This window comes from Aquitalea sp. ASV11, assembly GCF_016429185.1.
In the GTDB taxonomy this organism is placed as follows: domain Bacteria; phylum Pseudomonadota; class Gammaproteobacteria; order Burkholderiales; family Chromobacteriaceae; genus Aquitalea; species Aquitalea pelogenes.
The window spans coordinates 172,247-226,541 of record NZ_JAELUD010000001.1; the positions used below are offsets into that span (position 1 = coordinate 172,247).

Sequence of the window (54,295 nt, forward strand, 5' to 3'; positions counted from 1 at the left end):
GGTTGCCGCCGTGCGCGAAGCGCGGCATTGAGTTGAGCACAGACCGACTACACTTGCCTGTACGCGTGAAAGCCGCCATATTTGGCGGCTTTTTGCATTCTGCATGGCATTTTCCACAAGCAGCGGATGAAGGCTGTTTAAGGAAATGGTAGATTTGATCACAAATGTACTGATATGCTAAACAGGCATGATGCAACAAACCTGTACCGAAGGAGTTGGGAAACAATGAAAAAAATGATTATCGGTGGCCTGCTGGCCGCCACTGCACTGGCAGCTCAGGCCGGCGCACCGGTCGTAAACATCTATAACTGGTCTGACTACATTGCACCGACCACCGTACCGGATTTCAGCAAGAAAACCGGCATCAAGGTGCGTTACGACGTTTACGACAGCATGGAAACGCTGAATGCCAAGCTGGTGACCGGTCACTCCGGCTACGACATCACCGTGCCGTCCAACAATGTGCTGGAAGTAGGCATCAAGGGTGGTCTGTTCCAGCCGCTGGACAAGAGCAAGATCCCCAATTACAAGAACCTGGACCCGGCCCTGCTCAAGCTGATGGAAGCATCCGACCCGGGCAACAAGTTTGCCGTGCCTTACTTCTGGGGTGTGATTACCCTGGGTATCAACGAAGACAAGGTGAAGAAGGCCCTGGGCGGCAAGCTGCCGGCCAATGAATGGGACCTGCTGTTCAAGCCGGAATATGTTTCCAAGCTGAAGTCTTGTGGTGTCAGCGTGCTGGACTCGGCATCGGATGTGTTGCCCAAGGTGCTGCACTACTACGGCAAGCAGCCGGGTAGCAACAACGAGGCTGACTACAAGGCGGTATCACCGCAGCTGGCTGCCATTCGTGCCAGCATCACCCAGTTCTCCTCCTCCGGTTACATCAACGACGTTGCCAATGGTGACGTATGTCTGGCCATGGGTTACGGTGGCGACCTGAATATCGCCAAGCGTCGTGCCGAAGAAGCCAAGCGTGGCGTCAACATCAAGGTACTGATGCCGTCGACCGGTGTTGCCTTCTGGGTGGACAGCATGACCATTCCGAAGGATGCCGCCAATGTGGCCAACGCACTGGCCTTCATCAACTACACGCTGGACCCGCATGTTGCTGCCGCCAATGCCAACAAGGTGACCTATGCACCGGGCAGCCTGGCTGCACGTCCTTTCATCGACAAGAAGTATCTGGCTGACCGCAGCATCTTCCCGACGGCTGACGATGTGAAGAAGGGCTTCATCATGAAGTCGGTAGACCCGAAAACCCTGCGCATCTATTCCCGCCTGTGGCAGAACTTCAAGCTGGGCCGTGCCGGCTGAGCCTGATTGCCTGACAGCAAACCAAAGCCCCCGTTCGGGGGCTTTTTGTTTGGTCATCCAGCCGCAATCACTAGAGCGCTTCCACCACATCCAGCGGGCAGCCGCGCGCCAGCCATTCCAGCCAGGCGTCCCCCAGGCGCTGGCTTTCGCTGCAGGCGGTGCGCCACTGCTGCTGCCGCAGCTTGTCCTGGCCGCGAAAGCGCTTGAAGTCACTGCGGTCCGGCAGCTTGCCGCCTGGCAGTCGCGCCAGATAGTCGGCGGAAGGGCAAAGCAGCAGGGTATTGCTGTGGTTGGACGGCTGGTGTTGACGCCAGGGCAGGAATTTGTCGAACCAGCCCGGCACGATGCGCGGGCCGAAATGCGGATACAGCGTGATGTCATCCTGACTGGTAAAGGGCAGGTCCAGGTGGTAATCCAGCAAGCCGCCATCCCGGTATACGCCTGCTGGCGCACCCGGCAGGCTTACCCCGTGCAATACCCCCGGTATGGCCACGCTGCCCATCAGCGCGGCAGTCAGATTATGTTCACCCAGCGCAAGCAAACGGGTAGGCAGGCCATCATGCGGAACAAAATGCAGGCTGCTGCGGGCATCGTGGCAAATCACCCGGCTGAAACAGTGGCGCAACAAGTTGCGACCAAGGCTATTGAGCGTGGCGCAAAGGGCCAGACCGGGCAGTAGCAAGGCCGGTGCCTCGTGCCTTAACAAACCGTGCGATGCCACCAGCAGCAACGACAAACGGTAATGCGGGTGGTGCAGGATGGCTTGCAGGCCGTCCGGGCCGAGGATGTCCTGCAGCATCTGCCGGGTTTGTGCGGTAATGCCGGCGATGTCGACATTGTCGGCATAGCATTCCGCGGTATAGCGTTCGGCCAGCCGTGCCAGGGCTTGTTGTGGTTTTGCCTGCATGGCACAGGCAAAGCGCCAGCTGCCGATGGATGCACCCACCAGCTCGCGCGGGCGCGGGCTGTCGGCCAGCCAGCCGAATACTGCCTGATCCAGCCCGCACAAGCCAATCGCCTTGGGGCCTCCGGCAGCACCGGGCAGGCTGCCAACCCGGTCGGCTGGCAGGCCGTGTTGTCGTAGCAGGGAGATGGCGCGGTGACCCGCGCGGATGCGCAGCGGAGAAAACGGAATATGGATGGCAGTCATGGGTGAACGATGCAGGCAGAGGGAAGGGCGACTTTTGTTGGCAGTATTGGTATGCTAACGCGTTTTATCAGGCAGTCTGGCCGTGTTTGGCTGTCTGTGTTCCAAGCAATGCCAGGAGTATTGATGATACCGACCCGCCAGCTGACCGACTACCTGCGTGAACAGGGCCTGAAGCTAGATCGAACCGAATTGCAAATTGCCGTCATGACCTTGCAGGCCGTGCTGGATGTGGAAAAACCCCCGGTGCAGCGCGATCTGTTCCGCTACCAGGTGCCGGAGCTGAGCGAAGACGGTGCCTGCTCGCTGGTGGAGGAGCTGGCTGATGAGCCCTACGACCTTTCGGTATGGTTCGGCGGCGAAACCGAAGCTGCGCGCAGCTTGCTGACCAATTTCAATGCACTGGTCGATTCGGTCAACCAGAAGATCGGTGCAGACTGGCTGGGCATTTATCGCCGAGCCGGTGAGGGCAAGGATGCCCGTCTGGTAAAGCTGGCCTATCAGGGCCTGCCCAGCCGGGCTGAATTCCCGCTGACCGAAGAATTTGCTGCAGGCAGCAATAACAGCCGCGTTGGCCTGACCGGCTGGGGCGTGCTGATTGACGATGTCGCCGCCTGGCGCGCCGAAGGTGGTGGCTACTACGAATGCGACCCCAAGGTGAAGAGTGAAGTATGCCTGCCCATCGTGGATGAGCATGACCGGGTATTGGGTATTCTGGATGCCGAATCCAGTCAGCTGGGCTACTTTGATGCCAACCGTCAGGTGTGGCTGGCGGCATTGGCCATTGTGCTGTCCGCACCGTTTGCTGCCATGCCGCCGCTTGAAAAGGCGTAAATTGCCCTCAGTTACGGAATATTCCCCACCACATGGCTTCGCGTAGCGAGCGCGAAGTTTCCTGAACAGATTCCGGAGCAAGCATGGCCGCGCAATACCCCAACCCGCAGATTGAACCCGTTGTTGATTACGTGGCCAGTTGCAAGCTGCCTACGCCGTTCGGGGTGTTCACCATGCACGGCTTTGAGGAGCAGGACAGCCGGCGCGAACATGTAGTGTTGACCATGGGCGATGTGGCCGATGGTGAGCCGGTGCTGGCACGCCTGCATTCGGAATGCCTGACCGGCGACGCATTGTTCTCCTTGCGTTGCGATTGCGGTTTCCAGCTGGAAGCCGCACTGGAAGCCATTGCCAAGGAAGGCCGTGGTGCCTTGCTGTATTTGCGGCAAGAAGGTCGTGGTATCGGCCTGATCAACAAGATCCGCGCCTACAAATTGCAGGACGGCGGGGCGGACACGGTGGAAGCCAACGAGCAACTGGGCTTCCCGGCGGACATGCGTGACTTCCGCGTGGCGCGCCACATGCTGGATGCGCTGAATATCAAGAGCGTGCGGGTGATGACCAACAACCCGCGCAAGCTGGAAACCCTCAAGACCGCCGGTATCGACGTGGTGGAGCGGGTGCCGCTGATGGTGGGGCGCAACCCGCATAACGATCGTTACCTGGATACCAAGGCCGCCAAGCTGGGCCACATGCTGTTTTCCTGATCATTCCGTTTTTGCCGCACTTCCCGATGCCAGCGCCATGCGCTGGCATTTTTCATGCTGCCTACGCTGTTTGCTGCTCAACGATTCAAGTATTCTCGATACTGGTCGATAGATTTAAAATAAAACAAATAATTATTGAAAATGTGGTGGGCAGTCCGCTGAGTGAGGCATCGCGATGAAAATCACCGCCAAGCAGAATGTCTGGTTCAACACCATGGCAGATCCACAGGCCCGGCGTGGCAAACTGCCACGCCGCATGCCAGACCGGGATGGCGTAGAGGAAAGCGTGGCCCTGGCAGAGTTTCTGGACTGGGTGGCCATGCTGGATGATCTGGCACGACGTGCCACTGGCGGACAGGATGAAGACGCCCGCCAACTGGCCCTGGCCAAGCTGCGTTTTCTGTTGCGGCGCGTGCAGCATTTGCGCGAGCAGATGATGCAAGGTGGCCGAGGGCAGGCAAAAAGCGGGCTGGAACGCCTGGTTCGTCTGGTCGAGGAGTGGGGGCAGGTGCTGCAGGAATTGACCGGAAGGCAACCCGTAGTGGTCGATGACTGGCCCTTGCCTTATCGCTTGTACAGCAGGCAGGCCGGAGAACTGCCATCACCAGCATTTGCGCCGCGGGTGGCGGAGCGGCGGCGACGGCAACGGCCTGGTGATAATATCTTGCTGCCACAAGAGCAAGAAGCCGCCGTGCTGGTATTGCACGGCATCCGCTTTGTGCTGGCGATGGTGGGCGAGGGCTTTGGCATGGCGCAGCACCCGCTGCTGTTGCAGGTACAGGCAAGGCTGGCGCAACTGGTGCCATTGCTGGGGCCGCCGGGGACGGCAGCCATTTGACACAGGCAAAGAAAAAGCCGGAATCGTGTGATTCCGGCTTTTGTTTTGGTGGAGATAAGCGGGATCGAACCGCTGACCTCTTGCATGCCATGCAAGCGCTCTCCCAGCTGAGCTATACCCCCGTATTGCTTTGTCTGTCTGATGGTCTGGAGCCATCGGGCAGCTGACTGTGTAGTGGTGGAGATAAGCGGGATCGAACCGCTGACCTCTTGCATGCCATGCAAGCGCTCTCCCAGCTGAGCTATACCCCCGTAATGCTGGACTGATGAAACCCGTCAGGCGATGTCATCAGTATCTGAATTGTGGTGGAGATAAGCGGGATCGAACCGCTGACCTCTTGCATGCCATGCAAGCGCTCTCCCAGCTGAGCTATACCCCCACGGGTACTACATCGAATTCTTGGCGTCCCCACGGGGATTCGAACCCCGGTTACCGCCGTGAAAGGGCGATGTCCTAGGCCTCTAGACGATGGGGACCCTAGGCAAAACCTGTGAAGACCTTTGGTGGAGCTAAGCGGGATCGAACCGCTGACCTCTTGCATGCCATGCAAGCGCTCTCCCAGCTGAGCTATAGCCCCGTGTCTGTCGTTCACAGTGGGGCGCAGTATAGACAGGCTGTCCGCAGCTGTAAAGGGATCTGCGAAAAAAAATTTAGCGCTGCCCCTGCGCTATAATCACCGGTTCTGCAATGACAGGGTTGGATTGCCGATGTCGGTTGGTCACTACGAAAACTTCCCGGTCGGGTCGATCTTGCTGCCACGGCGCATGCGCCGCGCCGTACATGTCATCTATCATTTTGCCCGCTATGCCGATGATGTGGCGGACGAGGGTGACAAGCTGCCTGACGAACGCCTGCGCGAACTGGCGCATTTGCGTGACGAGCTGGATGTCATCCGCGATGGTGGTATTCCGGCCATGCCGCTGATGCGTAACCTGGCTACCGTCATCAGTCAGCACCAGCTGCCGCTGCAGCCCTTTTATGACTTGCTGTCGGCCTTCAGCCAGGACGTGGTGAAAACCCGTTACCAGAACTTTGCCGAAGTAGTGGACTACTGTCGCCGCTCGGCCAATCCGGTGGGGCGGCTGATGCTGGCACTGTATGGTGAAAACGACCCGCGCAGCCTGGCCATGTCCGATGGCATCTGCACGGCATTGCAACTGATCAACTTCCTGCAGGATGTGGGCGTGGACTGGAACAAGGGCCGCATCTACATTCCGCTGGATGATCTGGAAAAATTCCGCATCCGCGAAGCGCAGATTGCCGGGCGCGATGCCACCGGCCTGTGGCGGCCGATGATGCTGGCGCAGATCGAACGCACCCGCAAGATGCTGCAAGCCGGTGCGCCGCTGGGCAAGGTGCTCAAGGGCCGTCTGGGACTGGAACTTCGTCTTGTCATCATGGGCGGCGAGCGCATCCTGAAAAAACTGCACGACAGCGGCGGCGACGTGTTTCGCCAGCGCCCGGTGCTGACCTGGCGCGACTGGATTTACATGCTGTGGCGTGCGCTGCGCGCCAAATAATAGATAACCATACTCACTCAGGCGGGAAGCAGCAGGCTGACCCGTCGGCAACAAAGGAGAGGCGTGTGACGCCGCAGCAGTATTGTCAGGACAAGGCCGCCAGCAGCGGCTCCAGCTTTTACTACAGCTTCCGCTTCTTGCCGGAAGACCGTCGCGATGCCATCACCGCACTGTATGCCTTCTGCCGTGAAGTGGATGACGTGGTTGACGAATGTCATGACGAAAACGTTGCCCGCGCCAAGCTGGCCTGGTGGCGAGGTGAAGTGGAAAAGCTGTACCACGGCCAGCCGGAACACCCTGTGATGCTGGCGCTCAAGCCGCATGCCGCCGCGCTGGACCTGCCGCAGAATCTGCTGGAAGAAATCATCGACGGCATGCAGATGGACCTGGACTTTGCCCGATACGACCGCTTCCAGGACCTGCTGTTGTACTGCCATCGCGTGGCGGGGGTGGTTGGCCAGCTGGCAGCGCAGATTTTCGGCTACCAGGACCGGCAAACACTCAAATACGCGCATGAACTGGGCATTGCCTTCCAGCTGACCAATATCATCCGCGACGTTGGTGAAGACGCGCGCCGTGGCCGCATCTACCTGCCGGTAGAAGAGCTGCAGCGTTTCAATGTGCCGGCCAGCGACCTGATGAGCTACAAGGAAAGTCCGGAATTTGCCGCGCTGATGTCCTTCCAGATCGAACGCGCACGTGAATATTACCGCCGCGCCTGGGAGCTGCTGCCGGTGGTGGACCGCAAGAGCCAGCGTCCCGGCCTGCTGATGGCCGCCATCTACCGCGCCACGCTGGAAGAAATCCAGCTGGATGGCCCGGCCAAGGTGCTGAACCAGCGCCTGTCGCTGACGCCAGTACGCAAGCTGTGGCTGGCATGGCGCACCTGGACGCTGGGCTACAAGGCCTGATGCTGTGATGAAGGCCAGACCGAGGATTGCCATTATCGGTGCCGGCTGGGCCGGGCTTGCCGCCGCAGTGGAGCTGGCAGGTAAGGCTGAGCTGACCTTGTTCGAAGCCGGGCGCGAACCTGGCGGACGGGCCCGCCGGCTGAATAGTGGCGACAGTCTGCTGGATAATGGGCAGCACATCCTGATTGGTGCCTACCGTGATTGCCTGCAATTGATGCGCAGGGTGGGCGTTGACGATGCCAAGGCCATGTTGCGGCTGCCGCTGGTCTGGCAGCGCCAGGGCGGCATGCGCATGCAATGCCCGCGCTGGCCTGCCCCCTTGCATGTGCTGGCCGGCCTGCTGACGGCAAGCGGTATTGGCTGGCGGGACAAATGGCAATTGGCTCGTGCCTTGCAGGGCTTGCGCTGGCAAGGCTGGCGCCTGGCGCAAGACATCACGGTTGCCGAGTGGCTGGCCGCACAAAGGCAGTCGGCCCATCTGGTGGAACAGTTCTGGCGGCCCATGGTGTTGTCGGCGCTCAATACCCCGCTGGAGCTGGCTTCCATGCAGATTCTTGCCACTACCTTGCGCGACAGCCTGGGCGGTAGCCGTGCCGATAGCGACCTGCTGTTGCCGCGCAGTGATCTGACTGCCTTGTTTCCAGGCCCGGCCTTGGACTGGCTGCGCCAACAAGGCCTGCAATGGCGTGCCGGCGTACGGGTCGCACAGATTCATCCGGCAGAGCAGGGTGTGGTGGTGGATGGTGAGCCGTTTGATGCCGCCATCGTCGCGGTGGCACCTTATCATGCGGCCGTACTGCTGCAGGAGCCGCAACTGCAAAGTCAGATCAAGGCATTTCATTATTGGCCGATATATACCGCATACCTGCGCTACGATGCCGACATCAACATGCCGGTTCCCATGACGGGTTTGCAGGGCGGCACGCTGGACTGGCTGTTCGACCGCCAGGCGCTGTCGGGTGAGCGAGGCTTGCTGGCCGCTGTCATCAGCGCACCACCGCCCGCGGTGCGCAACCTGGATCGTGCCAGCTTGCTGGACCGGGTGCAGGCGGATGTCGAGGTGCTGTTACCGGCGCTCAACGGGCAGGTGCCGCTGGAGCGGCAGCTGATCGTGGAGAAGCGCGCCACCTTTGCGTCAAGCGTGGGTCTGACAAGACCACACTGCCGTAGCAGGGTACAATCGGTTTATCTGGCGGGGGACTGGCTGTGCCCGGACTATCCCGCCACGCTGGAAGGTGCGGTGCGCAGCGGTCTGACCGCGGCCCGCCAGTTAATGCAGGATTTGCCATCATCAAGAGTTACCGGCAGGTGACTCGCAGCTGAAAAAACAAAATGAACCAAACATTTGCCAAGAATTGTCTGGAAGGCCGCGTCATTCTGGTGACAGGCGCAACGCAAGGGGTAGGCCGGGAAGCCGCGCTGACGTTTGCTGCACATGGTGCGGATGTCGTATTGCTGGCGCGCAGCGTAAAAGGGCTGGAGAAGGTCTACGATGAAATCGTGGCCGCAGGCGGCAAGGAGCCGGCAGCCATTCCGCTGGATTTGCTGACGGCAACGGACGAACAACTGGGCAATGCCGCCTTCCAGATCAAGCAGACGCTGGGCCGACTGGACGGCATCGTGCATTGCGCTTCGCATTTTTATGCCTTGTCGCCCTTGTCCAACCAGGGCATTGACGAGTGGATGAATCAGTACCGCATCAACACCGTGGCTCCGTTTGCCCTGAGCCGTGCCTGCCTGCCCTTGCTGAAGGAATCTCCGGATGCGTCGGTGCTGTTCATGGGCGAAAGCCATTCCCTGCACCCGGCGGCATACTGGGGTGGTTTTGGCGCGTCCAAGGCCGGGCTGAACTATCTGACCAAGGTGGCCGCCGATGAATGGGACGTATACCCGAACCTGCGCGTCAACCAGCTGATTCCGGGCCCGGTGAATTCGCCGCAGCGCAATCGCACCCACCCGGGTGAAGCCAAGAGCGAACGGGCGGACCTGGCCACGCTGATGCCCTATCTGCTCTACTGGCTGTCGGCGGAAAGCAAGGGTCGCAGCGGCGAGATCATCGAGCTGGACCTGCGCAGCAAAAAAGGCGAATAAGCTGCATCTGCGCCGTGGCCCGGGTGGCCGCGGCGGATGGCAAATGGGGGTAATGCATGAAGAGTCTGTGGATTCTGCCCTTGCTGGCGGTGCTGGCCGGCTGCAACTGGGTCAATAATGTATCCGGCCTGTCCAAAGAGGCACACAAGGCACTCGGTGCCGCCTGTCGTCAGACCGGCCGCTCGCTGGAAGAGTGTTTCCGGCGTAATCCGGATGCCGATACTGCGGCCATTTACGCTGGCTGGCGTGAAATGAACGAGTACATGGCCAAGAACAAGCTGGACACCATGGAGCCACCGGCAGACAGTGCCGCCGGTCATGCTGAAGCTTCTGCCGCGAAAGCTGCTGCCAGTTCACCGGCGGAAGGCAAGTCATCCAGTGCGGCCACGGCGCCCAAGGGCGCGGTGGCCAATGCGCCCCCGCCGCTGACCAGCGAACAGGCGGACAAAGAAGCCAAGACCGATCCGCAAGTGGCCGCCGTTCTGGCGGCCATTCGCAAGAATGGCGGTGGTGAAAAGTCCAAATCCAAGGCCAGCAGCAGCGGCGAACCAGACCAGAAACGCCTGCTCAACATCATCCAGCAACTCAATGGCAACAAACCGGCAGCCGGTGGCGAGGCTCCGGCAGAGAACGCCAACAACGCCAATCCCGGTTGAACCCCTTCCTGCGCTTTTCCTGATGGCAAAACCCAAAACTGTTTTCAGCTGCACCGAGTGCGGCGGCCAAGTGCCGAAATGGCAGGGCCAGTGTCCGCATTGTTCCGCCTGGAACACCCTGGTAGAGGCCGTCTCCACGCCCGCCAGCAGCAACCCGCGTTTCCAGTCCTGGTCCACCACCAATGCCCGTGTGCAAGTGCTGTCCGAGGTCAAGACCGAAGAAGTGCCGCGTGACCCGTCCGGCATCGACGAACTGGACCGCGTGCTGGGCGGCGGCATCGTGCGTGGTGCCGTCATCCTGATCGGCGGCGACCCCGGCATTGGCAAATCAACCCTGCTGTTGCAGGCGCTGGCGGTCATCGGCAAGCGGCGCAAGGTGCTGTATGTGTCGGGTGAGGAATCGCCGCAACAGATTGCCCTGCGGGCCTCACGGCTGGCGGTTGACCCCAGCCAGGTGAACCTGCTGGCGGAAATCCGCCTGGAAGCCATTCTGGAAACGCTCAAGCAAGAGCAGCCGGAAGTCGCAGTCATCGACTCCATCCAGACGCTATACACCGAGCAGGTGACCTCGGCCCCTGGTTCTGTGTCGCAAGTGCGCGAATGCGCGGCCCAGCTTACCCGCATGGCCAAGCAGACCGGCACCACCATCCTGCTGGTAGGCCATGTCACCAAGGAAGGCTCGCTGGCTGGCCCGCGCGTGCTGGAACACATGGTGGACACCGTGCTGTATTTCGAGGGCGATGCCCACTCCAGCCACCGCATGATTCGCGCCATCAAGAACCGCTTTGGCGCAGTCAACGAGCTGGGTGTGTTCGTGATGACCGAAACCGGTCTCAAAGGTGTGTCCAACCCATCTGCCATCTTTTTGTCGTCTTACCGGGACGATGTGGCCGGCTCCTGCGTACTGGTGACACAGGAGGGCAGCCGTCCCTTGCTGGTGGAAGTGCAGGCGCTGGTGGATGACTGTCACGGCATGCAGCCCAAGCGGCTTGCGGTGGGGCTGGAACAAAACCGGCTGGCCATGTTGCTGGCGGTGCTGCACCGCCATGGCGGCGTGGCCTGTTTCGATCAGGACGTATTCCTGAATGCCGTGGGCGGGGTCAAGATTAGCGAGCCGGCAGCCGACCTAGCGGTGATTCTGGCCATGGTGTCGTCGCTGCGAAACAAGCCCCTGCCAGAAAAATTGGTGGTATTCGGTGAAGTGGGCCTGGCCGGTGAAGTGCGTCCGGTGTCGCGCGGGCAGGAGCGCCTGAAAGAGGCGGCCAAGCTGGGCTTTACCCGCGCACTGGTGCCCACGGCCAACAAGCCGCGCCAGCCGATTGAAGGTTTGCAAGTCATCACTGTCGACCGGCTGGAACATGCGGTTGATTACTGCCGTGGAGACTGAGCATGATTTCCCATGCTGATCTGGAAGCAGAACTGGGCTATTTGCAGCGCTATGCCTTGGCGCAGCTGCGCGATCGGGATGCCGCCAATGAGGTGGTGCAGGAAACCGTGCTGGCGGCGCTGGAATCCGGCGATAGTTTCAACGGCAAATCCAGCTTGCGTACCTGGCTGACGTCCATCCTGCGCTTCAAGCTGGTGGACCGCTTGCGCCGCAAGGGCAAGGAGGTGCTGTTCGAATCGCTGGAGGATGAAACCGACGATAGCGATTTTGACGGCCTGTTCAGCAAGGACGGCCACTGGCAGGACAGGATCAAGGCCTGGAGCGGGCCGGAAGAATCCCTGATGTCCCGTCAGTTCTGGGAAGTGTTCGAGCGCTGCTCCGAGGTGATGCCGCGCCGCACCGCCATGGCTTTTGTCATGCGCGAGGTGATGGGACTGGAAATTGCCGAAATCTGTAACAATCTGGACATTACTGCGACTAACTGTTCAGTTCTGCTCTATCGCGCACGGATGAGCTTGCGCGAATGTTTCGAAATTCGCTGGACCGGGGAGGCCAGGGCATGAAGATCAATTGCCGACAGGCCAGCCGTTTGATATCGCAAGGGCTGGATCAACCATTGAGCCAGTGGGATCACGTGCGGTTGCGTGTGCATTTGTGGATGTGCGGCAATTGCCGCCAGTTCTCGCATCAGCTGCAAGTATTGCGCCAGTCGGCCCGCCAGGCCGGACGCGGCGAATAGCTTGTTTCGCACCCAGTCCTGGGTTGTCACAGGCCAAAGCAAAGCCGACCTGCGGGTCGGCTTTTTCATTGCTCATGCGGCCTGGCTCATGAGGCCTGGTGTGCCTGCCTGCGCTGTGCCTGATGCTGCGGACAGCTGGCACAAGCCTGTTCGCACAGCCCGGCACCGGTCAGCGATTGCTTGAGCGCACACACCGAGCGGCGGCAGGCAATGAAGCGGATATCCTGTTCTGCGGCCAGCGAGCGGAAGTGACGCATCACGTTGTGGCCGAGGAAATCGGTAAACAGGATCAGCAAGTCGGTTCCTGCCGGCAGACGGTCCAGCTTGCGCTGGTGCGAGCTGTTGCGTCCGCTCAGGTGGCGGTTAATCTGGATGCCATGTTCCTGCAGCACGGAAGGGATGTTGCCCAGGGTATCTGCACCTACCAGCATTGCGTTCATGAGTGGCTCCTGTCCGGATAAGTTTTGCAAATGATAATCATTACTATTTACAAATGCAAGCTCCGTGACAGTCCATTGTCATTGTTGTGTGGCTTATTGTGCCTGCCGGCAAGCGAAGCTGCCGCTCAGGGCAGGGCCTGTATGCGAATCCGCACGCTGTGGCTTTGCTGTCCCTGCTGCTGACTGCCGCCGATCAGCAGGCTTTCCCGCCCCTGGCTGTCCTGTGTAGTGCGGGCAACTTCCAGCCATTCACCCAGCCTGCCTTCCACCGTGGTGGACAGTTGGCTGCCCGTGCGTTGCACACCGTTGAAGGCCTGCTGGCTGACGGCCAGTTCGATACTCACGCGCTGTCCGTTCAGCCGCGGACGGGCATAAAACCCGGTAATGGCATCCTGCATGCTGCTGCCACGCAACAGCCCACCCTGCGCTGTGAGCATCACCCAGGGCAGGGGACGGCTTTGCACCAGCTGGATAAAGCCGCTGCGCCCGTCCAGCAGGGTAAGGCTTTGCAGACTTTGGCCGGACTGGCTGCGGCTGTCTTGCTGGGCGGACAGGGCCAGATTGCTACCCGGCTGACCGGGCATGATGCGGCCAATGCTGATATTGCCTTGCACTTGCACCCCGGATTGGGTCTGCGCATTGCTGCCGGACTGGCTGACTTCCAGTCGCAGGCTGGCCGGGCGCACGTCCAGTTGTCTTGCCAGCGCAGCAAGCTGCTGCTCACGTGCTGGGCTGGCATCGATGATCAGCTTGTTGTCCATCGCACTCAGCCGTTCATCCGGCCGCAGTTGCGGCTGCAAGGCCGCTTGCAGTTCGCTGGGGGTGCGCCAGTTCAGTTCTACCAGTTGCAGGGCCTGGGCGGCGCTGTTGGCCAGCAATAGCGCAACAAGTAACAGAAGACGCATTTACAGCTCCTTGCCGGAACGCCAGATCGACCAGATCAGCCACACGCTGTTGAACAGCGCAATCATGAAACCGATGAAGCCGAAGAAGGGCAGGCCGAACAGCTTGGGCCCGGCGTTCACCGTCATCACGATGGAGGAACCGATGATCAGGCAGCCGGTGACAATGGCCATGGTCAGGCGGTTGGTGCTGCGGTCCAGCTGTTTGCCAAAGCTGTCCAGCCGCTGCAAGTCCAGATTGATGCGGAATTTGCCCTGGCGGATGTCCTTGGACAGGCGCAGGATGTCGCGTGGCAGCCCGGTGAGCATGCCCAGCGTTTCCTGCAGGGTGAGCTTGCCGCGCTTGAGCAGGGTTTTGGGGTGATAGCGTGCCACGATCAGTTCGCGCACGAAGGGCGTGATGTGCTCCACCAGCTGGAAGTCCGGGTCCAGCTGGCGGCCCAGCCCTTCCAGCGTGATCAGCGCCTTGAACAGCATGGCCATGTCCGGCGGCAGCAGGATGCCGTGGTCGCGGATCAGGGCCATGATGTCGTTGATCAGCTGGCTGATATTGAGGTTCTTCAGCGGGACGTGTTCGTACTGGAACATGAATTCGCTGATATCGTAGGCAAACTTCTGCTCGTCCACCGGTGTGCTGCCGGTCCACTCGATCAGCACGTCCATCATGGCGTGTTCGTTACGCTCACCCAGTGCCGCCAGCAGGTCGACGATTTCATCGCGTCGGCCATGGCTGATGCGTCCCACCATGCCAAAGTCGATGAAGGCAATGCGGTGTTCCGCCAGGAAGAACACATTGCCCGGGTGCGGGTCGGCGTGGAAAAAGCCGTTGAGCAGAATCATCTTCAGCACCGCGTCGGCACCACGGCTGGCCAGTAGCACCGGGTCCAGCCCGCTGTCGGCCAGTTGTTCCAGCCGGCTGGCGGACAGTCCGTTGATATGCTCCTGCACATTGACTGCCGGGTTGGTGTAATCCCAGTACACCTTGGGCACCACCACCTGCGGATCGTCGGCAAAGTCACGGGCGAAGCGTTCCATATTGCGCGCTTCCACCGCCAGGTCCATCTCGCGCTTGAGCGAGCGGGAAAACTGGCTGACGATTTCCACCGGCTGAAAACGGCGCGAGTCGGGAAATTCCAGTTCGATCAACGTAGCCAGATGCGCCAGGATGCGCAGGTCGGCATCCACCTTGTCGACAATGCCGGGGCGGCGCAGCTTGACCGCCACATGGCTGCCATCGTGCAGGGTGGCAAAATGCACCTGCGCGATGGAGGCAGAGCCGATGGGCTTCTCGTCAAAGCTGGCAAACAGCTCTTCCGGTGGCTTGCCCAGCGCTTTTTGCACCAGCAGCCTTACCGAGGCGGGGTCCACCGGCGGCACGGTGGATTGCAGTTTCTCGAATTCGGCAATCCACTCGGCCGGGAATACATCCACCCGCGTGGAGAGAATCTGCCCCAGCTTGATGAAAGTGGGGCCCAGTTCCTCGAAGGCCAGCCGCACCCGCACCGGGGTGGGCAGGCCGGCATCGGCATCCGGCAGGTGCAGGTTCAGCCATTCGCCGGCCTTTTCCATGGCGCGCGGCAGGCGCAGGCGCTGGGCAAACTCACCCAGACCGTGACGAATGAGAATGCCGCTGATTTCCTTCAAGCGTGGAAGGTCACGCATTGCAACAAGAGTTTCTCTGAGCATGGGCTATCTGGTGTCCAAGTTGGCTTTACACTCCCGTCCCTGTCCGATAGAGTGCGGCCTATGAAATTGCAACTCCGATTACTCGCCGTGATGCTTGCTGGCGTCATGGTTTTTGCCCAGGCCGCACCTGAAAAAACTGCGCAGGACGCACGGCCCAAGGTCGAGGCCTCGGAAGACCCCATTGCCAAGTATGCCTCGCCTGGCGAGGATGCTGTAGGAGATTTGCTGCTGCAGGCCATGAGCCTGTTGGGTGTTGCCTACCGTTTTGGTGGCAATTCGCCGGTCAGTGGCCTGGATTGCAGCGGCTTTGTCCGTTATGTATTCCAGAAATCCCTCAAGGTCAATTTGCCGCGTACTTCCGCCGAAATGGCCCGCATTGGCAAGCCTGTCGATAAAAGTGAACTGGTGGCGGGAGACCTGGTCTTCTTCAATACCCGTGGTTTTGCCTATTCCCATGTCGGCATGTATATGGGTAATGGCAAGTTCATCCATGCGCCGCGCACCGGTCGCAACATCGAAGTGGTCAGCCTCAGTCAAAGCTACTGGCAAAGTCGCTGGAACGGTGCCCGCCGCATCAATCGCAGCAATGCCAATACCGTGGCTGCGGCAGACGAGGCGGATAGCGCGAACGACAGCGTGGCCGCCAGAAGCGGTGGCGCTGCTGCCGCGCCCAGGATGAAATGCCGCAAGGGCAAGAAGTGCAAGCCGGTGGCAGAAGCGGCCAGCAGCAAGAAAAAGGGCGGCAAGGCGGAGAAGTCCTCCCGTGCAGCCAAGTCCGACAAGGCCGGCAAGCCGGCCAAGGCTGCCAAAACCGGCCACGGCAAAAAGAAGAAACCCGCCAACTGACAAGCTGGCGGTTTGTCATCACCTCCATGCCCGCCTGTGCGGGCATTGCGTTTTCAGGAATAGCCAGCCATGGCAATGAATATCGACATACCGGTATGGAAGGACCCGCAGGGTGGCATTGTGGCCTGCGTGGAAAAGATCAAGGTCATGAACGAGAACCTGGAAGAATTGCAGCAGATGGCGCAGGACGCGCTGGAAGATGCCATTCTGATGGGCTGTGACGAGGCGCAGGTGAAAGACTTCCTGGTCCGTCTGATGCAGAGCCTGCACAACCCCTACCAGCCCTGAAAGGCATTCTGGCATGCATTGGCCATTCGAAGTCCTGATCGGGCTGCGTTATTTGCGCGCCAAACGGCGCAACGGTTTCATTTCTTTCATCTCCCTGATTTCCATTGTCGGCATCGCGCTGGGTGTGGCAGCGCTGATCATCGTGTTGTCGGTGATGAACGGTTTCCAGAAGGAAATCCGTGGCCGCATCCTCAGTGTGGCTTCCCATGTGGAAATCTCCGCCTATGACGGCCATTTGCCGCAGTGGCAGAGCGTGGCCAAGGTGGCCGAGCGTGACGCACATGTGCTGGCGGCAGCGCCCTTTGTGAATGGCCAGGGGCTGTTTTCCGCCTACGGCAATGTACGCGGCGGCCTGGTGCGCGGCATCGAACCGGTGCTTGAGGACAAGGTGGTGGATGTCGGCCGCCACATGGTGCGCGGCAAGCTGGAGGCGCTGCAGCCGGGCAGCTTTGGCATCGTGCTGGGGGTGGAACTGGCACGGCAGCTGAATGTGGGTATGGGCGACAAGGTGACGCTGTTTACCCCGGAAGGCACGGTTACGCCGGCGGGGATGATTCCGCGCTACAAGCAGTTCACCGTGATCGGCATTTTCAAGGTAGACATGTTCGAGTACGACGCCTCGCTGGCCATGATCCATCTGCAGGACGCGCAGGTGTTGTCGCGGCTGGGCAATACCGTCAGCGGCGTACGCCTGAAGCTGGATGACCCGATGCTGGCTCCGCTGGTGAAGGCCAATCTGCAACAGGCGCTGGGCCAGCAGGACCAGGTGACCGACTGGACCGATACCAATGCCAATTACTTCCGTGCTGTGCAAATCGAAAAACGCATGATGACCATCATCCTCACCCTGATCGTGGCGGTGGCGGCTTTCAATCTGGTGTCCACGCTGGTGATGGTGGTGACCGACAAGCAGGCGGATATCGCCATTCTGCGCACGCTGGGGGCTGCACCGTCCAGCATCATGAAGATTTTCATGATCCAGGGTTCGGTGGCCGGTGTCAGCGGTACGCTGGCCGGGGTGGCCGGTGGCGTGCTGGTGGCGCTGAATCTGGATGTGATCGTGCCGCTGATCGAACGCGTGCTGGGCACCAAGCTGCTGTCCAGCGAGGTGTACATGATCGACTACCTGCCTTCTGACGTGCAGCTGGGCGATGTCAGCACCATTACCGTGATTGCCCTGTTGCTGGCCTTGCTGGCCACCATTTACCCGAGCTGGCGCGCAGCGCGCACCCAGCCGGCGGAGGCGCTGCGCTATGAGTAATGTGCTGAACTGCCGCAATCTGGGCAAAACCTATAGCGAAGGGCGGCTCAACCTGACCGTGCTGTCCGATGTATCGCTGAGCGTGGACAAGGGCGAACGGCTGGCCATTGTCGGCGCCTCCGGCTCCGGCAAGAGCACGTTGCTGCACTTGCTGGGCGGGCTGGATACCCCCAGCCAGGGCGTGGTGGAAGTGCTGGGGCGCGATCTGGCCGGGCTGTCCGAGGCCGAGCGTGGCGTTTTGCGTAACCAGTCGCTGGGCTTTGTTTACCAGTTCCATCATCTGCTGCCGGAATTCTCGGCACTGGAAAACGTGATGATGCCCTTGCTGATTCGCCGCCTGCCGCGCAAGGAAGCGGAAGAGCGTGCCGCCAGCATGCTGACACGGGTCGGCCTGGCCCAACGTTTGCAACACAAGCCGGGCGAGTTGTCCGGTGGCGAGCGCCAGCGGGCGGCCATTGCCCGTGCGCTGGTGACCGAACCTGCCTGCCTGCTGGCTGATGAACCTACCGGTAATCTGGATTACCAGACCGCGCGCCAGGTGTTCGACCTGATGCTGGAACTGAATGCCGGGCTGGGCACCAGTCTGGTGATTGTCACGCACGACCTGGAGCTGGCTGGCCGGGCGCAGCGTACATTGCGGCTGGTGGAAGGCCGTTTGCAGGACGCAGTGCTGAGCGCCTGAACCCTCGGGGCGCGATACGGAGAAAACAATGCTGTTTGTGCGTGAAGAAATGGATTTTGACGTGGTATTGCAGGCGCTGCAGACCGGCCCCGGGCTGACCCAGCTGTTGCTGGGCATTCTATGCCTGCTGCTGGGAGTGTTTGCCGCACGCAATACCTTCCGCCGCTGGTTCATGCATCACCCGGAGCGTTACGAGCGGTTCCTGCCCTATACCGCCTTCCGGCTGGTCCTGCCGCTGGTCGCCCTGCTATCCATGCTGTTGTGCATCATGGGCTGGATGGTGGTGATGCACACCCGTCCGCACCTGCTGCCCTTGTTTACCGCCATGCTGTTCTGGCTGGGGGTGATCCGGCTGTTTACCGCGGTGATGCGTCAGGCTTTGCCGCAAGGCAAGTTCGAGCGTAATTCCGAACACTTTATCGCCACCGTCTTGTGGCTGGGTTTTGTCAGCTGGGCCATCGGTTTTGACGACGTGATGCTGGACTGGCTGCAGTCGGTTTCCTTCTCCGTCGGCAAGTCGCGGCTGGACCTGCTCACCATCCTCAATGCCATGCTGTGGGTGTCGGTCATCGTGGTGGTGGCCTTGTGGGTCAGCCGGGTGATAGAGGCGCGGGTGATGGCGCTCAAGCACATGGACCTGTCCTTGCGCATCGTGTTTGCCAAGATGGCCCGCACTTTGCTGATTGTGGTGGCGGTGCTGATTGCCCTGCCGGTAGTGGGGATAGACCTCACCGTACTGTCGGTATTCGGCGGTGCAGTGGGTGTGGGGCTGGGTTTTGGCTTGCAGAAGATTGCCAGCAATTATGTATCCGGCTTCATCATTCTGCTGGACCGCTCCATCCGTATTGGTGACCGTCTGATGGTGGATAACCGGGTAGGCTATGTCACCCGCATCACCTCGCGCTATGTGGTACTGAAAAGCGCCGATGGCTCCGAAGCGCTGGTGCCGAATGACGCGCTGATTTCCAATACCGTGATCAACCAGTCCTACTCGGACAAGGCCATGTGGATCAGCCTGCCCATCCAGGTGGATTACGGTACCGATCTGGACCAGGCGCTGGCCGTGTTGCGTGAGTCGGCAGTGCACCCGCGGGTAAAGACCGACCCGGCGCCGGCTGCCTTTGTCACGGCTTTTGCAGACAGTGGTATCAATCTGGAGCTGGGCATCTGGGTGAAAGACCCGGAAAACGGCTTCATGGGCTTGCGTTCGGAAATCTATCTGGCCATCTGGCGGCGTTTCAAGGAACTGGGCATCGAAATTCCCTATCCGCAGCGGGATGTGCGTATTGTCAGTGATGTGGCCGTGGCCTTGCCCGGCCGGGGAGAGCAGGGATGACAGGCAAACGACTGGCTATTGTGGATGACGATGCCGCGGTACGGCAGGCGCTGATCTGGTTGCTGGACGGTCAGGGCTACCAGGTCAGCGGTTTTGACAGTGCCGAAGAGTTCCTGGCCACCGGCCCGGATACCGGCTTTAACGGCCTGATTGTCGACCTGCGCATGTCCGGCATGTCCGGCATCATGCTGCTGGAGCGTCTGGCCGGCCTGGACTACTGCCCGCCGGCCATCATGCTGACCGCCCATGGTGATGTGCCGCATGCGGTGGCCGCCATCAAGCTGGGAGCGCTGGATTTCATGGAAAAGCCATTCGACGACGAGGTATTGTTGTCTCGGGTGGAAAAGATGCTGCTGCAGGATGAAAGCAACCGTGCCAGCCATGGCCGTCGCCAGCGGGTTGGCAGCATGCTGGCGCAATTGACCGAGCGCGAGAAAGAAGTGATGCAGCTTATCTTGCTGGGCAAGCTGAACAAGCAGATTGCCGAGGAACTCTCCATCAGCATGAAAACGGTGGAAGTACACCGTGCCCGTGTGTTCGAGAAAATGGGCGTCAAGTCGGCGGTGGAACTGGCCGGCTTGCTGGCCGCCAGCAAGGCCGATACAACTGGAGGGCGTGGCGATGGGCACTAAGCAGCCGGTTTCCGTGCTGGTGGTGATTCACACCAAAGACGGTGAAGTCTTGCTGATTGAACGCGCCGACCGGGCGGGCTACTGGCAGTCGGTTACCGGCAGTCGTGAAGGCAGCGAGACCCTGCTGGAGACAGCACGGCGCGAAGTGCTGGAAGAAACCGGGCTGGATGCCGACCAGCATGTGCTGAGCGACTGGCAGCTGCACAACCGCTACGAAATCTACCCGCACTGGCGGCACCGCTACCCGGAAGGCGTGACGCACAACGACGAGTACGTGTTTGGCTTGCAGCTGGACGCACCACAAGCGGTGCGGCTGGCGGAAGGCGAGCATGTGTCCCAGCAATGGCTGCCCTGGCAACAGGCCGCCGAGCTGGTTTTTTCCCCTTCCAATGCCGCTGCCATTCGGCAGTTGCCCGCCCGCTTGGGCTTGCTTGCCAACTAGCCGTGCAGCAGGCAGCCGGCCACGGCTGCTGCGGCAATCACCTTGATCACTCCCACCTTGTAGCGCTGCAGTGCCAGTGCCGCAGCTACGGCCAGCAGGATGGCCTGCCAGTCCGGCCCGGCTTGCCAGCCCTGCGGCCAGAGCGCATGCCAGCCAAAGAACAGCGCCAGATTGGCAATCACCCCCACCACCGCCGCCGTGATGGCAGTCAGTGGCGCAGTGAGTGACAGCTTGCCATGGCTGCTTTCAATCAGCGGCCCACCAGCCAGAATGAACAGGAAAGATGGCAAGAAGGTAAACCAGGTCACCAGGCAGGCGGCCAGTGTGCCAGCCAGCCCCGGAGCCATGCCTCCTGCATGCTGGAAGCCACCGACAAAGCCGACAAAGGCCACCACCATGATGAGCGGTCCGGGTGTGCTTTCTCCCAGTGCCAGTCCGTCCATCATCTGTCCGGCATTCAGCCAGCCATGCTGCACCACTGCACCCTGATATACATAGGGCAGCACCGCATAGGCCCCGCCAAAAGTCAGCAAGGCAGCCTTGGTAAAAAACCAGCCCATCTGGCTGAAGGGGTGGTCCCAGCCAAACAGGCTCAGCAGAACCAGCATCGGGCCGCACCACAACAGGCTGCCGGCCAGCGCTACGCGCAGCAGCCCGCCACGGCTGAAACGGGCATGCGGAGGCGGCGGAGTGTCATCGTCTATCAGTGCCGGTCCGGCTGACTGATGCGCTGCGCCATGTCCGCTGCCAGCGGCGGCAAACAGCGCCGGGTAGCGCTTGCCCGCCAGCGCACCTATCGAGGCCGCAGTCAGGATGATCAGCGGAAAGGGCAGTCCGAAACCGGCCAGTGCGATAAAGGAAGCCAGCGCCAGTCCCCACAGCAGGCGGTTCTTCAAGGCACGCTGGCCAATGCGCAGTGCCGCATGCAGCACGATGGCGACAATGGCCGGCTTGATGCCGTAAAACATGCCTGCGACCACACCCAGCTGACCAAAAGCCAGATAGGCCCACGACAGTACAATCAGGATCAGCAGCGAAGGCAGCACAAACAGCCCACCCGCCACGATGCCGCCAGGGGTCCGGTGCAGCAGCCAGCCGATATACGTCGCCAGTTGCTGTGCTTCCGGGCCGGGCAGCAGCATGCAGTAATTGAGCGCGTGCAAAAAGCGGCGCTCGGAAATCCAGCGGCGGCGTTCCACCAGTTCCTGATGCAGGATGGCAATCTGCCCGGCCGGGCCGCCAAAACTGACAAAGCCCAGCTTCAGCCAGAATGCACTTGCCTGACGTAGCGAGACGGGCCGGGGCTGTGGCGGTGTGTTGTGCAAGGACATGGACTTTCCGTAATCGGTATTTGTGTAAGCAAAGTGTTCCCATTTTGCACAGGCAAGACAAACTTAGTCACAAAACAGGCAAGGACAGTATGGGACAGGCCCGTTACAATCCGTTTTTCATTTTTTTGTCATCTTACTGTCATGTCTGCACTGGAAAGCTTCAATCAGGCTTGTTTCCTGCTCATCAATGCCACGCCAGCCTCGTCCGTGCTGATGATCAAGCTGGCCATCTTCTTTGCCAAATACCTGATTTTGCTGATTCCGGTATTGCTGCTGCTGATGTGGCTGTGGGGTGAGCGTGCCCAGCGCGAGCGTGCGGTGAAGGTGTTGTTCAGCGTCGGGCTGGCCTTGCTGTGCAATCAGTTGATCGGCATGTTGTGGGATCACCCACGCCCCTTTGCCATTGGCCTGGGGTATCGCTTTATCGACCATGCAGCCGACCCGTCCTTCCCCAGTGATCACACCACCATCTTTGCCACCACCGCCTTTGCCTTCTGGCTGGCTGGCAAGGCGCGGCTGGGACAGCTGCTGTTGCTGCTGACCGTGCTGGTGGGGCTGTCGCGTGTGTATCTGGGTGTGCACTGGCCACTGGATATCATGGGCGGCCTGCTGCTGTCGCTGCCCTATGCGCTGGCCATGCATGCCGCCTGGCCGCGCTTTGGCCACCGCGTGCTCGATGGCCTCAATCGTAGCTATCGTTGCCTGCTGGCCAAGCCGATTGCCCTGGGTTGGGTCAAGGCCTGATTCAGCCGGCCAGCTGCAGGCCCCCTTGCAGCATCATCACTATTGCAATCACCACCATCATCAGGCTGGACAGATAAGACAGACGTCGTATGGTGCCATCCAGCTGATGAAACTTCTCACCCAGCCGCCGTGCTCCCCAGGCGGCCACCACGCCAACGCTCACCAGTGAAATGGCCAGGCCGATGCTGAAAGACGCCACCATGGTCAGCCCCAGCGCCACCCGCTTGAGTTGCAGGCAAATCAGCAGGATGGTGACTGAGGCCGGGCAGGGCATCAGGCCGCCAGTCAGCCCGAACAGGGCAATCTGGCCATTGCTTACCGTTTTGCCGGCAAAGCGCCGGGCAATTTCCTCGGCATGGGCTTTTTCATGTGCATCCTGATATGGCTCGGCGGTTTCGGCCTGGGCGGTAGCGCGTTGCGGCCGTGCCAGCATGCTGCCCTTGCCGACAGCCGCCGCGCTATGACTGCGCTGCTGGTAGTGTCGCGCTGCCGGTGGGCCAAAGCGCAGGGCAAACTGGTGGCCATGGTTGCCATGCAGCATGTGCAGCGTCACGGAAAACTGGTGTGGCAAGGCAATGGGGTGCTCCGCTTGCAAGTAGGCCCCTTGTGATATCAGCAGGTAGTCCTCTTGCTGGCCGTCATCGCGCCGTACCTGTAGCCGGTACTGCACGTCGCTTGCCGGTTTTTGCGGGCGTAGCTGTGCGCTATAGCAGTACAGGCGGAAGCGGGCCGCGCTGTCCTTGCCATCCAGCAGCAGTTCCACCAGGCCATGGCCGGTATTGATCATCTTGCCGCCGTGCGGGGCGTGCTGCCAGGCCTGGGCTGCCAGATTGTCCAGCCGGGTGCGCCAGGCCATCCAGCTGGCAATGCCCAGCACAATGAGGCCGGAGAGTAGCAGCAACCAAGGCTCGGCCTGTTCTACCAGTAGCTGGTTGCCATAGTGCAGGGCGCTTGCCGCCAGCAGCCAGACGACGAGAGAGTGGGACAAGGCGGCGCACACACCAAGCAGCACGGCCTGGGCAATGCTGCCGCGGATGGCAATGATGAAGGACGCCATCAGTGTTTTGGAGTGGCCAGGCTCCAGCCCGTGCAGGGTGCCCAGCAGGATGGCGGATGGAATGAACAGCCAGAGGTTGGTGGAACCTTGCTGTATCAGTTCGCTTAGTGGTGGCATGATGCGGATGCGTGTCAGAATAGGAATGTCCGCAATATACTACCCCCCAGTATGTTTTGAGAAAGAAAATCGCAATGGGACACACCGTAAAGGGAAAAAAACCACTACTGGCCAGAGTGCGGCGTATTCAGGGCCAGGCCGCAGCCATTGAGCGGGCGCTGGAAGAAGGGCAGGAGTGCATGGCGGTACTGCAGCAGATTGCTGCGATACGCGGTGCGGTCAATGGCCTGATGGCCGAGGTGCTGGAAGGCCATTTGCGCGAGCATTTGCTGGCTCCCACCGCGGCTGACGCCGAGGCCGACCCGGCGCGGCAGCAAGAGGCAGACCAGGTGATGCGCCTGGTCCGCTCTTACCTGAAATAAAGTTGGTCTGAAATATAACCGGCAGCGGCAAGCTACGTCAGGTTCAGGCTGACTGGCTGACACGGAAGCGACCGGCCAGCTTGCCCAGCATGCTGATGGTGTGCCGGGTGTAATCCACGCAATCCGACAGATTCTGCTGCGCCAGGTGCATGGAGCTGGCCACCGAGCCGATTTCCGCCGTGGCGCTGGCGTGTTCGGTACCGGCTTGTGTCAATTGCTTGATGGTATCCAGTAGCTGGCGAACAATTTCCTGAATCTGTACATTCTCCCCGGCCGAGGCCTCGGCCAGCTGCAAGCCTTGCTCCAGATGGCTCATGCCGCTTTGCATGGAGTTCACCGCTTCGTCCGCCTGTTGCTGCACGCGCAGAATCATGTCGTTGATCTGCAAGGTGGACTGATTGGTGCGTTCTGCCAGCTTGCGTACCTCGTCGGCCACCACGGCAAAGCCACGGCCACTTTCACCGGCACGGGCTGCCTCAATGGCGGCATTGAGCGCCAGCAGATTGGTTTGTTTGGCAATATCCTGAATCAGCTCGACCACCTGTTCGATTTCCCGCGTGCTGTCACTGAGCTGGGCAATGGTATGAGCGGAACGGCCAACCGTTTCGCGTATGCCCAGCGTGCTTTGGCTGACCGAGGCCATTTGCTGGCGGGCCAGCGCATGTTGTTGCTGCATGGCCATTTCCATTTTGCCGGCATTGCTGCTGGCCAGATCCAGCGTCTGCTGTTGCTGGTTCAGCCCGCTACGGGTGCGTTCGGCGGTGCTGAGTACCTGGCTGGCCGCGCTGACGGTGGCCGCATTGTGTTCCGCCATGTCGTGGTTGCGCTGCTGCAAGCTGGCGCTCAACTGCACCAGCTGGCCCAGCGTGTGATCGAACTGGTCGATCAGGCTGTTTACCCACTGTGCCATCACCCCGGTTTCGTCCGCACGCAGTTGCTGGCGATCCACCCGCAGGGTCAGGTTGCCATCGCCTTCGGCAATATTGCGCACCATGCCGCTGATGCCGCGTAGCCGCTGTGCCAGCGGCCGGGTGAAGCATTGCTGGTAAAGCACGGCGCCGGCCAGCAGTAAGCCGATACCTGTCAGGCCTTGCATGGCCGGGCCGGGCGACAGCATGGCCTGAACCGCCCATCCCAGGCCCAGCATGGCGGCCTGCACCGCGACAAAGCCCTTCATCAATTGCTGGCTGACCGAGCGATACCGGTAGACCTCGGCCAGGTCTGCCTCGCACATGATACCCCAGACATCGGGCGAGCCGGGAAGTTGAAACCGTATGCCCTTGCCGATGACCGGAATATGCCGGTAGTCGGCATAACCCGGATAGGTGACAAACAGGTTTTCCCCGTGGCGTATGGTTTCCCGCACCCCAGGGTGGAGCTGGCCGGTGGCCGGGTTGTTGAACACCAGTTCCAGCTCGGTGTGCTGCTGCACGCGTACCGTGCCATAGGCTGTCTTGACGCCGTCTTTCAGATTGTCCCCGCCGCTGAAGGTGCGGTCCTCAAAGCGTGAACGCGACAGCGCGGTGCCAGGGACAATGGCCGGGTTGAAATGCGACTGCACCATGAACAGGTAGTTGTCGCCCGATTCATGAAAAATATGCCCGGCTTCACGCTGGATCAGGTCCCCCACCACATCATTCGGCAAACGGGCGCACAGGCAGGCGGTGCTGTGGTCGTGCAAGCGCAGCGGCAGCATGAACAGCAAGGTCACGGCATCGTGAAAGGTCGAACTACGCGGGCCCAGTTGCAAGGTACGGTTATCACGGTAAGGCCCCAGCAGAAAACGCTGGCGCATGCCCTGACTGAGGGCGCGTGCATCCGGCCCATGGCTGGCGGGCTGTTTGCTGCTGCTGGCGATAAGCTGATTGTCTGCATTCAGGATGAACAGCTCGGTAAACTCGCTCAGGCTGCCCAACGCGGCTGCCAGCGTGGTGGGCAACTGCTCTTGCTGACAGGCCCCCAGACGCAAGGCCAGGCCGTCCAGTTGTTGCCAGTGTTGTTCGGTCCACTGCTGCAATATCTGCACGCGCAAGCGGGCAAAATTGTCAAAAATGCTCTCCAGTGCCGGGTAGCGGTCACGGTTGTAAAAGCAGGCCAGCCGCATTGCCAGTTTGCCATTGCTCCCCAACCAGGGAAGCCAGTGTTGTTCTTGCGCACTCAGGGCCATGCGATGGCTGCTCAGTTTCATGAATTTGCTCCGGCGGATTTGAAAAGGTGGACTGTTTGGATCTCCCTGCCGCATAAAGCAGCATGCGTGCCTGATTTGATGATTATTTAGTTGAAAATCAGGATAATTGCTGCCATTTGTAAGTAATTGCATACAATGTTCATTATGCACTGCGCATTTTTGGTGCCTGTCGTGCTGATGTGGTGCAACCCTGCACCACGGCTGGGCGGGTGGACTGTCAGGATGGGAAATGCGTTTTTATTTGCGCCAGGGACTGGCGCAAGCAAGGCTGCTTGCGCTATGGATAGAACATGAAGCCACTCAAGATCACCACGTACAACATCCACAAGGGCATGTCGCCGCTCAACCGCCATGTGCGAGTTGACGAAATTGCCCATGCGCTGGAAATGCAGTCACCGGATTTGCTGTTCTTGCAGGAAGTACAAGGCAAGAACCTGCTGCGTTCCCTGCGTCACGAGGGATGGCCGGTACAAGCCCAGCATCACTATCTGGCCCGGCGGCTGGATCACAAGGTGGTGTATGGCCTGAATGCCGCCTATGAGCACGGCCATCATGGCAATGCGGTGCTGACCCGTCATCCCATCATCGAATGGTGTAACCGCGACCTGTCGGTCAACCGCTTTGAAAGCCGTGGCTTGCTGCATTGCATGCTGTTGCCGCGGGGCTGGAACCGCCCGGTAGCCGCGCTGTGTGCACACCTCAATTTGCTGGCCCGCGACCGGCGCAAGCAATACGCCAATCTGCTGCATTACATCGAGGCAGCCATTGCGCCGGATACGCCCATCATCCTGGCCGGTGACTTCAACGACTGGCAGGGTGAGGCGAGCGAACGCCTGCAGCAGGCTGGCTTGCAGGAAGTGTTTCTCACCCATCGCGGCCATTACGCGCAAAGCTTTCCGGCACGGCTGCCGGTGCTGCCGCTGGACCGCATTTATGTGCGCGGCCTGCGGGTGCTGAGTGCCGATGTGCTGCGTGGCCCCCCTTGGTCGCGTTTGTCCGACCACTTGCCACTGACGGCATCGCTGCTTCCAGCCTGAAAATACTGATGTTCGATATGAAACATCAGTATTTGGCGATTGATAAAACCATGCCGTAATCCTGCTTTATCAGCAGCAAAATTTCCGTTTTACTGCAAAGCTTGCGCTTTTAGGGCAGGAATACTGCATCAGGCTTGACGTAAAGCGAAAATTGATGTTCAATACCAAAAATTAATCGCCGATTTGACACAGCTTGCGGGCGTAAAACAGCTAAAGCGTGGGTAAGCAGACCCCGTATCAATTCAGTTTCTGCTTATATAATCTTTTCAGTATTCAAAGATTCCATGCATAAAGCCCGCCAGCGTCACCGGCGGGCTTTATGCATTCCGGAGTATTTGAATGATTCACCTGCAAAACATCCGCAAGCGTTTTCGCCGCCCCGGTGGCGGCTGGTTCGACGCTGTGCAGGATACCTCGCTCTCCATCACCGCTGGCGAAGTGTTCGGCCTGATCGGTTTTTCCGGTGCCGGCAAATCCACCTTGCTGCGGCTGATCAACCTGCTGGAGCGACCGGATAGCGGCGCCGTCATCGTGGACGGGCAAGACCTCACCGCCATGGATGCGCCTGCCTTGCGGCGCGCCCGCCAGCATCTGGGCATGGTGTTCCAGCAATTCAACCTGATGGCCAACCGCACCGTGGCCGACAACATCGCCTTCCCGCTGGAGATTGCCGGCTGGTCCAAGGCCGATATCGCCCAGCGCGTGGCCGAATGTCTGGAGGTGGTCGGGCTGACCGACCGTGCGCAGCACTATCCGGCCCAGCTATCCGGCGGACAAAAGCAGCGGGTGGGCATTGCCCGCGCACTGGCTCCACGCCCCAAGGTGATTCTGGCAGACGAACCCACCTCGGCACTCGACCCGAAAACCACCCAGTCCATTCTGTACTGCCTGCGCGACATCAATCAGCGCTTTGGCGTGACGGTGGTGATTGTCACCCACGAAATGCATGTGGTGCGTTCCATCTGCCACCGTGCGGCCGTGCTGGACGCCGGCCAGGTGGTGGAAGTGGTGGAGGTGAGCGAGGGCAAGGTGGATGCCCGTTCAGACCTCGCCCGTTCTTTGCTGGAGGCTGCGTGATGGAAGAAATGACTTTTGCTGCGGCATTGGCCGACCTGGCCGGCATGGCGCCGGAAATCTGGCAGGCCTGTCAGGAAACCGGCCTTATGCTGGGCGTGGGACTGGCTGCCGCCATTCTGCTGGGAGGACCCTTGGGTATCTGGCTGTACCTGTCGCAGCCGGGCCAGCTGTTTGCCAACCGTCTGGTCAATGGTGTGCTGGGCTGGACGGTGAATCTGGTGCGCTCCTTCCCCTTCATCATCCTGATGGTGTCGCTGGTGCCGCTTACCCGCCTGCTGGTGGGCAGCACCATCGGCCCGGTGGCGGCGGCCGTGCCGCTGTCCTTTGCCGCCATTCCGTATTTTGCCCGGCTGGTGGAACAAACCCTGCGCGAGATTCCACGCGGCGTGGTGGAGGCGGCCGAAGCCATGGGGGCCAGCCCCTTGCAGATCATCATCAAGGTATTGCTGAACGAGGCCAGGTCCGGGCTGATTTCCAGCCTGACCATTCTCACCATCAGCTTTCTGAGCTATTCCGCCGTGGCGGGGGTGGTGGGTGGCGGCGGCATTGGCGATCTGGCCATCCGCTATGGCTATTACCGTTTCCAGACCGACGTGATGGTGGCCATGGTACTGCTGCTGGTGGTGATCGTGCAGATCATCCAGCTGCTGGGCAACCGGCTGGCCGCCAGGCTGGACAAGCGCTGAATCAATCCTACAGACCGGGCGACACCGTCAGCCCGGCAACCCGGCTGGTGTGCTGCCTGGCAGCCAGGCCAGCTGCTTTCCCTTATCAATCATTGCAAGGAGTTCACATGCGTAGATTCGTCATCAAGGCACTGGCCGTATCTTGTCTGGGTCTGGCCATTGCCGGCCCGGCACTGGCGGCTGATCCGGCCAAGAAGGAAATCGTGATTGGCACCACCGTGGGTGACTTTGGCGACATGGTGAAGCAGTCGATCAAGCCCATCCTGGAAAAGCAGGGCTATGCGGTCAAACTGGTGGAATTCACTGACTATGTACGTCCCAATATGGCCCTGCAGGAAGGTGCGCTGGATGTGAACGTATTCCAGCACAAGCCTTACCTGGACAACTTCGTCAAGGAACACAAGCTGAGCCTGAAGGAAGTATTCCAGGTGCCGACTGCACCGCTGGGCATTTATCCGGGCAAGCTGAAGTCGCTCAAGGACGTGAAGGAAGGCAGCACCATTTCCGCGCCGAACGATCCGTCCAACTTTGCCCGTGCACTGGTGATGTTGAGCGATCTGGGCTGGGTCAAGCTCAAGCCGGGTATCAACCCGCTGACCGCTTCCGAGCGTGATATCGCCCAGAACGTGAAGAAGCTGAAGATTGTCCAGCTGGAAGCCGCCCAGCTGCCGCGCTCGCGTAACGATGTGGACTTTGCCGTCATCAACGGCAACTACGCCACCAGTTCCGGCATCAAGCTGACCGAGGCCGTGTTCCAGGAAAAAAGCTACGCCTATGTCAACTGGGGCGTGGTGCGCGCTGCCGATGCGGGCAAGCCGTGGGCGCGTGACGTGATTGCCGCTTACAACAGCAAGGCCTTCAGTGACTGGGCCAAACAGAAATATGCCGGTTACAAATTCCCGCAAAGCTGGAAATAAACCGTAACCACATGCATGTGGCCCTGTCCGGATCGTGATGGGGCTGGCAGGTTTTCTTGTAACACTCCTGGCTACAAGACTTGTACGGAGGGCGATGCCCTCCGTTTTTTTATGGCCAGCCCAGATGCTGGCATGACCGGTTTATTCGCACACGGTGAAGGGTGCCTTGTGTTCCAGCAGGCCGGGTTTGTCCCCGCTTGCCGGTGTGGCATCAACCACGGCATGCACCGGATTGCCATCCGGGTCCAGCAGGGTGCAGCGCTTGCTGTCATCCCCGAGAGCCAGGCTGGGGGCGGGGCGGCCACCGGCAGCCAGGCCCGCGGCCACAAAGCCGGTCAGCAGTTGCGGGCTTGCCGCGCGGAATACCAGATGAACATGGCTGCGCTGTTCCGGCTGGCCGCCTGTCACCAGCAGTTCGTCGGCGCGGAAGTAGTCGGCCCCCTCTGCACTCAGCGTGCGGCCCAGCTCATGCAGGATGGCCTGGTAAAAGCGTTTGCTGGCAGCCAGATCTGCCACCACCACGTGGACCTGTTCCAGCAGACGTGCGTTGTGATAGTGCATGGGACATCTCCTCTGTTATTGACAGCTTTTGTCCCATCATACGCCGCAGCCACAAGGCTTGCCCATCCGGTGAAGTACGGCCTCAGCGTGCCAGCCATTCCTCGACAAACTGCTGGCGGAAGGCATGCAAGCGCGCCAGCCGCTCCACCGCCATGGCACGGCCTGCTGCGGTTTGCATCATGTCGGGTAGTTTTTCCAGTTTTACTTCGATGTGATCGAGCGCGTATTCACGGTCATCCAGGGCCCGGCCTGCGCCCAGCGGGTTGTCCGGATGCGCCAGTTGCCGCCCCATGCGGCCCGAGGTGTAGAACATGCGTGCGAGGCCAATGGCACCCAGCGCGTCCATGCGGTCGGCGTCCTGCACGATGCGCGCTTCGTCGGTCTGCGGCGGGATATTGGCGGAAAAACTGTGCGCCTCGATGGCGTGCGCCACGGCAGCCAGCTTGTCAGCCGGGAAGCCAGCATCCGCCAGCAACTGACTGGCCTTGGCGGCTGCCAGCCGGGAGGCTTGCGTCCGGTCCGGGTGATTTTTCGGCAGATTGACCAGATCGTGCAAATAACAGGCCGCCAGCACCACCAGGGCATCCGCCTGCGGGTGATGCGGCAGGATGTGCCGCGCGGCTGCCCATACCCGGTGAAAGTGCGAGAGATCATGGGCACCGTCGGCGTCCGGCTCCTGTTGTTGCAATAGGCCGATCAGCTGCTGTTGCCAGTGTTGCAGTTGCGCGGTGAGTTCAAGCGGTGACATGGCGGCATTCCAGAGGGTGGGGCGAGGATTACACCGCTGCTGCCGGCAGGCGTCAACCATGTCGGCAGCAGGGCGTTGGCGGGTGTGCTCAGGCGGTCAGGTGGCAGTAGTCCTGTGCAATGGCTGCAGCCAGGCGGGCATTGTTCAGCACCAGCTGGATGTTGGAAGCCAGGCTGTTGCCGCCGGTCAGCTCGCACACCCGTGCCAGCAGGAAGGGGGTGGACTCCTTGCCGCCGATGCCTTGATCACTGGCCTCCTGCAGGGCTTGTTCGATGGCGGCGTCAATCTTGTCGGACGGCATGGCAAATTGCTGCGGAATGGGGTTGGCCACCACCATGCCACCCTTCAGCTCCATTGCCCATTTGGCGTGCATCACGGCGGCAATGTCGGCCGAACTGTCCAGGCGGTAATCCACCTTGAAAGCACTTTCACGGGTGAAGAAGGCGGGCAGGGTGGCGGTCTGGTAGCCGATTACCGGCACGCCGTGGGTTTCCAGGTATTCCAGCGTTAGTCCCAGGTCCAGGATGGACTTGGCACCGGCACATACCACGGTGACCGGGGTCTGGGCCAGCTCTTGCAAGTCGGCCGAAATATCAAAGCTGTGCTGGGCACCACGGTGCACGCCGCCAATACCGCCGGTGGCAAACACGCGTATACCCGCCATGGCGGCGATGATCATGGTGGAAGCCACGGTGGTGGCACCGGTCTGGCGGCCCGCCACGATGAAAGGCAGGTCGCGGCGGCTGACTTTGACCACTTCCCGGCCACGTTTGCCCAACAGTTCGATTTCATCCGCGCCAAGGCCCGCTTTCAGGCGGCCATCAATGATGGCAATGGTGGCGGGCACAGCGCCATGGGCACGCACTTCGGCCTCCACTTGCAAGGCGGTGGCCACGTTTTGCGGATAGGGCATGCCGTGGGAGATGATGGTGGATTCCAGTGCGACTACTGGCTGACCGGCGGCCAGCGCAGCGGCGACTTCGGGGTGGATGTCCAGGTAAGGGTGTTGGCTCATGATTGCTCCGGATAAGGCAAATTGGGGCACAGCTGTTGTACGGCTGTCAGTGACAAGGTGGGGTTGTTGGTAGCGGCGCAGCTCAGGGTGAGAGCGGCACAGGCTTGTGCCAGTTCCACAGCGTGGGGTAAGGGCATACCTTGCAGCGCGCCCCAGGCAAGGCCGGCCATCAGCGCATCACCGGCGCCGGTGGCGTTGACAATGTCGCAGGCCGGGGCCGGGCACCAGCCATGCGTACCGTCGGCATCGCTGTAAAACACCCCGTCGGCGGCCAGGCTGACAATCAGCTGCCGGATGCCCTGCTGGTGAAACCAGCTGGCCACGGCCGGGGCCTGCTCGGGGGTATCGAGTGGCAGGCCAGACAGGCTGGCGGCCTCCAGCCGGTTGGGTTTAAGGGTGTGGATGCGGCCCAGCCAGGGGCGCAGGCGGTCGGCCTTGAAGGCAGATACCGTGTCCATGAACACCGGGGTGTCGCCAGCTTCGGCAAACAGCCAGGCCAGGGCATCGGCCGACAGATTGGCATCGGCCACAATCAGCCCGGCATGGCGCAGCAGTTCGCGCTGTGGTGCCAGGCGGGTGGCATCCAGCCGGTTCAGGATACCCATGTCATTGATGGCAATGGCCATGTCGCCATCCGGCCCGTGAATGGACAGATAGGTGGAGGTAGCAGCATCCGGCAGCAACAGGACGTGGCGGACATCAACCCCTGCCCGCTGGGTGGCTTCCAGCAGCGCCTGGCCGTAGAGGTCATCCCCCACGGCGCTGATCAGCCGGCAATCCGCCCCCAGCCGGGCCAGGTTTTCCGCGATATTGCGTGCCACACCACCGGCCGAGCAGCTTATCCTGCCGGGATTGGAGTCTCCCTGACGCAGAGCGGCCACCGTGCTGCCACGAATATCCATATTGGCACCGCCCAGTGCCACCACATAAGGGCTGTCGGCCAGAATATAGCCCTTGCCCAGAATCTGACCCTTTTGCATCAGCTTCATGATGTGGCCGGCCACGGCCGAGCGGCTGATGCCCAGCTGGTCGGCAAGTTCCTGCTGCGGAATCAGCGGATTCTGCCGCAGCCATTGCAGGATTTCCTGTTCGCGTTCGGTCATTAAACTTATGTTTGTTTGTAAAACATTTGTTTATGCTAATGGCCCGATCGGCGTCTGGTCAAGTTCAAAGAGCACGCCACTGTGATTTGCGGCTATAACAAAAGTACTGCCCAAGCTGCGACTGGCCCGGGCAGACTTTCACCCTTGCGGTGAATCACCCGTCCGGCATCCGGGCGGGTTTCTTTTTTGCTCAGTTGGGCAATTGCAAAAAAAATGCCGCCAGCGTAACACTGGCGGCCACGACTGCAAGGAAGGTGTTTTACAGGCGGTACTGCTGCAAGGTGCTGATCTGGTGGCGTGCCAGTTCGTCCAGATGGCGCGCACTGCTGGCCGCTTCCTGTGCTGCCGACGAAGCTTCTTCCGTCATCTGGGCAATCTGTTCTACCTGTACCGCAATATTGTTGGTGGCCTTGCCCTGTTCCTTGATGGCATCGGATATCTCGGTGACCATGTGCACGGTATTGCCGGTGGCCTCGCCAATCTGCTTGATGGCATGGTCGGCATGGTCGGCACGGCTCACGCCGTTGCGTACCAGTTCCTCGGCGGCATGCATCTGTTCGGTGGCCTGACGCGAGCGGTCACGCATGGCATTGATGGTGGAGGAAATTTCCTGGGTGGAGCTGCTGGTGCGTTCGGCCAGCTTGCGCACTTCGTCGGCCACCACGGCAAAGCCGCGACCCATTTCGCCAGCCCGTGCTGCTTCGATAGCGGCATTCAGCGCCAGCAGATTGGTCTGGTCGGCAATATCCTTGATTACCCCCACCACGGTGTCCACCTGGGCGCTGTAGGTGTCCAGTTCGCGAATGCTGCCCGCTGCGCTGTCCACTGCGCTGGAAATGTCGCGGATGTCGTGAATGGTCTGGCTGATGGTGGTGGAACCCTGATGCGCCAGGCTGCCGGCATTGTGCGCGAGGTCGCGCGATTCTTCGGCACGGGTGGCCACGTGGTTTACGCTCACGGTCATCTGTTCGATGGTGGCGGCCATATTGGCAGAAGAGGACGATTGCGCATCGGCTGCAGCAGCCACCTGGGTGGCAGTCTGTGACAGGTCTTCCGAGGCTGCGGCTACCGAGCGCGCCCCTTCCAGAATGGATTTCAGATTGGTCTGCAAACCACTCAGCAGATTATTGAAGGCAGTGGCGGTATTGCCGATTTCATCCTGGCTGATGACCGGGGCGCGCTGGGTGAAGTCCAGCGACTGGCTGACCTGCTGCATGGTGTTCTGCATGGAGGACAGGCCACGGCTGATGGTGCGGAACAGGGTGATGCCCATGAACAGTACCAGCAAAGTCACTACCCCAATCACACTACCGGTTTGCAGCAAGGCGCTGTTATAGGCAGCTTTGTTGGTTTCCAGCGTGTCAAAAGCCAGCTTGAGGTTGTACTCGGTGTGAGCATTCAAGGCTTTGCGCAGGTCTGCACCGGTGGTATTCAAGGGGCCGTCGCGCAGCATGGCATCGGCCAGATCTTCCTTGCCACTGCGAGATAAGTCGAAAAATTTGCTGCGCTCAGCACGATACGCGGCTAGTTTTGCATTGTCATCTTGCAGAAGCTGGCGGTCGTGATCGTCCGAGATCAGGTTTTTCTCGTAGTCATTCAGCAGGTCTTCCAGTTTTTTGTCGGCTTCGCCGGACATGGCTTCTGCAGCGGCTTTTTCACCTGCTGTGTGCGATACCGAATGCTTGATGATCGCGCTGCGGATGTCCATGAAGGCATACACCATGCCGTTCAGGTCCCGCACGCTGGGGGCCAGATTGGACACGGTGTCTTCAAAGCGATTGCTGGCCTGCTTTTGCTGGTATGCACCAAAACCGCCCACCAGCAGCAGGGCAAGCAGGGCAATGGCGAGGGTGAGGATGAGGCGTCGGATGATGGTCATGATAGTCTTCCTTGCAAGTGTTTCGTCTTATCGTTATTCGTCAATGGCATATAGGTGTGCTACGTAAATTTACCTATAGCAGCTAGGCATGACGTTTGCAGGAAAGTTTTGAATTTTTTGATGATTTTGCAGTTTTGCTTCAAACAGCATAAAAAAATGCTTCTGATACCAAGGGTACGATCAGGCATAAAAAAGACCGCAACGGCTTGGGCCGTGCGGTCGGGTGATTGAGTTGCCGATTCAGGCAGACAGGACTTCCCAGCGCCCGCCGCCCAGAATCTGCAATTGCTGCTGATGGTATTGCAGCAGGCTGCTGCGATGGCCGACGCTCACCAGCGTGGTATCCGGCAATTGCTCTCGCAGCAGGCGGTACATGGCATCCTCCAGTCCTTCATCCAGTGCCGAACTGGCTTCGTCCAGAAAAGCGATATCTGGCTGGTTCAGCAACAGGCGGCCAAAGGCCAGGCGCTGCTGTTCGCCCAGCGACAGGCTGTGCCCCCAGTCGCGTTCTTCATCCAGCTTGCTCTGCAGATGGCCCAGCTGGATCTTTTGCAGCACTTGCTCCAGCTCTGCACTGCTGCCTTGTGGCGGCGTGGCCGGGTAGTACAGCGCATCGCGCAGGCTGCCGCCCGGCAGGTATGGCTTTTGCGACAGGAACATCACACCGCTTGCTGGCAGGGTGATTTGACCCTTGCTATAGGGCCATAGCCCGGCCAGGCTACGCAGCAGCGTGGTTTTGCCCGAACCGGAACGGCCGCGAATCAGCAGCGCGCTGCCTGCCGGAATTTCCATGGAGACATTGTCCAGCAGGCAGTCGCCAGCCGGGCTGTGCAGGCTGAAGGCTTCCAGCGCCAGCCGCTTGCCCTGATGGCTGATGGCCGGGCGCGGCAGGCTGGCTGCTTCCTGCATGGAGTCGCAATAACCGGACAGACGGTTAAGCACCGCGCGATAACCGGCAAAGTCGTCGTAGGCATTGCGGAAGAAGGACAGATTGTCGTGCAGCGTGCCAAAAGCCTGGGAGGTTTGCATCAGGTCGCCCAGGGTAATCTGCTTGGAGAAAAAGCGATGGGCCTGCACGATGAGCGGAAACACCACGGCTGTCTGGCTGACAATCAGGTTGAAGCCCTGGAATTTCAGCGACCGGAACACGATGCGCCAGTTATTGTGGATGATCTGGCCAAAGCGGCTGCGCAGCAGCATGCCTTCCACTTTTTCCCCGGCATAAAAAGCAATGCTTTCTGCATACTCCAGCAAGCGTACCAGCAGGTAACGATAGTTGGCGTTGTATTGCTCGTTCAGGAAGTTCAAGCGCACCAGGGGGCGGCCTATCTTCACCGCCAGCACGGTGGCAATCAGCACGTAGACAAATACCGCAAACACCATGGCGCGCGGTATTTCCACTCCCAGCAACTGCAAGGGGCCGGACAGGTTCCACAGGATCAGCGTGTAGGCCAGGGTGGACACCAGGGCGCTGACCACGCCCATCGACAGGCCGAGCGAACTGCTGACGAAGCTGCTGACATCCTGCTGGATACGCTGGTCGGGGTTGTCGCTGTGTTGTGGCAGATATTGCAGGCGGTAGAACGCGTCGTTCTGCAGCAGCTTTTGCAGTAATTGCTCGTTCAGCCAGGCACGCCAGTGAATGGAAAAGCTCTGGTTGACGTAAAAGCTGAACAGGCTGCGCAGCACATGCAGGCTGGCCAGAATGCAGAAAATGCGGACAAAGCTCCAGAACAGGCTTTCGTTGAGTTGCTGCAAGGAGGTATACAGCCCGTTGCTCCAGTTGGACAGCACCACGTCCAGCCGCACGCCGGCCAGGGTCAGCAGCAGGATCAGCGCAATGGCCAGCAGTGGTTTGGCACTACGCCGCAGGCTGAAGTAAGCGCCGCTGAGTTGCCAGAATTGCCGGCCCCAGCTGGTCAGCCGGGTCAGGCTCCACACCGCAATGACAAACAGCAGGCAGGTGATGCCATAGGCCTTGGCTACCCACACCAGGCTGGTGCCCAGTTCCTGATTCCAGTTCATGTTTCCCCTTTGATGCAATCAGACATGCCGTGCGCAGCTGTTTGGCAAACGCACGGCATGGGTGGATGGTGAGACGCTGCCCTGATGGCAGCAGCACAGCTTACGATGCCGGCTGCCGGCTGCCAAACGGTGACTGGCTGTCAATGATGAACAATTGTTGCCCGCCAGCAGCAAGGCCGGTGCCGGCATTCAGCCGGGCTTTACCACAATATCTTCACCGCGGTTTCGCCCAGCCAGTCCTGCAAGGCCAGCAGCAGGCTGTCGTCCAGCCGTACGGCCCAGCCTTGCGACAGGGCCACATCGCCACGCGCTTGGGCATTGCTGTAGCTGATGCGAACCAGGCCGCCGTTTTCCTCGTCACGATAGGGTGTGAGCAAGGCTTTCAGCCGGTTGACATCGGCATTGCCGTTCATCTGCAAGGACAGGCCGCGGGCAAAGCAGCTGCGTGCCTCGCCCAGATCGTAAATGCGGTCAGCCATGATGCGCAGGCCGCCAGAGAAACTGTCCTCGCTTACCTTGCCTTGCACCACCAGCACGATGTCTTCTTTCAGCTTGTTGCGGTTGACTTCGTAGCTGTCGCCAAACAGGCCGATTTCGCGCTTGCTGCTGCCATCGTCCAGTTCGACAAAGGCCATCTTGCCGCGATTGCCCATCTTGACGCGGATGCCGGTGACAAAACCGGCCAGCAGTTGCGGCTCCTTGCGCGGGGTCAGGCGCGAGAGTGTGGTCTTGATGAAAGCACGCACTTCCTGCGCATAAGCGGAGAAGGGGTGACCGGACAGGTAGAAGCCGATGGCCAGTTTTTCTTCCGCCAGCTTGACGGCGTCATTCCATGGCCGGGTGGCCACCATTTCCACTGCCGGGGCCACATCGTCGCCAAACATGTCGAACAGGCCGCCCTGATTGGCATTGGCATGGGCCTGATCGGCTGCTTCCATCGCCAGGCCGACATTGGCAAACAGCAGGGCGCGGTTGGGTTCGATGCTGTCAAAGGCACCGGCGCGGATCAGCGCTTCGATCACCCGCTTGTTTACCAGCTTTTTGTCAGTGCGCTGGCAGAAATCAAACAGGCTGGTGTAGGGGCCACTGGCTTCACGCACTGCCACGATATGGTCGACGGCAGATTCGCCACTGCCCTTGATCGCGCCCAGTGCATAGCGGATTTCCTGACGGCTGACCGGCACAAAACGGTAGAAGCTGTGATTGACGTCCGGGGGCAAGAAGCGCAGGCCGTTCTTGGGGTCGGTGGCGTCGTCATAAAACACCTTGAGCTGGTCGGTATTGTCCAGTTCGGTGGACATGGTGGCAGCCATGTAGGCGGCGCAATGATGTGCCTTGAGCCAGGCCGTATGGTAGGCCACCAGTGCATAGGCGGCGGCGTGCGACTTGTTGAAACCGTAGCCGGCGAATTTCTCCATGTAGTCGAAGATTTCGTTGGCCTTGGATTCGGGAATGTCCTGCTTGGCGGCACCCTGCACGAACATGGCGCGCTGCGCCACCATCTCCTCCACCTTCTTTTTACCCATCGCGCGGCGCAGCAAGTCGGCACCGCCCAGCGAGTAACCGCCAATTACCTGGGCGGACTGCATCACCTGTTCCTGATACACCATGATGCCGTAGGTGGGGGCCAGTACCGGCTCCAAGAGCGGATGCAGGTATTCGAACTTGGCCCCGTGCATACGCTGGATGAAGTCGGGAATCAGGTCCATCGGGCCCGGACGGTACAGAGCCACGAAGGCGATAATTTCTTCGAACTTGCTGGGTTTGGCTTCCACCAGCATTTTTTTCATGCCGGAGGATTCAAACTGGAACACGCCGGTGGTGTTGGCGCTGGCAAAAATCTTGTAGGCGTCGGCATCGTCCAGCGGTAGATGGGCAACGTCCACGTCCTCATTGCTGACCTGCTTGATGTAACGCTGGGCCAGTTCGATGATGGTGAGGTTGCGCAAGCCCAGGAAGTCGAACTTCACCAGGCCGATCTGCTCCACGTCGTCCTTGTCGAACTGCGACACCGGTGAGGCACCGTCGGCACTCGCAATGTACAGCGGGCAGAAGTCGGTAAGTTTGCCCGGGGCAATCAGCACACCACCGGCGTGCATGCCGATGCCGCGGGTGAGGTCTTCCAGCTTCATCGCCAGTTCGATCAGCTCATTGGCACCTTCCGATTCAATGACCTCACCGATCTGCGGCTCCACTTCCATGGCCTTTTCCAGGCCCAGGGGCTTGTTGGCCTCCAGCGGAATCAGCTTGGACAGGCGGTCGCACAGGCCGAAGGGCAGGTCCAGCACCCGGCCCACGTCGCGAATCACCGATTTGGACGACATGGTGCCGAAGGTGGCAATCTGGCTGACGGCTTCTTCGCCGTATTTCTGCCGGGTGTATTCGATCACGCGCCAGCGGTTTTCCTGACAGAAGTCCACGTCGAAGTCGGGCATGGATACCCGTTCCGGGTTCAGGAAACGCTCGAACAGCAGGGCGTAGCGTAGCGGGTCGAGGTCGGTAATGCTCAGGCTGTAAGCCACCAGCGAACCGGCACCGGAACCCCGGCCCGGGCCTACCGGGCAGCCATTGCCCTTACCCCACTGGATAAAGTCCGCCACGATCAGGAAGTAACCGGGGAAACCCATCTGGATGATGGTGTCGCACTCGAACTTCAGCCGGGCATCGTATTCCGGGCGGCGCGCCTCGCGCTCGGCCGGGTCGGGAAACAGCTGTTCCAGCCGCACTTCCAGCCCGCGCTTGGCTTCGTACACCAGAAAATCATCCAGCGTCATGCCTTCCGGCGTGGGGAACAGCGGCAGGTAGTTCTTGCCCAGCACCACCGAAATATTGCAGCGTTTGGCAATTTCCACCGTGTTTTCCAGCGCCTCCGGAATATCGGCAAAACGCTCCAGCATCTGTTCGGTAGAGAGGAAATACTGGCATTCGGAGAAATTGCGCGGACGGCGCTTGTCGCCCAGCGTGTAGCCCTCGGCAATGCACACCCGTGCTTCGTGGGCCTTGAAGTCGTCCGGGTCCATGAACTGGATGGGATGGGTGGCCACTACCGGCAGGCCGGTTTCGCCTGCCAGCCACAATGTGGCCTGTACCACGCTTTCCACCTGCGCATTGTCCACGCGCTGGACTTCCAGATAGAAACTGTCGGGAAACAGGCTCTCCCAGTACTGCGCGCGGCGCATCGCTTCTTCGCGCTGGCCCATGGCCAGTGCCACGCCGACATCACCCAGATGTGCACCGGACAGGCACAGCAGGTTGCTGTTATCGCCCTGTTCCAGCCAGGCGCGCTTGATTTCGGCGCGGCCACGGTACTGGTTGTGGGTGAAGGCCTGGGTCAACAGTTCGCATAGCCTGCGATAACCCTCACGGTTTTTCACCGTCAGCATCAGGCGGGTGGGCTTGTCGCGGTCTTCTTCGTTTTCCAGCCAGATATCGGCCGAGACGATGGGCTTGATACCCTTGTTGCGGCAGGACTTGTAAAACTTGACCATGCCGAACAGGTTCATCAGGTCCGACATGCCCATGGCAGGCATATTGTCCTTCTGCGCACGTTTTACCGCGTCGTCGAGGCGGACAATGCCGTCGGTGATGGAAAACTCCGAGTGGAGGCGAAGATGGATAAAGCGGGGTGCGTTCATGGCGGCATTTTACCGGCAGCGCGGAATCTGCACCATGCGTGCGGCAAGATAAATCGCATGCCAGTGGCAGCATGCTCGCTGCCGTGGGCTGGCTGTTTGTTGCGACTGTCACCAGCCTGTCATTCCTCCTTTTCTTGTGCTGCGTCGCAGCATTAGAATGGTGGCATCAGGAATCAGCCAAACGGTGAGCAAGATGGATTGTGATGTCAGAGAGCTGGATGGTACCAGCCTGTACAAATTACTGACTGGCAGTGTGCTGCCGCGTCCCATTGCCTGGCTCAGCACGCAGGATTTGCTGGGTGTGGCCAACCTGGCACCGTTTTCCTTTTTTACCGTTGCCGGACTCAATCCGCCGATGCTGGCCGTGACCATACTCAAGAAGCCGGATGGCAGCGACAAGGACAGCCTGGCCAATATCCGCGCGACCGGCGAATTCGTGGTGAATATTGTCAGCCAGGAGCTGGTCGAGGAAATGAACCAGTCCTGTGCCGCCTATCCGGCGGAAGTGGACGAGTTTGACCTGGCCGGCCTCGCCAAGGTGCGCAGCAAGCAGGTGAAGGCACCCGGCGTGGCGCGCTCACCGGTGCGCTATGAGTGTGTGCTGCATAGCTGCCTCGACCTTGGGTACGGGGCGGGTGGCAGCACGCTGGTGCTGGGTGAAGTCCGCCATGTGCATGTGGCGGATGCGGTGTATCAGGATGGCCGGATTGATGTACAGGCACTGCACCCCATTGGCAAACTGGCGGGGGATGCCTATACCCTGGTGCATGCGGATTTCTCGCTGGCACGGCCTTGACTGCTGCTGAGATATAAATGAAAAAAAGCACCTGTCCGGTGCTTTTTGCTTGGCAAGGCTTAACGCAAGACGTGGCTGATTTTTTCTGCCATCTCGTCCAGCAAGGCATAGCGACGGTTGTATTCGCTGCGTTTTTTACTGGCAATTTCCTCCATTGGCTTGCGCGGGATGGGGAAGGGGATGCGGAAGTATTCGGTGTTGATTTTCTCGGCACCGATATCCAGCCAGAAGCTGTCGTAATCAGCCTGGAATTCACGCCGGTAGCGCCAGGAGCTGTAAATGTGGCTGTCCTTGCACACGGCCAGCACTTGCTGGCAGCCCATTTCACGGGCAATGACGGTCAATGCTTCCAGTACCAGCCGCTTGGGAAACAGACCGTGACAAGCCTTGGTGGCGGTGCGGATGCACTCATGGCCAAATTCCTTGCGCGGGCCTTGCAAGCCGCCAATCAGTGCCACCGGCCGCCCCTGGTACTGGCACAGGGTAAAGGTGAGGGTAGCCAGTGCCACCTGTTGGCCATCGACAAACTGCAGCGACAGCTCGCCTTCCTTGTCGAAGTAATGGTTATGTCCCATCACCCAGCTGAAACTGCTTTCATCCTTGCCGGTAACGCTGGCAAGGCAGATATTGTCCAGCGACAGCAACTGGCTGCGCACGGCTGGCGGCAGTTGCAGTACCCGGCCATAGTGCTGTTGCAGCATCTGTACCTTGGCGGCATTGCCCAGCCCACGGTGCAAATAGGGGCGATGCAGCTTTTGCGAAAGTCGCGGAGCCAGCTTCAGGTAGTCCAGCAGCATGGGCTGGCTGCTGAGGAAGCCCAGCCAGCGGTAGCTGCTGGATAGTGACAGCAAGCTGCGCAGTACCAGCTTGATACGGTTCTTGCGTTCATCCAGATAGTCGCGCTGGGAAAATCCGCCACTCGCCAGCTGGCCTAGCAGCCGGACAGGGTGTGGTCGGGACGCTGATTCGATTGTTTTCACGCAGGGTTCTTCTAAAAGCGTTCGTGCACGGAAATGCATTATGGTTTATCCGGGTGTCGGCGTCTTTGGCCGGCTTGTCCCGTCGTCGTTACCGTTTGTGACGGTTTATTTTTTTTCGTCGCGCGGTTTGAGGGCAGACAGGGCTGCACGCTGCATTTCCAGCGTTTTCATCTGCATGGACAGCATGCCCAGATTCATGGTCAGCCAGCCTTCCACTACCCGCAGCTCTGCCAGTTTACGGTCGATTTCCTCCTCGCTCATCGGCGGGAGAAAGGGCTGGGCGCTGACAGGAGTGGCAGTTTGCCAGAACTGGCGGAACATGGCGAATGGGTCGTTCGGGTTGAAATCGGCGCTCATGACGTTATCTCCTGGTCAGAAATAGAAAACGGGCAAGACTGGCTTGCCCGTTCAGTATAAGACCAAAGACGACAGCTTAGCTGTTGTTGGCTGCTACCTGCGCATCCACGGCAGCCAGGGCCACCATGTTGACAATGCGGCGTACCGAGGAGATCGGGGTCAGGATGTGTACCGGCTTGCTCATGCCCATCAGGATGGGGCCGATGGTCACACCGTCGGATGCCGAAACACGCAGCAGGTTGTAGCTGATGTTGGCAGCTTCAACGTTCGGCATGATCAGCAGGTTGGCCGAGCCCTTCAGCGTGGTTTCCGGCATGGCCTGGGTGCGGATGGCTTCCACCAGGGCGGCGTCACCCTGCATTTCGCCATCGATTTCCAGGTCAGGCTGGGCCTCGCGGATCAGTTCCAGTGCGGAACGCATCTTGTCGGCGGATTCACCGTTGATGGTGCCGAAGCTGGAGTTGGACAGCAGGGCGGCCTTCGGTGCAATACCGAAACGCTTCATCGCTTCGGACGCCATCTTGGTGATACCGGCCAGTTGTACTGCATCCGGCTTGGCATTCACGTAGGTGTCGGTGATGAAGATGTTGCCGGTCGGCAGGATCAGTGCGTTCATGGCACCGGCCACCTTGTCGGCATTGTCGTAGCCCAGCACGGTTTCCACGATGTCGAAATGCTGACGGTAAGTGCCATAGGTTCCGCAAATCATCGCGTCTGCATCACCGCGGCGAACCATCAGCGCGCCAATCAGCGTGGTGTTGCCGATCACACGGCGACGGGCCTGCTCCTGGGAAACGCCCTTGCGCTTCATCAGGTTGTAGTAGTCCTTCCAGTATTCGGCAAAGCGCGGGTCGGATTCGTTGTTGACCAGTTCGAAATCCTTGCCCGGTTCCAGCTTCAGGCCCAGTTTTTCGATACGCTTTTCGATCACGCTCGGACGGCCGATCAGGATGGGGCGGGCGAGGCCTGCCAGCACGATTTCCTGGGTGGCGTGCAGTACGCGCTCGTCTTCACCTTCGGTCAGGACAACGCGCTTGCTTTCCTTCTTGGCCTGGGCAAACACCGGTTTCATGAACAGGTTGGTCTTGTACACGAACTGGGTGAGCTGGTCGGCGTAGGCGTCGAAATCCTGGATCGGGCGGGTGGCCACGCCGGAATCCATGGCAGCCTTGGCTACGGCCGGGGCAATCTTGACGATCAGGCGCGGGTCGAAGGGCTTCGGAATGACGTATTCCGGGCCAAAGGACAGCTCCTGGTCGCCGTAAGCGGAGGCAACGACGTCAGACTGTTCGGCCATGGCCAGGTCGGCAATGGCGCGGACGGTAGCCAGCTTCATTTCTTCATTGATGGTGGTGGCACCCACGTCGAGCGCGCCACGGAAGATGAAGGGGAAGCACAGTACGTTGTTCACCTGGTTCGGGTAGTCGGAACGACCGGTACCGATGATGGCATCCGGACGGACTTCCTTCACCAGCGGCGGCAGGATTTCCGGTTCCGGGTTGGCCATGGCCAGAATCACCGGGTGAGCGGCCATGCTCTTGACCATTTCCTGGGATACCAGGCGCGGGCCGGACAGACCCATGAAGATGTCGGCGCCAACCATGGCGTCTGCCAGTTTGCGCCAGCCGTTGTCGGCAATGGCGTAACGCAGCTTGGATTCGTCCAGCTTTTCGTCACGGCCGTGGTAGATCACGCCCTTGGAATCGCAGACGGTGATGTTCTCACGCTTCACGCCCAGCGCTACCAGGAGGTCCAGGCAGGCGATGGCGGCAGCGCCGGCACCGGAGGCCACCACGCGGACATTGGCGATGTCCTTGTTGACCAGGCGCAGTGAGTTCAGTACAGCGGCAGCGGCCACGATGGCGGTGCCGTGCTGGTCGTCATGGAAGACCGGAATGCCCATGCGTTCGCGGCACTTCTTCTCGATGTAGAAGCACTCGGGGGCCTTGATGTCTTCCAGGTTGATGCCGCCGAAAGTCGGCTCCATCGCACAGATCATGTCCACCAGCTTGTCCGGGTCGTTCTCGTTCAGTTCGATGTCGAAAACGTCGATGCCGGCAAACTTCTTGAACAGCACACCCTTGCCTTCCATCACCGGCTTGCCGGCCAGCGGGCCGATGTTGCCCAGGCCCAGTACGGCGGTACCGTTGGTGATGACAGCTACCAGATTACCGCGTGCGGTGTACTTGTAGGCATTGAGCGGGTCTTCCACGATGGCGTCACACGGGGCGGCCACACCGGGGGAGTAGGCAAGGGCGAGGTCACGCTGGGTAGCCAGCGGTTTGGTCGGGGACACCTGGATCTTGCCGGGCTGAGGAAACTGGTGGAAATCGAGTGCGGCTTGGCGCAGTTGCTCGTCCATTCGTGAACTCCTGGGTGGTTTCTTATGGTCGTTTTGAATAATTTAGCTGAATATTATAAGGGCTAACCCTCTATCGGGGCTATGGTCCTGTCAGACAAAGTACGCGGCACGAGGTTTTCACCTCTGCCGCGTACTTTGTCCTGTCCTGCTATTACTGCATCATACCTAACATTCGGGGCAGCCACAGTGATATACCGGGCAGATAGGTCACGGCAACCAGGAAGCCCAGCATGGTGAGCAGCCACGGCCACACGGCCACGGTCAGTTCGGTAATGCCCATCTTGGTGATGCCGGAGGCCACATACAGGTTAAGCCCCACCGGCGGATGGCACATGCCCACTTCCATGTTCACTGCAATCAGAATGCCGAAGTGTACCGGATTCACCCCCAGTTTGACTGCCACCGGGTACAGGATGGGTGCCATGATCAGCACAATGGCCGATGGGTCCATGAAGTTACCGGCTGCCAGCAACAGGATGTTGGTGAGCAAGAGGAAGGCCACCACACCCAGACCCTGTGCGGTCATCCAGGCGGCCATCGCTTGCGGAATCTGCTCGGACGCCATCAGGAAGGAGAACAGCACGGCATTGGTGATGATGTACAGCAGCATCGAGCTCATCGACGCGGCATTGATCAGCACGCGCGGTACATCCTTCAGGCCCATGTCCTTGTAGACGAACACGGCAATGATGAAGGCGTAGACGGCAGCCATGGCAGCAGCTTCGGTCGGGGTGAAGATGCCGCTGTAAATACCGCCAATCACCAGTACGATCAGCAACAGGCCCCACACGCATTCGCGGAAGGCTTGCAGACGCTCGCCCCAGCTGGCGCGCGGCAGGCGCGGGTAGTCAAACTTCTTGGCACGGTACCAGGTGGTCAGGCCCAGCAAGACCGACAGGCAGAGGCCGGGCAACACACCCGCCATGAATAGCTGACCGACCGAAGCGGTGGACACGCTCATGCCGTCCGGGCCGGTCACGTCCATGCCGGCGGTGGCGATGGAATACATCACCAGGTTGATGGACGGCGGGAACAGAATGCCCAGCGCGCCGGATGTGGTGATCACCCCGGCACCAAAGCGCTGCGGGTAGCCCTGCTTCACCATGGCCGGCAGGATGATGGAACCCACGGCCACCACGGTGGCAACGGAAGAACCGGTAATGGCGGCAAACAGTGCGCAGGACACCACGCCAGCCAGACCCAAACCACCATACCAGTGGCCTACCAGGGTGGTGGCAAAGCGGATCATCCGTTTGGCCACACCGCCGTGCATCAGGAAGTTGCCCGCCAGAATGAAGAATGGAATCGCCATGATTTCGAACTTCTCGATACCGGTGAACAGCTTGAGCGCCACTGATTCGATCGGAACCTGGGTCATGGTGAACAGGAAGGTCAGTACCGTCAGACCCAGCGAGATGGAGATCGGCATGCCGGTCAGCATGAGGGTAAGCAGCAGACCGAAAATGATGAGGGTGGTCATTAGTGCTTGCCTCCGTGGTTCAGGTCGTGCGGGTGCAGGTTGTCCAGATCCTCGGCACCTTCTTCGATGCCATCAACATGGCCGTGGTCATGCTTGGGCAGGCTGCCGGTCTTGATGAAGTTCCAGGCTACTTGCAGGAAGCGGAAGCACATCAGGGTAGAGCCGCAGGGAATGGCCAGATAAACCAGCCACATCGGGGCTTCCAGATCGGGCGATGTCTGGTCGGTATGGGCGATTTCCCAGACAAAATTGCCGCCCAGCACGGCAATGACGCCGGTGAACAGTGCGCCGGACAAGAGGCCGAAGATGATGAACTTGGCACGGGTCTTGTCAGACAGGCGGTTGATCAACACGTCCACACCCACGTGGATGCCGGTCCGTACGCCATAGGCAGCGCCGAACTTGGCCATCCATACAAACAGGTAGATGGTGAGTTCCTGGGCCCACGCCATATTGATATGGGCTAGATAGGGTTGCAGGGTTTCGATGCCCGAACCGTAGCGGTGCAGTACCGCCACGAAGGTGATGAGGGTTGCACTTCCCATCAACAGGGCAATCATCCACTCCTCCAGATGGTCGAGGAATTTCAGCATGATTGTTCTCTTTTCGCAAAAAGAGCGTGGGTGCAATACTGCACGCACGCTCGATTCAGGGCTGATCAGTTGTTGGGGTTGAAACCGGTTTCTTTGTAAATGGCCTTCAGCAGGTCCGGACCGATACGGCTGGCCATCTTGGCATGAACCGGCAGCATGGCCTTCTTAAAGGCATTGCGCTCTGCCACGGTGGGGGTGTAAACCTGCGTTTTGCCAGAAGCCTTGATGGCGGCCAGTGCGCGGTCGTTTTCTTTCTTGGCGATGTCATTGGCGTACTTGGATGCATCGGTCATGGCGCTGTCCAGTTCGCTGCGGATATCAGCCGGCAGACCGTCCCAGAACTTCTTGTTGACGATGACGGCATAGCCGAGGAAACCGTGCTGGGTCAGGGTCAGTTGCTTCTGTACCTCATAGGCCTTGCTGGTGTACAGGTTGGAAGCTTCCAGCTCGGTGCCGTCCACCACGCCGGTTTGCAGTGCCTGATACACTTCCGAGAAGGCCATTACCTGCGGCAGTGCACCTACCGAACGCATTTCTTCTTCCAGCACCTTGGAGGACTGGATACGGATCTTCATGCCCTTCAGGTCGGCCGGGGTGCGGATCGGCTTGTTGGCCGAGAAGTTCTTGAAGCCGTTATCCCAGTAAGCCAGGCCCTTGATGCCCTTGCTTTCCAGCTTGCCCAGCAATTGCTTGCCGATGGCACCGTGCATCACCTTGTTCACTTCGTCGTAGTTGTCGAACACATACGGCAAATCGAATACTTCGAATTCCTTCACGCCCAGCGGGCCAAACTTGGCCAGCGACGGGGCGAGCATCTGAACCGCGCCCAGTTGCAGGGCTTCCAGTTCTTCCTTGTCCTTATAAAGCTGGCTGTTGGGATAAACCTGTACCTTGACCTTGCCATGGGTACGTTCTTCCGCCAGCTTTTTGAAGTATTCGGCAGCCTTGCCCTTGGGGGTGTCCGGCGATACCACGTGGCTGAACTTGATGACGATTTCACCAGCGGCCTGGGCCATGCCGGCTACACCAAAAGAAGATCCGATCAGCAGTGCAGCAATCTTCAGTTTCATACGTCTCTCCGTTTGCATTTCTGTTAGCGTTGAATGTTTTTGCTTTGTCATTACAGCCCTTGTCTGCGGGCTGTTAATACCGTGTAAAGTAGAAGGCGCGCCAACAACATGCCATTGGGGACTTCATCATTGGGGTTTTCCCTAACTCATTTATGCACGTCATTGATATGCTCGCCCGTCGCCGTTCCCCCCGCCTGCTGTGGCTGGGAACCTCGCTTACCCTGATTGCCCTGGTGCTGGCCCTGGGTGGTCTGTTCTATCTGGTGTATCGCGACTGGGTGGATGAGCAGCGGGACAATCTCATTCAGGAAGTGCTCTGGCTGGAGCAGTCGATGCGCCTGCATATGGAGGGCCAGCAAGAGTGGGCGGAAGGGGTGGCGGCGGATATCGCCAATGGCAGACTGAGCCCGGAACGCTTCATTTCCAATGCTGCGTTTTTCATGCGCGAAAGCCCGGAAGTATTGCTGGTGCAGCAAATCGACGCCCAAGCCATGTTGCAGCGCGACCAGCACGGGCAGGTTGCACCGGGGCGGGTGCTGCATGGTGACGAATACGACGCGGTGTGGCGTGCCATGCGCTTGCGCCGTGCATCTTATGGCCAGCCCTACCGCAGGCCGGATGGCAAATACCGCTTTGATCTGGCCGTGCCCATCATTGCCAATGAAAAAGTACTGGGTAGCATCCGGCTGGTGTATCAGTTCGATCAGCTGCTGCACCGTCAGGTGCCGTGGTGGATTGCCTCCAAGAACTACATCAGTTTTGTCGATGTGGGGGGGCGAACACTGGCCAGCAAGTTCGACCCGTCAGAACATCCCGGCAATATCTCGCACCAGACCAGTTTCGATCCGCCCGGTTTCGGCGTTTACCTGCGCGCGGTCAGCTACCGTTCCGGCCTGGGGCTGACTCTGCCGGTGCTCACCGGCTTGATTACCCTGCTGGCAGCAGCCTTGCTGTATTCCATCTGGCGCATCCGTCGCCACATGCGCGAACGCTCGCGCGCCGAGCAGGCACTTTCCACCGAAGTGGCCTTGCGTCAGGCGATTGAAGACTGCATGAAAAGCGGCCTGGTGGCCATCAGCCTGCAAGGTGAAATCCTGCGGGTGAACCGGGCATTCTGTGAAATGCTGGGTTATGCGCCGGAACAGCTGGTGGGACAGCGGCCGCCGCATGTGTTCTGGCCAGCCAGCGATCATCAGCAGATGCGCGCTGCCATGGATGCGGTGCGGCAAGGCATGCAGCCGGAGCAGGGCTTCGAGTTGCGTTTTGCCTGCCAGAATGGCGATTTTATTGAAGTACGCCTCTATGCCACCCCACTGATCGAGCGTGACGGCAGCCACCGTGGCTGGATTGCCGCGCTGTTTGACATTACCGAACGCAAGCGCCAGCGTTTGGCGCTCAATGCCTCGCACCAGCGTTTTCTGACCGTGCTGAACGGCATGCAGGCCGGGGTGTGCGTGGTCAGTCAGGACAGCGGCCAGCTGCTTTATGGCAACCCTACTTTTGCGTATCTGTGGCTGGCGGAAGAGCCTGACGCACCATGCTGTCTGTTGTTACCGGGCTTGCGTGCCGATCCGGAACATGACGATCTGGCCAGTGAGTTCACCCTGCAGGATGGCAAACAGTGGTTCCAGATGCAGCGGCGCAGGCTGGAGTGGGTCAACGGGGAGTCCGCCTGGCTGGTGATCCTGACCGATGTCACCGAAGAGCGTGAGCGCGAAGGGCGGGCGCAGGCGCAGCAGGAACGCTTCCAGACCACCTCGCGGCTGATTGCCATGGGCGAAATGGCCTCCAGTCTGGCGCACGAGCTGAACCAGCCGCTGACTGCCATTTCCACTTATTCGGCCGGGCTGGCCCGACGCTTGCCGGACACGCTGGAGTTACCCAACGGGGTGCGAGATGCGGTGTCTGCCATCAGCCAGCAGGCGCAGCGGGCGGGTCAGATCATCAAGAGCATCCGCGCCTTTGTGAAAAAGCACGAACCACAGCTGGAAACGGTAGATCCGGCCCGCGTGGTGGCGCGTGCTGCTGGTCTGGCCGAGATGATGGCCTTCAAGGCCGGGGTTCAGTTGCTGATCGAGCAGGATGACACAGTCTGCCGATTGGACATGGACCCGGTGCTAATTGAACAGGTATTGCTCAATCTGATGAAGAACGCCATTGAAGCCATGGTGGAAGCCCAGACGCGACGCCCGCACATCATCGTGCGCACTGCTGTCGGTGCTGCTTTCTGGCGGGTGGAGGTGGCCGATAACGGACCGGGGCTGGCCGATAACATCAAGAACGAGCTGTTTACCCCGTTTTATTCCACCAAGCCGGATGGCATGGGGATCGGTTTGAATATCTGCCGCTCCATTGTCGAGTTCCATCGCGGCGAATTCAGCGTCAGCACCGGGGTGAGCGGTGGCTGTGTGTTCTGGTTTACCCTGCCTTTGCGTCGCGATACCTGAGCAGCATGAAAAACGGCACCCGTCGGGTGCCGTTTCGGAATAGCGCTGTGCGCTCAGCGCAGCGGCGGCTCCAGCACGGTTTCCTGCGTCTCCGGCAGTGTGTCCGGGTAGTCGCGGCTATAGTGCAAACCACGGCTTTCCTTGCGCAGCAGGGCCGAACGCACGATCAGCTCGGCAGTCTGCACCAGATTGCGCAGCTCGATCAGATCGTTGGTGACGTGGAAGTTGCTGTAGTACTCGTTGATTTCCTCGGACAGCAGGCGAATCCGGCTCAGCGCCCGCATCAGGCGCTTGTTGGTGCGCACAATGCCCACATAGTCCCACATGGCACGACGCAGCTCGTCCCAGTTGTGCGATATCACCACTTCCTCGTCGGTATCCGTCACCTGGCTGTCATCCCAGGCCGGAATCGGCGGCAAGGTGATGACCGGCTCTGCCAGAATGTCCTCTGCCGCAGCCTTGCCAATCACCAGACACTCCAGCAAGGAGTTGCTGGCCAGACGGTTGGCACCGTGCAGGCCGGTGCAAGCCACTTCGCCCACGGCATACAACGCGTCCACATCGGTATGGCCGGTGAGGTCGGTCACCAGACCACCGCAGGTAAAGTGCACGGCCGGTACTACCGGGATCGGCTCCTGGGTGATGTCGATGCCCAGTTCCAGGCAGTGCGCGTAGATATTGGGGAAGTGCTCTTTGATGAAGTTGGCCGGCTTGTAGGAAATATCCAGATAAACACAATCCAGACCATGCTTCTTCATTTCGAAGTCAATCGCGCGCGCCACCACGTCGCGCGGCGCCAGTTCGCCACGCGGGTCGTGATTCGGCATGAAACGGGTGCCGTCCGGCAGCTTCAGAATGCCGCCCTCACCACGCACCGCTTCGGAAATCAGGAAAGACTTGGTGTGCGGATGGTATAGGCAGGTAGGGTGGAACTGGATGAATTCCATGTTTCCCACCCGGCAGCCGGCACGCCAGCCCATGGCAATGCCATCGCCTGTCGCCGTATCCGGGTTAGTGGTGTACAGATAAACCTTGCCCGCACCACCGGAGGCCAGAATGGTGTGCTGCGCCGCAATGGTCACCACCTGATCCAGCGTCTTGTCCAGTGCATACACGCCATAACAGCGCTTGCCTTCCAGCCCCAGCTTGCGGGAGGTGATCAGGTCGATGGCCAGGAAATCTTCCAGCACGGTAATGTTCGGATGAGCCTTGATCTTCTGACCCAGGGTGGACGTCACCGCTGCACCGGTTGCATCCGCAGCATGAATGATGCGGCGATGGCTGTGGCCGCCCTCACGGGTCAGGTGATAACCCGTCTTGTGGGTATCATCGCGGGTAAAAGGCACACCCAGCGCAATCAACCAGTCAATTGCTTCCTTGGAGTGCTCCACAATAAAGCGGGTGGCTTCTTCATTACACAAACCTGCACCGGCAATCAGGGTGTCGCGGATATGCTCTTCAACAGAGTCTTCCGTATCCAGCACCGCGGCGATGCCGCCCTGGGCATAAGTCGAACTGCCTTCCAGCAGATCACGTTTGGTAATCAGGCCAACTTTGCGAGTGGCAGCCAGATGCAAGGCCAGGGTCATGCCGGCCAGACCGCTACCGATAATCAATACATCAAACTTGAGCATGGCAGATGCCGCCGTCAGGCGGACTAGGGCAGTTTGCAGAAGGCTAAAGAGTAGCAGAAGCGCTGCAGTGCGGCATCAGCATTATCTTGTCGCCATATAGATAGATTGCAGCGCGAATGTGGCCGGATGAGCCACCACAGATCATGCTTGCGGCAGTCAGTACCGGGACGGCAAATACGGGGCGCAATGCTTGATATAAAACCCGAATTTCATAAAGTATTACCGTTCAGTGACTTAGCGCGCAGCGGGATGGAATTTTGGCAAAACCTGCAGATTTCTTCGCACAAAGTGTTGACGAGGGTGGGTCAGGGCGGTATAGTTCGCCTCCTCAGCAGACAACGCAGCGACGGAAACGAAACGCAGCGACCTGCACCGCTCTTTAAAAAACAGAATAACCGATAGGTGTGAGTGCTTGGCGAAAGCCAAATACTTGCACTGCAAGAATTCAAGAAATACTTGTTATTTTCTTTGATCTTGCGTGCCAGAAAATTTGCTATGAGATTGAACTGAAGAGTTTGATCCTGGCTCAGATTGAACGCTGGCGGCATGCTTTACACATGCAAGTCGAACGGTAACAGGGAGCTTGCTCCGCTGACGAGTGGCGAACGGGTGAGTAATGCGTCGGAACGTGCCGAGTAGTGGGGGATAACTATCCGAAAGGATAGCTAATACCGCATACGCTTTGAGAAGGAAAGCAGGGGATCTTAGGACCTTGCGCTATTCGAGCGGCCGACGTCTGATTAGCTAGTTGGTGAGGTAAAGGCTCACCAAGGCATCGATCAGTAGCGGGTCTGAGAGGATGATCCGCCACACTGGGACTGAGACACGGCCCAGACTCCTACGGGAGGCAGCAGTGGGGAATTTTGGACAATGGGCGCAAGCCTGATCCAGCCATGCCGCGTGTCTGAAGAAGGCCTTCGGGTTGTAAAGGACTTTTGTCAGGGAGGAAATCCCTAGCGCTAATATCGCTGGGGGATGACAGTACCTGAAGAATAAGCACCGGCTAACTACGTGCCAGCAGCCGCGGTAATACGTAGGGTGCAAGCGTTAATCGGAATTACTGGGCGTAAAGCGTGCGCAGGCGGTTGTGTAAGTCTGATGTGAAAGCCCCGGGCTTAACCTGGGAACTGCATTGGAGACTGCACAGCTAGAGTGCGTCAGAGGGGGGTAGAATTCCGCGTGTAGCAGTGAAATGCGTAGAGATGCGGAGGAATACCGATGGCGAAGGCAGCCCCCTGGGATGACACTGACGCTCATGCACGAAAGCGTGGGGAGCAAACAGGATTAGATACCCTGGTAGTCCACGCCCTAAACGATGTCAACTAGCTGTTGGGGGTTTGAATCCTTGGTAGCGTAGCTAACGCGAGAAGTTGACCGCCTGGGGAGTACGGCCGCAAGGTTAAAACTCAAAGGAATTGACGGGGACCCGCAC

49 protein-coding genes, 5 tRNA genes and 1 rRNA gene (1 of these 55 only partly in view) are annotated in these 54,295 nt (G+C 59.8%); 29 read left to right on the top strand and 26 right to left on the bottom strand.

The window, feature by feature from the left end; genetic code table 11:
• Both hslO and JHD62_RS00760 read left to right on the top strand, forming a co-directional pair.
• Nucleotides 1-31, top strand: partial view of an Hsp33 family molecular chaperone HslO gene (gene hslO, locus JHD62_RS00755; protein WP_045847158.1) — the 3' portion only. Its footprint begins 848 nt before the window's first position; 31 of the gene's 879 nt are visible here — the last part of the coding sequence; its start codon lies off the left edge, out of view; the stop codon is at nt 29-31.
• Between the two features lie 194 nt (nt 32-225).
• Nucleotides 226-1,317, top strand: a complete 1,092-nt coding sequence (locus tag JHD62_RS00760; RefSeq protein WP_045847159.1) for a polyamine ABC transporter substrate-binding protein — start codon at nt 226-228, stop codon at nt 1,315-1,317.
• 70 nt (nt 1,318-1,387) lie between these two features.
• Here the strand turns inward: JHD62_RS00760 and JHD62_RS00765 are convergent, their stop codons facing one another.
• Entirely contained in the window at nt 1,388-2,467 is a 1,080-nt protein-coding gene (locus tag JHD62_RS00765; protein ID WP_199101368.1) for a hypothetical protein, read from the bottom strand.
• Between the two features lie 123 nt (nt 2,468-2,590).
• On the opposite strand from JHD62_RS00765, the gene JHD62_RS00770 reads away from it, so the two are divergent.
• From JHD62_RS00770 to JHD62_RS00780, 3 genes are all read left to right on the top strand, one after another.
• Nucleotides 2,591-3,298 (top strand): GAF domain-containing protein, encoded by a 708-nt coding sequence (locus tag JHD62_RS00770; protein ID WP_199101369.1) that lies wholly within the window; start codon nt 2,591-2,593, stop codon nt 3,296-3,298.
• A gap of 83 nt (nt 3,299-3,381) precedes the next feature.
• Nucleotides 3,382-4,005, top strand: coding sequence for a GTP cyclohydrolase II (ribA, locus tag JHD62_RS00775; RefSeq protein ID WP_045847162.1), 624 nt, complete (start codon nt 3,382-3,384; stop codon nt 4,003-4,005).
• A 175-nt stretch (nt 4,006-4,180) separates the two neighbouring features.
• Entirely contained in the window at nt 4,181-4,843 is a 663-nt protein-coding gene (locus JHD62_RS00780) for a hypothetical protein (protein ID WP_199101370.1), read from the top strand.
• A 46-nt stretch (nt 4,844-4,889) separates the two neighbouring features.
• Here the strand turns inward: JHD62_RS00780 and JHD62_RS00785 are convergent.
• The 5 genes from JHD62_RS00785 to JHD62_RS00805 all read right to left on the bottom strand — a co-directional run bounded on the left by JHD62_RS00785 (nt 4,890) and on the right by JHD62_RS00805 (nt 5,420).
• Nucleotides 4,890-4,965 (bottom strand) — tRNA-Ala (locus JHD62_RS00785).
• Nucleotides 4,966-5,018: 53 nt separating this feature from the next.
• A tRNA-Ala gene (locus JHD62_RS00790) sits at nt 5,019-5,094 on the bottom strand.
• A 52-nt stretch (nt 5,095-5,146) separates the two neighbouring features.
• Nucleotides 5,147-5,222: transfer RNA gene (locus JHD62_RS00795), tRNA-Ala, on the bottom strand.
• Between the two features lie 21 nt (nt 5,223-5,243).
• Nucleotides 5,244-5,319 (bottom strand) — tRNA-Glu (locus JHD62_RS00800).
• Nucleotides 5,320-5,344: 25 nt separating this feature from the next.
• Nucleotides 5,345-5,420: transfer RNA gene (locus tag JHD62_RS00805), tRNA-Ala, on the bottom strand.
• A 130-nt stretch (nt 5,421-5,550) separates the two neighbouring features.
• Between JHD62_RS00805 and hpnC the strand changes: the two genes are divergently transcribed.
• The 8 genes from hpnC to JHD62_RS00845 all read left to right on the top strand — a co-directional run bounded on the left by hpnC (nt 5,551) and on the right by JHD62_RS00845 (nt 12,147).
• Nucleotides 5,551-6,363: a squalene synthase HpnC gene (hpnC, locus tag JHD62_RS00810; RefSeq protein WP_199101371.1), complete on the top strand. Its 813-nt coding sequence runs from the start codon at nt 5,551-5,553 to the stop codon at nt 6,361-6,363.
• 65 nt (nt 6,364-6,428) lie between these two features.
• Nucleotides 6,429-7,274, top strand: a complete 846-nt coding sequence (hpnD, locus tag JHD62_RS00815; RefSeq protein WP_199101372.1) for a presqualene diphosphate synthase HpnD — start codon at nt 6,429-6,431, stop codon at nt 7,272-7,274.
• A 7-nt stretch (nt 7,275-7,281) separates the two neighbouring features.
• Complete coding sequence (hpnE, locus tag JHD62_RS00820; RefSeq protein WP_199101373.1) at nt 7,282-8,586, top strand: hydroxysqualene dehydroxylase HpnE; 1,305 nt, start codon at nt 7,282-7,284, stop codon at nt 8,584-8,586.
• A 20-nt stretch (nt 8,587-8,606) separates the two neighbouring features.
• Nucleotides 8,607-9,365, top strand: coding sequence for an SDR family oxidoreductase (locus JHD62_RS00825; RefSeq protein ID WP_131354829.1), 759 nt, complete (start codon nt 8,607-8,609; stop codon nt 9,363-9,365).
• Nucleotides 9,366-9,421: 56 nt separating this feature from the next.
• The gene (locus JHD62_RS00830; protein ID WP_062789687.1) at nt 9,422-10,021 is read left to right on the top strand and encodes a hypothetical protein; all 600 of its coding nucleotides are present in this window, start codon (nt 9,422-9,424) and stop codon (nt 10,019-10,021) included.
• Between the two features lie 22 nt (nt 10,022-10,043).
• Nucleotides 10,044-11,408 carry a DNA repair protein RadA gene (gene radA, locus JHD62_RS00835; RefSeq protein ID WP_199101374.1) on the top strand — a complete coding sequence of 455 codons (1,365 nt, stop codon included), beginning with the start codon at nt 10,044-10,046 and terminating at the stop codon, nt 11,406-11,408.
• Nucleotides 11,409-11,410: 2 nt separating this feature from the next.
• Nucleotides 11,411-11,971 (top strand): sigma-70 family RNA polymerase sigma factor, encoded by a 561-nt coding sequence (locus JHD62_RS00840; RefSeq protein ID WP_199101375.1) that lies wholly within the window; start codon nt 11,411-11,413, stop codon nt 11,969-11,971.
• A complete protein-coding gene (locus JHD62_RS00845) occupies nt 11,968-12,147 on the top strand; it encodes a zf-HC2 domain-containing protein (RefSeq protein WP_045847171.1) in 180 nt (59 codons plus the stop codon). The genes JHD62_RS00840 and JHD62_RS00845 overlap by 4 nt, the downstream gene beginning before the upstream one ends.
• Before the next feature lie 86 nt (nt 12,148-12,233).
• Here the strand turns inward: JHD62_RS00845 and JHD62_RS00850 are convergent, their stop codons facing one another.
• The 3 genes from JHD62_RS00850 to JHD62_RS00860 all read right to left on the bottom strand — a co-directional run bounded on the left by JHD62_RS00850 (nt 12,234) and on the right by JHD62_RS00860 (nt 15,175).
• A complete protein-coding gene (locus tag JHD62_RS00850; protein WP_045847172.1) occupies nt 12,234-12,587 on the bottom strand; it encodes a DUF2325 domain-containing protein in 354 nt (117 codons plus the stop codon).
• Nucleotides 12,588-12,712: 125 nt separating this feature from the next.
• On the bottom strand, nt 12,713-13,492 hold the full coding sequence (locus JHD62_RS00855) for a hypothetical protein (protein WP_199101376.1): 780 nt from the start codon (nt 13,490-13,492) through the stop codon (nt 12,713-12,715).
• On the bottom strand, nt 13,493-15,175 hold the full coding sequence (locus JHD62_RS00860) for an AarF/ABC1/UbiB kinase family protein (protein WP_199101377.1): 1,683 nt from the start codon (nt 15,173-15,175) through the stop codon (nt 13,493-13,495). It lies immediately after the preceding gene.
• Between the two features lie 60 nt (nt 15,176-15,235).
• Here JHD62_RS00860 and JHD62_RS00865 point away from each other — a divergent pair, with 60 nt between their 5' ends.
• The 7 genes from JHD62_RS00865 to nudB all read left to right on the top strand — a co-directional run bounded on the left by JHD62_RS00865 (nt 15,236) and on the right by nudB (nt 20,662).
• Nucleotides 15,236-16,021 (top strand): C40 family peptidase, encoded by a 786-nt coding sequence (locus tag JHD62_RS00865; RefSeq protein WP_199101378.1) that lies wholly within the window; start codon nt 15,236-15,238, stop codon nt 16,019-16,021.
• Between the two features lie 75 nt (nt 16,022-16,096).
• Nucleotides 16,097-16,309 carry a hypothetical protein gene (locus tag JHD62_RS00870; protein ID WP_045847223.1) on the top strand — a complete coding sequence of 71 codons (213 nt, stop codon included), beginning with the start codon at nt 16,097-16,099 and terminating at the stop codon, nt 16,307-16,309.
• A gap of 13 nt (nt 16,310-16,322) precedes the next feature.
• Nucleotides 16,323-17,570, top strand: coding sequence for a lipoprotein-releasing ABC transporter permease subunit (locus JHD62_RS00875; protein WP_199101379.1), 1,248 nt, complete (start codon nt 16,323-16,325; stop codon nt 17,568-17,570).
• On the top strand, nt 17,563-18,252 hold the full coding sequence (lolD, locus tag JHD62_RS00880) for a lipoprotein-releasing ABC transporter ATP-binding protein LolD (protein ID WP_131354808.1): 690 nt from the start codon (nt 17,563-17,565) through the stop codon (nt 18,250-18,252). The genes JHD62_RS00875 and lolD overlap by 8 nt, the downstream gene beginning before the upstream one ends.
• A gap of 28 nt (nt 18,253-18,280) precedes the next feature.
• On the top strand, nt 18,281-19,588 hold the full coding sequence (locus JHD62_RS00885; RefSeq protein WP_199101380.1) for a mechanosensitive ion channel family protein: 1,308 nt from the start codon (nt 18,281-18,283) through the stop codon (nt 19,586-19,588).
• Nucleotides 19,585-20,220: a response regulator transcription factor gene (locus JHD62_RS00890; protein WP_199101381.1), complete on the top strand. Its 636-nt coding sequence runs from the start codon at nt 19,585-19,587 to the stop codon at nt 20,218-20,220. The genes JHD62_RS00885 and JHD62_RS00890 overlap by 4 nt, the downstream gene beginning before the upstream one ends.
• Nucleotides 20,210-20,662 carry a dihydroneopterin triphosphate diphosphatase gene (gene nudB / locus JHD62_RS00895; protein ID WP_199101382.1) on the top strand — a complete coding sequence of 151 codons (453 nt, stop codon included), beginning with the start codon at nt 20,210-20,212 and terminating at the stop codon, nt 20,660-20,662. Before JHD62_RS00890 ends, nudB begins: the two co-directional genes overlap by 11 nt.
• Here the strand turns inward: nudB and chrA are convergent.
• Nucleotides 20,659-21,993 (bottom strand): chromate efflux transporter, encoded by a 1,335-nt coding sequence (gene chrA, locus JHD62_RS00900; RefSeq protein ID WP_199101383.1) that lies wholly within the window; start codon nt 21,991-21,993, stop codon nt 20,659-20,661. The genes nudB and chrA overlap by 4 nt on opposite strands.
• A gap of 141 nt (nt 21,994-22,134) precedes the next feature.
• Here chrA and JHD62_RS00905 point away from each other — a divergent pair, with 141 nt between their 5' ends.
• A complete protein-coding gene (locus tag JHD62_RS00905; RefSeq protein WP_199101384.1) occupies nt 22,135-22,737 on the top strand; it encodes a phosphatase PAP2 family protein in 603 nt (200 codons plus the stop codon).
• Nucleotide 22,738: 1 nt separating this feature from the next.
• On the opposite strand, the gene JHD62_RS00910 is transcribed toward JHD62_RS00905, so the two are convergent.
• Nucleotides 22,739-23,911 carry a sulfite exporter TauE/SafE family protein gene (locus JHD62_RS00910; protein WP_199101385.1) on the bottom strand — a complete coding sequence of 391 codons (1,173 nt, stop codon included), beginning with the start codon at nt 23,909-23,911 and terminating at the stop codon, nt 22,739-22,741.
• 74 nt (nt 23,912-23,985) lie between these two features.
• On the opposite strand from JHD62_RS00910, the gene JHD62_RS00915 reads away from it, so the two are divergent.
• The gene (locus JHD62_RS00915; protein WP_199101386.1) at nt 23,986-24,273 is read left to right on the top strand and encodes a metal/formaldehyde-sensitive transcriptional repressor; all 288 of its coding nucleotides are present in this window, start codon (nt 23,986-23,988) and stop codon (nt 24,271-24,273) included.
• Between the two features lie 43 nt (nt 24,274-24,316).
• On the opposite strand, the gene JHD62_RS00920 is transcribed toward JHD62_RS00915, so the two are convergent.
• Complete coding sequence (locus JHD62_RS00920) at nt 24,317-26,461, bottom strand: methyl-accepting chemotaxis protein (RefSeq protein WP_233160469.1); 2,145 nt, start codon at nt 26,459-26,461, stop codon at nt 24,317-24,319.
• A 290-nt stretch (nt 26,462-26,751) separates the two neighbouring features.
• Between JHD62_RS00920 and JHD62_RS00925 the strand changes: the two genes are divergently transcribed.
• The 4 genes from JHD62_RS00925 to JHD62_RS00940 all read left to right on the top strand — a co-directional run bounded on the left by JHD62_RS00925 (nt 26,752) and on the right by JHD62_RS00940 (nt 30,178).
• Nucleotides 26,752-27,498: an endonuclease/exonuclease/phosphatase family protein gene (locus JHD62_RS00925; RefSeq protein ID WP_199101387.1), complete on the top strand. Its 747-nt coding sequence runs from the start codon at nt 26,752-26,754 to the stop codon at nt 27,496-27,498.
• Nucleotides 27,499-27,837: 339 nt separating this feature from the next.
• A complete protein-coding gene (locus JHD62_RS00930) occupies nt 27,838-28,575 on the top strand; it encodes a methionine ABC transporter ATP-binding protein (protein WP_199101388.1) in 738 nt (245 codons plus the stop codon).
• Nucleotides 28,575-29,261: a methionine ABC transporter permease gene (locus JHD62_RS00935; RefSeq protein ID WP_045847186.1), complete on the top strand. Its 687-nt coding sequence runs from the start codon at nt 28,575-28,577 to the stop codon at nt 29,259-29,261. The genes JHD62_RS00930 and JHD62_RS00935 overlap by 1 nt, the downstream gene beginning before the upstream one ends.
• A 107-nt stretch (nt 29,262-29,368) precedes the next feature.
• Complete coding sequence (locus JHD62_RS00940; protein WP_045847187.1) at nt 29,369-30,178, top strand: MetQ/NlpA family ABC transporter substrate-binding protein; 810 nt, start codon at nt 29,369-29,371, stop codon at nt 30,176-30,178.
• A gap of 141 nt (nt 30,179-30,319) precedes the next feature.
• On the opposite strand, the gene JHD62_RS00945 is transcribed toward JHD62_RS00940, so the two are convergent.
• The 7 genes from JHD62_RS00945 to dnaE form a co-directional block, all read right to left on the bottom strand.
• Nucleotides 30,320-30,739, bottom strand: a complete 420-nt coding sequence (locus JHD62_RS00945; protein ID WP_199101389.1) for a hypothetical protein — start codon at nt 30,737-30,739, stop codon at nt 30,320-30,322.
• Nucleotides 30,740-30,821: 82 nt separating this feature from the next.
• Nucleotides 30,822-31,487, bottom strand: coding sequence for an HD domain-containing protein (locus JHD62_RS00950; protein WP_233160471.1), 666 nt, complete (start codon nt 31,485-31,487; stop codon nt 30,822-30,824).
• Nucleotides 31,488-31,575: 88 nt separating this feature from the next.
• Nucleotides 31,576-32,502, bottom strand: coding sequence for a pseudouridine-5'-phosphate glycosidase (locus JHD62_RS00955; RefSeq protein ID WP_199101391.1), 927 nt, complete (start codon nt 32,500-32,502; stop codon nt 31,576-31,578).
• Entirely contained in the window at nt 32,499-33,605 is a 1,107-nt protein-coding gene (locus JHD62_RS00960) for a PfkB family carbohydrate kinase (protein ID WP_199101392.1), read from the bottom strand. The genes JHD62_RS00955 and JHD62_RS00960 overlap by 4 nt, the downstream gene beginning before the upstream one ends.
• Before the next feature lie 259 nt (nt 33,606-33,864).
• Nucleotides 33,865-35,484 carry a methyl-accepting chemotaxis protein gene (locus tag JHD62_RS00965; protein ID WP_233160472.1) on the bottom strand — a complete coding sequence of 540 codons (1,620 nt, stop codon included), beginning with the start codon at nt 35,482-35,484 and terminating at the stop codon, nt 33,865-33,867.
• A gap of 240 nt (nt 35,485-35,724) precedes the next feature.
• Complete coding sequence (locus JHD62_RS00970) at nt 35,725-37,509, bottom strand: ABC transporter ATP-binding protein/permease (RefSeq protein ID WP_199101393.1); 1,785 nt, start codon at nt 37,507-37,509, stop codon at nt 35,725-35,727.
• 200 nt (nt 37,510-37,709) lie between these two features.
• The gene (gene dnaE, locus JHD62_RS00975; RefSeq protein ID WP_199101394.1) at nt 37,710-41,144 is read right to left on the bottom strand and encodes a DNA polymerase III subunit alpha; all 3,435 of its coding nucleotides are present in this window, start codon (nt 41,142-41,144) and stop codon (nt 37,710-37,712) included.
• A 193-nt stretch (nt 41,145-41,337) separates the two neighbouring features.
• Between dnaE and JHD62_RS00980 the strand changes: the two genes are divergently transcribed.
• Nucleotides 41,338-41,940: a flavin reductase family protein gene (locus JHD62_RS00980; RefSeq protein ID WP_233160490.1), complete on the top strand. Its 603-nt coding sequence runs from the start codon at nt 41,338-41,340 to the stop codon at nt 41,938-41,940.
• A gap of 59 nt (nt 41,941-41,999) precedes the next feature.
• On the opposite strand, the gene JHD62_RS00985 is transcribed toward JHD62_RS00980, so the two are convergent.
• The 6 genes from JHD62_RS00985 to JHD62_RS01010 all read right to left on the bottom strand — a co-directional run bounded on the left by JHD62_RS00985 (nt 42,000) and on the right by JHD62_RS01010 (nt 48,782).
• On the bottom strand, nt 42,000-42,920 hold the full coding sequence (locus JHD62_RS00985) for a VirK/YbjX family protein (RefSeq protein ID WP_199101396.1): 921 nt from the start codon (nt 42,918-42,920) through the stop codon (nt 42,000-42,002).
• Between the two features lie 105 nt (nt 42,921-43,025).
• Nucleotides 43,026-43,277: a PhaM family polyhydroxyalkanoate granule multifunctional regulatory protein gene (locus tag JHD62_RS00990; protein WP_199101397.1), complete on the bottom strand. Its 252-nt coding sequence runs from the start codon at nt 43,275-43,277 to the stop codon at nt 43,026-43,028.
• 76 nt (nt 43,278-43,353) lie between these two features.
• The gene (locus tag JHD62_RS00995; RefSeq protein WP_045847196.1) at nt 43,354-45,639 is read right to left on the bottom strand and encodes an NADP-dependent malic enzyme; all 2,286 of its coding nucleotides are present in this window, start codon (nt 45,637-45,639) and stop codon (nt 43,354-43,356) included.
• A 151-nt stretch (nt 45,640-45,790) separates the two neighbouring features.
• Nucleotides 45,791-47,119, bottom strand: coding sequence for a TRAP transporter large permease (locus JHD62_RS01000; RefSeq protein WP_199101398.1), 1,329 nt, complete (start codon nt 47,117-47,119; stop codon nt 45,791-45,793).
• Nucleotides 47,119-47,712: a TRAP transporter small permease gene (locus JHD62_RS01005; protein WP_045847198.1), complete on the bottom strand. Its 594-nt coding sequence runs from the start codon at nt 47,710-47,712 to the stop codon at nt 47,119-47,121. The genes JHD62_RS01000 and JHD62_RS01005 overlap by 1 nt, the downstream gene beginning before the upstream one ends.
• 65 nt (nt 47,713-47,777) lie before the next feature.
• The gene (locus tag JHD62_RS01010) at nt 47,778-48,782 is read right to left on the bottom strand and encodes a TRAP transporter substrate-binding protein (RefSeq protein ID WP_199101399.1); all 1,005 of its coding nucleotides are present in this window, start codon (nt 48,780-48,782) and stop codon (nt 47,778-47,780) included.
• A gap of 167 nt (nt 48,783-48,949) precedes the next feature.
• On the opposite strand from JHD62_RS01010, the gene JHD62_RS01015 reads away from it, so the two are divergent.
• Nucleotides 48,950-51,229: a PAS domain-containing sensor histidine kinase gene (locus JHD62_RS01015; RefSeq protein WP_199101400.1), complete on the top strand. Its 2,280-nt coding sequence runs from the start codon at nt 48,950-48,952 to the stop codon at nt 51,227-51,229.
• A gap of 53 nt (nt 51,230-51,282) precedes the next feature.
• Here JHD62_RS01015 and nadB read toward each other — a convergent pair whose 3' ends face one another.
• Nucleotides 51,283-52,863, bottom strand: coding sequence for an L-aspartate oxidase (gene nadB, locus JHD62_RS01020; protein WP_199101401.1), 1,581 nt, complete (start codon nt 52,861-52,863; stop codon nt 51,283-51,285).
• A gap of 503 nt (nt 52,864-53,366) precedes the next feature.
• Between nadB and JHD62_RS01025 the strand changes: the two genes are divergently transcribed.
• Nucleotides 53,367-54,295: ribosomal RNA gene (locus JHD62_RS01025) — 16S ribosomal RNA — on the top strand; the annotation flags it as partial.

Excerpts from the sequence above, each read along its gene's own strand:
- JHD62_RS00915 (WP_199101386.1), top strand. The coding sequence starts at position 23,986 with ATGGGACACACCGTAAAGGGAAAAAAACCACTACTGGCCAGAGTGCGG.
- JHD62_RS00860 (WP_199101377.1), bottom strand. The coding sequence starts at position 15,175 with ATGCTCAGAGAAACTCTTGTTGCAATGCGTGACCTTCCACGCTTGAAG.
- hpnC (WP_199101371.1), top strand. The coding sequence starts at position 5,551 with ATGTCGGTTGGTCACTACGAAAACTTCCCGGTCGGGTCGATCTTGCTG.
- JHD62_RS00980 (WP_233160490.1), top strand. The coding sequence starts at position 41,338 with ATGGATTGTGATGTCAGAGAGCTGGATGGTACCAGCCTGTACAAATTA.
- JHD62_RS01010 (WP_199101399.1), bottom strand. The coding sequence starts at position 48,782 with ATGAAACTGAAGATTGCTGCACTGCTGATCGGATCTTCTTTTGGTGTA.
- JHD62_RS00885 (WP_199101380.1), top strand. The coding sequence starts at position 18,281 with ATGCTGTTTGTGCGTGAAGAAATGGATTTTGACGTGGTATTGCAGGCG.
- JHD62_RS00965 (WP_233160472.1), bottom strand. The coding sequence starts at position 35,484 with ATGACCATCATCCGACGCCTCATCCTCACCCTCGCCATTGCCCTGCTT.
- JHD62_RS00925 (WP_199101387.1), top strand. The coding sequence starts at position 26,752 with ATGAAGCCACTCAAGATCACCACGTACAACATCCACAAGGGCATGTCG.
- JHD62_RS00945 (WP_199101389.1), bottom strand. The coding sequence starts at position 30,739 with ATGCACTATCACAACGCACGTCTGCTGGAACAGGTCCACGTGGTGGTG.
- JHD62_RS01015 (WP_199101400.1), top strand. The coding sequence starts at position 48,950 with ATGCTCGCCCGTCGCCGTTCCCCCCGCCTGCTGTGGCTGGGAACCTCG.
- JHD62_RS00960 (WP_199101392.1), bottom strand. The coding sequence starts at position 33,605 with ATGACCGAACGCGAACAGGAAATCCTGCAATGGCTGCGGCAGAATCCG.
- JHD62_RS00890 (WP_199101381.1), top strand. The coding sequence starts at position 19,585 with ATGACAGGCAAACGACTGGCTATTGTGGATGACGATGCCGCGGTACGG.
- JHD62_RS00920 (WP_233160469.1), bottom strand. The coding sequence starts at position 26,461 with ATGAAACTGAGCAGCCATCGCATGGCCCTGAGTGCGCAAGAACAACAC.
- JHD62_RS00875 (WP_199101379.1), top strand. The coding sequence starts at position 16,323 with ATGCATTGGCCATTCGAAGTCCTGATCGGGCTGCGTTATTTGCGCGCC.
- JHD62_RS00760 (WP_045847159.1), top strand. The coding sequence starts at position 226 with ATGAAAAAAATGATTATCGGTGGCCTGCTGGCCGCCACTGCACTGGCA.
- JHD62_RS00765 (WP_199101368.1), bottom strand. The coding sequence starts at position 2,467 with ATGACTGCCATCCATATTCCGTTTTCTCCGCTGCGCATCCGCGCGGGT.
- JHD62_RS00935 (WP_045847186.1), top strand. The coding sequence starts at position 28,575 with ATGGAAGAAATGACTTTTGCTGCGGCATTGGCCGACCTGGCCGGCATG.
- JHD62_RS00825 (WP_131354829.1), top strand. The coding sequence starts at position 8,607 with ATGAACCAAACATTTGCCAAGAATTGTCTGGAAGGCCGCGTCATTCTG.
- radA (WP_199101374.1), top strand. The coding sequence starts at position 10,044 with ATGGCAAAACCCAAAACTGTTTTCAGCTGCACCGAGTGCGGCGGCCAA.
- ribA (WP_045847162.1), top strand. The coding sequence starts at position 3,382 with ATGGCCGCGCAATACCCCAACCCGCAGATTGAACCCGTTGTTGATTAC.
- JHD62_RS00770 (WP_199101369.1), top strand. The coding sequence starts at position 2,591 with ATGATACCGACCCGCCAGCTGACCGACTACCTGCGTGAACAGGGCCTG.
- JHD62_RS00830 (WP_062789687.1), top strand. The coding sequence starts at position 9,422 with ATGAAGAGTCTGTGGATTCTGCCCTTGCTGGCGGTGCTGGCCGGCTGC.
- JHD62_RS00990 (WP_199101397.1), bottom strand. The coding sequence starts at position 43,277 with ATGAGCGCCGATTTCAACCCGAACGACCCATTCGCCATGTTCCGCCAG.
- JHD62_RS00870 (WP_045847223.1), top strand. The coding sequence starts at position 16,097 with ATGAATATCGACATACCGGTATGGAAGGACCCGCAGGGTGGCATTGTG.
- hpnE (WP_199101373.1), top strand. The coding sequence starts at position 7,282 with ATGAAGGCCAGACCGAGGATTGCCATTATCGGTGCCGGCTGGGCCGGG.
- dnaE (WP_199101394.1), bottom strand. The coding sequence starts at position 41,144 with ATGAACGCACCCCGCTTTATCCATCTTCGCCTCCACTCGGAGTTTTCC.
- JHD62_RS00905 (WP_199101384.1), top strand. The coding sequence starts at position 22,135 with ATGTCTGCACTGGAAAGCTTCAATCAGGCTTGTTTCCTGCTCATCAAT.
- JHD62_RS00970 (WP_199101393.1), bottom strand. The coding sequence starts at position 37,509 with ATGAACTGGAATCAGGAACTGGGCACCAGCCTGGTGTGGGTAGCCAAG.
- JHD62_RS00930 (WP_199101388.1), top strand. The coding sequence starts at position 27,838 with ATGATTCACCTGCAAAACATCCGCAAGCGTTTTCGCCGCCCCGGTGGC.
- JHD62_RS00940 (WP_045847187.1), top strand. The coding sequence starts at position 29,369 with ATGCGTAGATTCGTCATCAAGGCACTGGCCGTATCTTGTCTGGGTCTG.
- nadB (WP_199101401.1), bottom strand. The coding sequence starts at position 52,863 with ATGCTCAAGTTTGATGTATTGATTATCGGTAGCGGTCTGGCCGGCATG.
- JHD62_RS00850 (WP_045847172.1), bottom strand. The coding sequence starts at position 12,587 with ATGAACGCAATGCTGGTAGGTGCAGATACCCTGGGCAACATCCCTTCC.
- JHD62_RS00840 (WP_199101375.1), top strand. The coding sequence starts at position 11,411 with ATGATTTCCCATGCTGATCTGGAAGCAGAACTGGGCTATTTGCAGCGC.
- JHD62_RS00845 (WP_045847171.1), top strand. The coding sequence starts at position 11,968 with ATGAAGATCAATTGCCGACAGGCCAGCCGTTTGATATCGCAAGGGCTG.
- JHD62_RS00855 (WP_199101376.1), bottom strand. The coding sequence starts at position 13,492 with ATGCGTCTTCTGTTACTTGTTGCGCTATTGCTGGCCAACAGCGCCGCC.
- JHD62_RS00865 (WP_199101378.1), top strand. The coding sequence starts at position 15,236 with ATGAAATTGCAACTCCGATTACTCGCCGTGATGCTTGCTGGCGTCATG.
- chrA (WP_199101383.1), bottom strand. The coding sequence starts at position 21,993 with ATGTCCTTGCACAACACACCGCCACAGCCCCGGCCCGTCTCGCTACGT.
- JHD62_RS01000 (WP_199101398.1), bottom strand. The coding sequence starts at position 47,119 with ATGACCACCCTCATCATTTTCGGTCTGCTGCTTACCCTCATGCTGACC.
- nudB (WP_199101382.1), top strand. The coding sequence starts at position 20,210 with ATGGGCACTAAGCAGCCGGTTTCCGTGCTGGTGGTGATTCACACCAAA.
- JHD62_RS01005 (WP_045847198.1), bottom strand. The coding sequence starts at position 47,712 with ATGCTGAAATTCCTCGACCATCTGGAGGAGTGGATGATTGCCCTGTTG.
- JHD62_RS00910 (WP_199101385.1), bottom strand. The coding sequence starts at position 23,911 with ATGCCACCACTAAGCGAACTGATACAGCAAGGTTCCACCAACCTCTGG.
- JHD62_RS00955 (WP_199101391.1), bottom strand. The coding sequence starts at position 32,502 with ATGAGCCAACACCCTTACCTGGACATCCACCCCGAAGTCGCCGCTGCG.
- JHD62_RS00995 (WP_045847196.1), bottom strand. The coding sequence starts at position 45,639 with ATGGACGAGCAACTGCGCCAAGCCGCACTCGATTTCCACCAGTTTCCT.
- JHD62_RS00780 (WP_199101370.1), top strand. The coding sequence starts at position 4,181 with ATGAAAATCACCGCCAAGCAGAATGTCTGGTTCAACACCATGGCAGAT.
- JHD62_RS00950 (WP_233160471.1), bottom strand. The coding sequence starts at position 31,487 with ATGTCACCGCTTGAACTCACCGCGCAACTGCAACACTGGCAACAGCAG.
- lolD (WP_131354808.1), top strand. The coding sequence starts at position 17,563 with ATGAGTAATGTGCTGAACTGCCGCAATCTGGGCAAAACCTATAGCGAA.